The 56,568-nt window shown below is 74.5% G+C and carries 56 protein-coding genes and 1 tRNA gene (1 of these 57 only partly in view); 29 read left to right on the forward strand and 28 right to left on the reverse strand.

Going from position 1 to position 56,568, the window contains the following annotated elements; all coding sequences use genetic code 11:
* Positions 1-1,952: tetratricopeptide repeat-containing diguanylate cyclase (locus C5507_RS02390; protein ID WP_249027806.1), on the reverse strand; the 1,952-nt coding region annotated here is incomplete at its 3' end.
* A gap of 128 nt (positions 1,953-2,080) precedes the next feature.
* Positions 2,081-3,766 (reverse strand): GGDEF domain-containing protein, encoded by a 1,686-nt coding sequence (locus tag C5507_RS02395; RefSeq protein WP_104526949.1) that lies wholly within the window; start codon positions 3,764-3,766, stop codon positions 2,081-2,083.
* A 107-nt stretch (positions 3,767-3,873) separates the two neighbouring features.
* Here C5507_RS02395 and pheA point away from each other — a divergent pair, with 107 nt between their 5' ends.
* Positions 3,874-4,821 carry a prephenate dehydratase gene (gene pheA, locus C5507_RS02400; protein WP_242611275.1) on the forward strand — a complete coding sequence of 316 codons (948 nt, stop codon included), beginning with the start codon at positions 3,874-3,876 and terminating at the stop codon, positions 4,819-4,821.
* 43 nt (positions 4,822-4,864) lie between these two features.
* Here pheA and C5507_RS02405 read toward each other — a convergent pair whose 3' ends face one another.
* Positions 4,865-5,752: a ketopantoate reductase family protein gene (locus C5507_RS02405; protein WP_104526950.1), complete on the reverse strand. Its 888-nt coding sequence runs from the start codon at positions 5,750-5,752 to the stop codon at positions 4,865-4,867.
* Between the two features lie 54 nt (positions 5,753-5,806).
* Complete coding sequence (locus C5507_RS02410) at positions 5,807-7,930, reverse strand: MMPL family transporter (RefSeq protein WP_104526951.1); 2,124 nt, start codon at positions 7,928-7,930, stop codon at positions 5,807-5,809.
* Between the two features lie 82 nt (positions 7,931-8,012).
* On the opposite strand from C5507_RS02410, the gene C5507_RS02415 reads away from it, so the two are divergent.
* Complete coding sequence (locus C5507_RS02415; RefSeq protein WP_104526952.1) at positions 8,013-8,489, forward strand: MarR family winged helix-turn-helix transcriptional regulator; 477 nt, start codon at positions 8,013-8,015, stop codon at positions 8,487-8,489.
* On the opposite strand, the gene C5507_RS02420 is transcribed toward C5507_RS02415, so the two are convergent.
* The 5 genes from C5507_RS02420 to C5507_RS02440 all read right to left on the reverse strand — a co-directional run bounded on the left by C5507_RS02420 (position 8,486) and on the right by C5507_RS02440 (position 12,338).
* Positions 8,486-9,427: a hypothetical protein gene (locus C5507_RS02420; RefSeq protein WP_104526953.1), complete on the reverse strand. Its 942-nt coding sequence runs from the start codon at positions 9,425-9,427 to the stop codon at positions 8,486-8,488. The two genes, C5507_RS02415 and C5507_RS02420, sit on opposite strands and share 4 nt — an antisense overlap.
* Positions 9,424-9,984, reverse strand: coding sequence for a GNAT family N-acetyltransferase (locus C5507_RS02425; RefSeq protein WP_158657463.1), 561 nt, complete (start codon positions 9,982-9,984; stop codon positions 9,424-9,426). Before C5507_RS02425 ends, C5507_RS02420 begins: the two co-directional genes overlap by 4 nt.
* Positions 9,985-10,049: 65 nt before the next feature.
* On the reverse strand, positions 10,050-10,379 hold the full coding sequence (locus tag C5507_RS02430) for a GroES family chaperonin (RefSeq protein ID WP_242611276.1): 330 nt from the start codon (positions 10,377-10,379) through the stop codon (positions 10,050-10,052).
* A 101-nt stretch (positions 10,380-10,480) separates the two neighbouring features.
* On the reverse strand, positions 10,481-10,813 hold the full coding sequence (locus C5507_RS02435; RefSeq protein WP_104527102.1) for a metallopeptidase family protein: 333 nt from the start codon (positions 10,811-10,813) through the stop codon (positions 10,481-10,483).
* Positions 10,814-10,907: 94 nt separating this feature from the next.
* Positions 10,908-12,338 carry a GuaB1 family IMP dehydrogenase-related protein gene (locus C5507_RS02440; RefSeq protein WP_104526955.1) on the reverse strand — a complete coding sequence of 477 codons (1,431 nt, stop codon included), beginning with the start codon at positions 12,336-12,338 and terminating at the stop codon, positions 10,908-10,910.
* 147 nt (positions 12,339-12,485) lie between these two features.
* Between C5507_RS02440 and serS the strand changes: the two genes are divergently transcribed.
* The 3 genes from serS to C5507_RS02455 are packed head-to-tail and all read left to right on the forward strand — an operon-like array spanning position 12,486 to position 15,534.
* Entirely contained in the window at positions 12,486-13,787 is a 1,302-nt protein-coding gene (gene serS / locus C5507_RS02445) for a serine--tRNA ligase (RefSeq protein ID WP_104526956.1), read from the forward strand.
* On the forward strand, positions 13,784-14,692 hold the full coding sequence (locus tag C5507_RS02450) for an HAD family hydrolase (protein ID WP_104526957.1): 909 nt from the start codon (positions 13,784-13,786) through the stop codon (positions 14,690-14,692). Before serS ends, C5507_RS02450 begins: the two co-directional genes overlap by 4 nt.
* 11 nt (positions 14,693-14,703) lie before the next feature.
* Positions 14,704-15,534, forward strand: a complete 831-nt coding sequence (locus C5507_RS02455; protein ID WP_104526958.1) for an HAD family hydrolase — start codon at positions 14,704-14,706, stop codon at positions 15,532-15,534.
* An 84-nt stretch (positions 15,535-15,618) separates the two neighbouring features.
* Here the strand turns inward: C5507_RS02455 and C5507_RS02460 are convergent, their stop codons facing one another.
* Together C5507_RS02460 and C5507_RS02465 are read right to left on the reverse strand one after the other, a co-directional pair.
* Complete coding sequence (locus tag C5507_RS02460; protein ID WP_104526959.1) at positions 15,619-16,626, reverse strand: type IV toxin-antitoxin system AbiEi family antitoxin domain-containing protein; 1,008 nt, start codon at positions 16,624-16,626, stop codon at positions 15,619-15,621.
* A gap of 157 nt (positions 16,627-16,783) precedes the next feature.
* A complete protein-coding gene (locus C5507_RS02465) occupies positions 16,784-17,323 on the reverse strand; it encodes a bacterial proteasome activator family protein (protein ID WP_104526960.1) in 540 nt (179 codons plus the stop codon).
* Between the two features lie 110 nt (positions 17,324-17,433).
* Here C5507_RS02465 and C5507_RS02470 point away from each other — a divergent pair, with 110 nt between their 5' ends.
* Positions 17,434-18,657, forward strand: coding sequence for a cysteine desulfurase-like protein (locus C5507_RS02470; protein WP_104526961.1), 1,224 nt, complete (start codon positions 17,434-17,436; stop codon positions 18,655-18,657).
* A gap of 7 nt (positions 18,658-18,664) precedes the next feature.
* On the opposite strand, the gene C5507_RS02475 is transcribed toward C5507_RS02470, so the two are convergent.
* From C5507_RS02475 to folP, 4 genes are all read right to left on the reverse strand, one after another.
* The gene (locus C5507_RS02475) at positions 18,665-19,657 is read right to left on the reverse strand and encodes an NAD(P)H-quinone oxidoreductase (protein WP_104526962.1); all 993 of its coding nucleotides are present in this window, start codon (positions 19,655-19,657) and stop codon (positions 18,665-18,667) included.
* 234 nt (positions 19,658-19,891) lie between these two features.
* Positions 19,892-21,490, reverse strand: coding sequence for a 4-coumarate--CoA ligase family protein (locus tag C5507_RS02480; RefSeq protein WP_104526963.1), 1,599 nt, complete (start codon positions 21,488-21,490; stop codon positions 19,892-19,894).
* 88 nt (positions 21,491-21,578) lie between these two features.
* A complete protein-coding gene (locus C5507_RS02485; protein WP_104526964.1) occupies positions 21,579-22,004 on the reverse strand; it encodes a PaaI family thioesterase in 426 nt (141 codons plus the stop codon).
* Positions 22,005-22,143: 139 nt separating this feature from the next.
* Positions 22,144-23,004 carry a dihydropteroate synthase gene (folP, locus tag C5507_RS02490; RefSeq protein WP_104526965.1) on the reverse strand — a complete coding sequence of 287 codons (861 nt, stop codon included), beginning with the start codon at positions 23,002-23,004 and terminating at the stop codon, positions 22,144-22,146.
* Between the two features lie 30 nt (positions 23,005-23,034).
* Between folP and C5507_RS02495 the strand changes: the two genes are divergently transcribed.
* A complete protein-coding gene (locus tag C5507_RS02495) occupies positions 23,035-23,538 on the forward strand; it encodes a MaoC family dehydratase (protein ID WP_341272911.1) in 504 nt (167 codons plus the stop codon).
* Between the two features lie 79 nt (positions 23,539-23,617).
* On the opposite strand, the gene C5507_RS02500 is transcribed toward C5507_RS02495, so the two are convergent.
* Both C5507_RS02500 and C5507_RS23460 read right to left on the reverse strand, forming a co-directional pair.
* The gene (locus tag C5507_RS02500; RefSeq protein ID WP_104526966.1) at positions 23,618-24,874 is read right to left on the reverse strand and encodes a serine hydrolase domain-containing protein; all 1,257 of its coding nucleotides are present in this window, start codon (positions 24,872-24,874) and stop codon (positions 23,618-23,620) included.
* A gap of 181 nt (positions 24,875-25,055) precedes the next feature.
* Positions 25,056-25,568 (reverse strand): HU family DNA-binding protein, encoded by a 513-nt coding sequence (locus C5507_RS23460; protein ID WP_423191798.1) that lies wholly within the window; start codon positions 25,566-25,568, stop codon positions 25,056-25,058.
* A 50-nt stretch (positions 25,569-25,618) separates the two neighbouring features.
* On the opposite strand from C5507_RS23460, the gene C5507_RS02510 reads away from it, so the two are divergent.
* Entirely contained in the window at positions 25,619-26,542 is a 924-nt protein-coding gene (locus tag C5507_RS02510; RefSeq protein WP_104527104.1) for an aldo/keto reductase, read from the forward strand.
* A 37-nt stretch (positions 26,543-26,579) separates the two neighbouring features.
* Here the strand turns inward: C5507_RS02510 and C5507_RS02515 are convergent, their stop codons facing one another.
* On the reverse strand, positions 26,580-26,753 hold the full coding sequence (locus C5507_RS02515) for a DUF1059 domain-containing protein (protein ID WP_104526968.1): 174 nt from the start codon (positions 26,751-26,753) through the stop codon (positions 26,580-26,582).
* 55 nt (positions 26,754-26,808) lie between these two features.
* Positions 26,809-27,906, reverse strand: a complete 1,098-nt coding sequence (locus C5507_RS02520; protein WP_104526969.1) for an EAL domain-containing protein — start codon at positions 27,904-27,906, stop codon at positions 26,809-26,811.
* Positions 27,907-28,075: 169 nt separating this feature from the next.
* Here C5507_RS02520 and C5507_RS02525 point away from each other — a divergent pair, with 169 nt between their 5' ends.
* Positions 28,076-30,844, forward strand: coding sequence for a SpoIIE family protein phosphatase (locus tag C5507_RS02525; protein WP_242611277.1), 2,769 nt, complete (start codon positions 28,076-28,078; stop codon positions 30,842-30,844).
* A 9-nt stretch (positions 30,845-30,853) separates the two neighbouring features.
* Here C5507_RS02525 and C5507_RS02530 read toward each other — a convergent pair whose 3' ends face one another.
* The 3 genes from C5507_RS02530 to C5507_RS02540 form a co-directional block, all read right to left on the reverse strand.
* Entirely contained in the window at positions 30,854-31,582 is a 729-nt protein-coding gene (locus tag C5507_RS02530; RefSeq protein ID WP_104526970.1) for a trimeric intracellular cation channel family protein, read from the reverse strand.
* Positions 31,583-31,725: 143 nt separating this feature from the next.
* Complete coding sequence (locus C5507_RS02535; RefSeq protein ID WP_104526971.1) at positions 31,726-33,780, reverse strand: acyl-CoA dehydrogenase family protein; 2,055 nt, start codon at positions 33,778-33,780, stop codon at positions 31,726-31,728.
* Positions 33,777-34,520, reverse strand: a complete 744-nt coding sequence (locus C5507_RS02540; RefSeq protein WP_104526972.1) for a TetR family transcriptional regulator — start codon at positions 34,518-34,520, stop codon at positions 33,777-33,779. The genes C5507_RS02535 and C5507_RS02540 overlap by 4 nt, the downstream gene beginning before the upstream one ends.
* Positions 34,521-34,587: 67 nt before the next feature.
* Between C5507_RS02540 and C5507_RS02545 the strand changes: the two genes are divergently transcribed.
* From C5507_RS02545 to C5507_RS02590, 11 genes are all read left to right on the forward strand, one after another.
* Positions 34,588-35,895, forward strand: coding sequence for an acetyl-CoA C-acetyltransferase (locus C5507_RS02545; RefSeq protein WP_104526973.1), 1,308 nt, complete (start codon positions 34,588-34,590; stop codon positions 35,893-35,895).
* 128 nt (positions 35,896-36,023) lie between these two features.
* Positions 36,024-37,379, forward strand: coding sequence for a 3-oxoacyl-ACP reductase (locus tag C5507_RS02550; RefSeq protein ID WP_104526974.1), 1,356 nt, complete (start codon positions 36,024-36,026; stop codon positions 37,377-37,379).
* Positions 37,379-38,233 (forward strand): MaoC family dehydratase, encoded by an 855-nt coding sequence (locus C5507_RS02555; RefSeq protein WP_104526975.1) that lies wholly within the window; start codon positions 37,379-37,381, stop codon positions 38,231-38,233. Before C5507_RS02550 ends, C5507_RS02555 begins: the two co-directional genes overlap by 1 nt.
* Positions 38,234-38,311: 78 nt before the next feature.
* Positions 38,312-38,509, forward strand: coding sequence for an acyl-CoA dehydrogenase family protein (locus tag C5507_RS23285; protein WP_278044351.1), 198 nt, complete (start codon positions 38,312-38,314; stop codon positions 38,507-38,509).
* 16 nt (positions 38,510-38,525) lie between these two features.
* A complete protein-coding gene (locus C5507_RS02565; protein WP_104526977.1) occupies positions 38,526-39,272 on the forward strand; it encodes a class E sortase in 747 nt (248 codons plus the stop codon).
* A gap of 5 nt (positions 39,273-39,277) precedes the next feature.
* The gene (locus C5507_RS22615) at positions 39,278-39,436 is read left to right on the forward strand and encodes a hypothetical protein (RefSeq protein ID WP_165400479.1); all 159 of its coding nucleotides are present in this window, start codon (positions 39,278-39,280) and stop codon (positions 39,434-39,436) included.
* Between the two features lie 130 nt (positions 39,437-39,566).
* The gene (locus C5507_RS02570) at positions 39,567-41,099 is read left to right on the forward strand and encodes an ABC transporter substrate-binding protein (RefSeq protein WP_104526978.1); all 1,533 of its coding nucleotides are present in this window, start codon (positions 39,567-39,569) and stop codon (positions 41,097-41,099) included.
* Positions 41,100-41,107: 8 nt separating this feature from the next.
* Positions 41,108-42,037: an ABC transporter permease gene (locus C5507_RS02575; protein ID WP_278044352.1), complete on the forward strand. Its 930-nt coding sequence runs from the start codon at positions 41,108-41,110 to the stop codon at positions 42,035-42,037.
* Positions 42,034-42,990 carry an ABC transporter permease gene (locus C5507_RS02580; protein ID WP_207225892.1) on the forward strand — a complete coding sequence of 319 codons (957 nt, stop codon included), beginning with the start codon at positions 42,034-42,036 and terminating at the stop codon, positions 42,988-42,990. The genes C5507_RS02575 and C5507_RS02580 overlap by 4 nt, the downstream gene beginning before the upstream one ends.
* On the forward strand, positions 42,987-43,991 hold the full coding sequence (locus tag C5507_RS02585; RefSeq protein WP_104526980.1) for an ABC transporter ATP-binding protein: 1,005 nt from the start codon (positions 42,987-42,989) through the stop codon (positions 43,989-43,991). Before C5507_RS02580 ends, C5507_RS02585 begins: the two co-directional genes overlap by 4 nt.
* Positions 43,992-44,094: 103 nt before the next feature.
* Positions 44,095-45,144: an ABC transporter ATP-binding protein gene (locus C5507_RS02590; RefSeq protein ID WP_104527107.1), complete on the forward strand. Its 1,050-nt coding sequence runs from the start codon at positions 44,095-44,097 to the stop codon at positions 45,142-45,144.
* A gap of 88 nt (positions 45,145-45,232) precedes the next feature.
* On the opposite strand, the gene C5507_RS02595 is transcribed toward C5507_RS02590, so the two are convergent.
* Positions 45,233-46,456, reverse strand: coding sequence for an MFS transporter (locus C5507_RS02595; RefSeq protein WP_104526981.1), 1,224 nt, complete (start codon positions 46,454-46,456; stop codon positions 45,233-45,235).
* Positions 46,457-46,742: 286 nt separating this feature from the next.
* Here C5507_RS02595 and C5507_RS02600 point away from each other — a divergent pair.
* The 4 genes from C5507_RS02600 (at position 46,743) to C5507_RS02610 (ending at position 49,421) form a co-directional block, all read left to right on the forward strand.
* A tRNA-Ser gene (locus C5507_RS02600) sits at positions 46,743-46,830 on the forward strand.
* Between the two features lie 41 nt (positions 46,831-46,871).
* On the forward strand, positions 46,872-47,033 hold the full coding sequence (locus C5507_RS22065; RefSeq protein WP_158657464.1) for a hypothetical protein: 162 nt from the start codon (positions 46,872-46,874) through the stop codon (positions 47,031-47,033).
* Positions 47,034-47,469: 436 nt separating this feature from the next.
* On the forward strand, positions 47,470-48,291 hold the full coding sequence (locus tag C5507_RS02605) for a hypothetical protein (protein WP_242611396.1): 822 nt from the start codon (positions 47,470-47,472) through the stop codon (positions 48,289-48,291).
* Positions 48,292-48,377: 86 nt separating this feature from the next.
* Positions 48,378-49,421, forward strand: coding sequence for a GGDEF domain-containing protein (locus tag C5507_RS02610; protein ID WP_104526982.1), 1,044 nt, complete (start codon positions 48,378-48,380; stop codon positions 49,419-49,421).
* A 9-nt stretch (positions 49,422-49,430) separates the two neighbouring features.
* Here C5507_RS02610 and C5507_RS02615 read toward each other — a convergent pair whose 3' ends face one another.
* The 4 genes from C5507_RS02615 to C5507_RS02630 all read right to left on the reverse strand — a co-directional run bounded on the left by C5507_RS02615 (position 49,431) and on the right by C5507_RS02630 (position 52,634).
* On the reverse strand, positions 49,431-50,546 hold the full coding sequence (locus C5507_RS02615) for an NAD(P)/FAD-dependent oxidoreductase (RefSeq protein WP_104526983.1): 1,116 nt from the start codon (positions 50,544-50,546) through the stop codon (positions 49,431-49,433).
* A gap of 27 nt (positions 50,547-50,573) precedes the next feature.
* Positions 50,574-51,509 (reverse strand): alpha/beta fold hydrolase, encoded by a 936-nt coding sequence (locus C5507_RS02620; protein WP_104526984.1) that lies wholly within the window; start codon positions 51,507-51,509, stop codon positions 50,574-50,576.
* A 74-nt stretch (positions 51,510-51,583) separates the two neighbouring features.
* Positions 51,584-52,168 (reverse strand): LOG family protein, encoded by a 585-nt coding sequence (locus tag C5507_RS02625; protein WP_104526985.1) that lies wholly within the window; start codon positions 52,166-52,168, stop codon positions 51,584-51,586.
* Between the two features lie 7 nt (positions 52,169-52,175).
* Positions 52,176-52,634, reverse strand: coding sequence for a MaoC family dehydratase (locus C5507_RS02630; RefSeq protein ID WP_278044334.1), 459 nt, complete (start codon positions 52,632-52,634; stop codon positions 52,176-52,178).
* Between the two features lie 74 nt (positions 52,635-52,708).
* Here C5507_RS02630 and C5507_RS02635 point away from each other — a divergent pair, with 74 nt between their 5' ends.
* The 5 genes from C5507_RS02635 (at position 52,709) to C5507_RS02660 (ending at position 56,218) form a co-directional block, all read left to right on the forward strand.
* Positions 52,709-53,254, forward strand: coding sequence for an NUDIX domain-containing protein (locus C5507_RS02635; protein ID WP_242611279.1), 546 nt, complete (start codon positions 52,709-52,711; stop codon positions 53,252-53,254).
* A 49-nt stretch (positions 53,255-53,303) separates the two neighbouring features.
* Positions 53,304-54,134 (forward strand): hypothetical protein, encoded by an 831-nt coding sequence (locus C5507_RS22780; protein WP_207225893.1) that lies wholly within the window; start codon positions 53,304-53,306, stop codon positions 54,132-54,134.
* Positions 54,135-54,177: 43 nt separating this feature from the next.
* Positions 54,178-55,065, forward strand: coding sequence for a 1,4-dihydroxy-2-naphthoyl-CoA synthase (locus C5507_RS02650; RefSeq protein WP_104526988.1), 888 nt, complete (start codon positions 54,178-54,180; stop codon positions 55,063-55,065).
* A 104-nt stretch (positions 55,066-55,169) separates the two neighbouring features.
* Complete coding sequence (locus C5507_RS02655) at positions 55,170-55,502, forward strand: hypothetical protein (RefSeq protein WP_104526989.1); 333 nt, start codon at positions 55,170-55,172, stop codon at positions 55,500-55,502.
* 125 nt (positions 55,503-55,627) lie between these two features.
* Positions 55,628-56,218, forward strand: a complete 591-nt coding sequence (locus tag C5507_RS02660; protein WP_104526990.1) for a TetR-like C-terminal domain-containing protein — start codon at positions 55,628-55,630, stop codon at positions 56,216-56,218.
* Between the two features lie 22 nt (positions 56,219-56,240).
* On the opposite strand, the gene C5507_RS02665 is transcribed toward C5507_RS02660, so the two are convergent.
* A protein-coding gene (locus C5507_RS02665) for a TetR/AcrR family transcriptional regulator (RefSeq protein WP_104526991.1) crosses the window boundary here: on the reverse strand, positions 56,241-56,568 show its end. 389 nt of this gene lie beyond the right edge of the window; 328 of the gene's 717 nt are visible here — the last part of the coding sequence; its start codon lies off the right edge, out of view; the stop codon is at positions 56,241-56,243.

Consider the following 56,568-nt stretch of genomic DNA (forward strand, 5'->3'; position numbering starts at 1 on the left):
CGGGCGGCGGCGTCGCGCGGGGACGGCTGAACGCCGGCGACGCCCTCGGCCTCCGGTGCCTGGTCCGGGGCGGCCTCGCCGGTCGTGGCGGCGGCCTCCCCGGTCGTGGCGGGGGCCTCCGGGGCGGCGGCCTCCGGGGCGGGGGCCTCCGGGGCGGGGCCGAAGAGCACGTCGAGGGGGTTGGCGCCGGCGCGGGTCTGCGTGACGGCCGACAGCCGCACGACGCGGTCCCGGCCGCTGCGCTTGGCGTCGTAGAGGACGCCGTCGGCCGCCGCGAACAGCGTCTTGCGGTCGTCACCACGGGTGGCCGAGGCGATGCCGGCGCTGATCGTGACCGGCACGTCGAGGCCCAGGTCGGACCAGGGGTAGCGGGCCACCGAGGCGCGGATGCGCTCCAGGGCGCGTTCGGCCTGCTCGGCGGTGGTCTCCGGCAGGAGGATGACGAACTCGTCGCCTGCCCAGCGGCACACCTCGTCGGTGTCGCGGACACCGGCCACGAGCAGCTCGCCGACGGCGCGCAGGACGGCGTCGCCGCCCGGGTGCCCGATCGCGTCGTTGATCGACTTGAAGCGGTCGACGTCCACGACGGCCAGGGCGGGGACGTCGCCGGCGGCGAGCAGCCCGTCGAGGCGGGCCTCGGCGTAGCGCCGGTTGGGCAGGTGGGTGAGCGGGTCCTCGTAGGCCTGCCGGCGCAGCTGGCCGGCGGCCCGCTCGGTCTCCAGCAGGCTCTTGCGGCGGCCGAACAGCTCCACCCAGCGGGTGCGCCGCTCGTCGACCCGGTCCAGCTCGTCGGAGAGGTAGGCCTGCAGGTACGGCAGCGCCCGGTCGGCGTCGTTCAGGTCGGCGTGCAGCGTGCACAGCTCGCGCAGGGCGGCGCGGCGCACGCGCGGGAGCCCGTGCTCGGTGGCCAGGTCCAGCGCGGCGACCAGGTGCTCGTCGCCGGCGCGGCCGTCGCCCTTGCGGCGCAGGGCGCGGCCGAGGGCGAGCTGGGCGGAGGCCAGCCGGGCCCGGTCGGCCGTCGCCGAGGTCAGCCGGACGGCGGCCCGCAGCGGACCGACCGCCGCGGCCTGCTCGCCCATGCCGACCAGGGCCCAGCCGTGCACGATCTGCGCGGGCACGATGCCGGCCGAGTCCGGCGGCAGCTGGGCCAGCGCCTGCTCGGCCAGCTGCCGCGCCTCGGCGAAGTGGGGGGCCGCGGACTCCGGTGCGCCGTCGTCGAGCAGGCCCTCGCCCAGCTCGGCGCACAGCTCGCCCAGCCGGGTGGCGGCCACGGCCACGAGCACGTCGGGGTCGGCGCCGTCGCGGGCGAGGACGTCGGCGTCGGTCGCCGCGGCGAGCGCCGTCTCGTGCGCGCGTCGCTGGTAGTCCAGCGCCAGCGGCATGAGCTCCAGGTCGGCCAGCACGCCGGCGAGCGTGCCGAGCGTGTCGACCAGCAGGACGCCGGGCGGCAGGGTCGGGTCGAGCAGGCTCGCGGCCTCCACCGCCTCGTCCATGGCGGCGTCGATCCGCCGGGACAGCAGCTCGATGCGGGCGTGCCGCGCCAGGCCGGCAGCGCGCTGCAGGTCGTCGTCGGCGGCGTCGAAGGCGGCCTTCGCCGAGCGGACGAGCGCGATGGCCAGCGCCGCGCGGGAGGCCGACTCCGAACGGGGGTCGGCCTCGCCGCCGGTGCCGTCGAGCAGCTCGGCGACGCCGGCGTGCAGGTCCAGCGAGGGCTCCGCGGAGGAGTCGGGGGACACCGGATCGCCGACGAGGGTGAAGCCGGCGACGCGCAGCCGGCGGACGAGCAGCTCGGCGCGCAGGGTGTCGGCCCAGGCCCGGCCCAGCGACATCGGGGCACCCTCGGCCGCGTCGGCGCCCGGAACGGCCGCGACGTAGGGGGACGGGTCCCGCTCGACCCCCGAGAGCAGCTGCTCGGCGTCGTCGAGCTGCCAGTTGCTGAGGGCGGCGGTCACCCGGTGATGCAGGGCTCCCGGTGGCACCAGCGCACTGTGCATGCCGGTACCGACGGTGTCGAGAACCGGTGCCGGAACGCGCCGTCCCCTGTCCGTCGCGTCCCTCCCGTCCCACGCGTGCGGAAAGGTCACGCGCCGGTCCCGCGGATGCGCCGCGCCTCGCGGAGGACGTCCGGAGGGGCGTACGCCCGCACCCGGTTGCGCCCGCCGCGCTTGGCGGAGAAGAGGTGCAGGTCGGCGGTGTCGAACAGCGCCCGCCAGCCGAGGACGGGGCCGGGCTGGCCGGCGGGGACCGCCGGGGCGGTGGCCACCCCGATGCTGACCGTCACCGCGGCGGAGAGCTCGAGCTCGGTCCAGTCGGCCTCGGCGACGGCGGAGCGCAGCCGCTCCATGACGACCACGGCCTGCGCCTCGGTCGCCGTCGGGAGCACCACCAGGAACTCGTCACCGGCCCAGCGGTACACCTCGTCACCGTTGCGGCTGTGCTCGCGCAGCAGGTCGGCGACCCGGCGCAGGACGGCGTCCCCGTGGGTGTGCGACGCCTTGTCGTTGACCTCCTTGAACCGGTCGACGTCGACGACGGCGAGCGACAGCGGCTCCTCGCCCAGCCGCAGGGCACCCAGCCGGCGCTCGGCGCTGCGCCGGTTGCCCAGCCCGGTGAGCGGGTCCTCCAGGGCGTGCCGGCGCAGCATCGCCGCCTGGCGCTCGGCCTCCCGCAGCCGGCTGCGGCGCACGAACATCTCCGCCCACATCTCGCGGCCGCGGGCGTGCGCCCGGCCGGTGTCGGCGCGGTAGGCCTCCAGCCAGTGCAGCGCCTCCGCGGTGCGCCCCAGCTCGGCGTTGTCCTGCCCCAGCTCCAGGAGGGCCTGCCGGTAGCGGCGCCGGTCACCGGTGGAGGCGAACGCGCCGGCGGCGTCGACCAGCAGGTCGATGGCCTCCTCGCCCACGGCGACGTCGCCGTCCCGCCGGGACAGCGCGCGCAGCAGCCGGGCCAGTGCCTGATCGGTGTAGCCGCGCAGCCACACGCCGCCGTCGCGCTGGACCGAGCGGCGGACGCGGCGCAGCGGACCGAGGGCGGCGTCGGGCTCCCCGCTGACGACGAGCGCCCAGGCGTGCACGACGTCGAGCAGGTCGCGCTCGCCCGCCTCCGGCTCCCACGGCAGCTCGCGGGCCGCGGTGGCGCAGGCGATCGCCTCCGTGGCCAGCTCGGCGGCGCGGTCGGTCCGGCCGCGGCGGTGCAGGGTCTGGGCCAGCTCGGCGTGCTGGCGCGCCCCGAGCAGCAGCAGTCGTCCGTGGTCGCCGACATCGGGCAGGGCCGCGGCCACCTGGTGCCCGCGGACGGCGTGCGCGACGGCGAGTTCCTCCAGGTCCAGCCCGCACAGGGTGAGCGACACCCAGCGGTGCGCCTGCAGCAGGGCGCGGGAGGGCTGCGCCGACGGGCCGTCGGTCAGCAGGCTGGCGTCGACGGCGAGCAGCATCGCGTGGTCGAAGTGGTCGGCGGTCATCTCGACGTGCGACAGGTAGGCCATGAGCAGCGCGGTCTCCGAGGAGACCGGGCAGCGCTCGAACAGGTCCCGGGCCGCGGTGACCTCCGCCGCGGCGGTGTCCGGGTCGCCGTCGAGGGTGGCCCGCCGGGCCGCCAGGGCGTGCCGCCAGGCGGTCCAGGCCGGATCGCAGCCGTCGGCGAAGGTGTCCACGGACTCGTCGAGCAGCTCGAGGAACGGGCCGGGGTCCTCGACGTGGCTGGCGTCGAGGTACCGCCACAGCGCGGCCTGGAGGACTCCGGGGGCGACACGGGCCGGGCCGGGGGTCACCTGTCCTCCACTCGGGTTCGGCGGCCAGCGGGCCGGTCCTGCCGGTAGCGAGGCCGATCCTCCCGGGCGGGACGTGCACCTCGTCCCGTCGGCACTACCCTCGTCGGATGCCCGGGATGCCGCCCAGTACACCTCCGACGCGATTCGTGTACCTGGGGCCCGAGGGTACCTTCACCGAAACGGCGCTGAGCAGGGCGATTACGTCGACGGAGGGATCCCACGACCCCCGGCCGAGTGTCGCCGCCGCGCTGTCCGCCGTCCGGTCGGGTGACGCCGACGCCGCGCTGGTGCCGTTCGAGAACTCCGTCGAGGGCTCGGTGCCCGCGACGATGGACGGCCTGGCCGACGGCGAGCCGCTCGTCATCACCCGCGAGGTGTTCCTCGAGGTCGCCTTCGTGCTCGCCGTGCGCCCCGGCACGGCCCTGGCCGACGTCCGTTCGCTGGCCAGCCACCCGCACGCCCTGGCCCAGACCAGCCGGCGGTTGGCCGAGCTGCTGCCCGGCGCTCCCCCCGTGCCGGCGACCTCGACGGCGGCGGCCGCGGCGGCGGTGGCGGCCGGCGAGGTGGACGCCGCGGTCTGCGCGCCGATCGCGGCGTCCCGCTACGGGCTGGAGATCCTCGCCGACGACGTCGCCGACCACGCCGGGGCCGTCACCCGCTTCGTGCTGGTCAGCCGCCCAGGGCCCCTGCCCCCGCCCACCGGCAACGACAAGACGTCGCTGGTCGCGGTGGTGGGGGACCGGACCGGCGCCCTGCTGGAGCTGCTGACCGAGTTCTCCGTGCGGGGGATCAGCCTCACCCGCATCGAGTCGCGCCCGACCCGGCAGCGGCTCGGGGTCTACTCCTTCTCGCTGGACTGCGAGGGGCACGTGGCCGAGGCCCGGGTGGGGGAGGCACTGGCCGCCCTGCACCGGCTGTGCGACGACGTCCGCTTCCTCGGGTCCTACCCGCGGGAGGACGGCCGGGAGAACCGGACGGTGCCGGCGGAGTCCGCCGACGCCGCGTTCGCCGACGCCGAGGACTGGCTGGCCCGCCTCCGGTCCGGCGAGCTCTGAGCTCCGCCGCCCCGTTCTCCGGCGGACGGTGCACTCTCCGCCGTCAGCGCAGGCGGGTGCGCAGCTCCTCGACGATCCGCCGGGTGACCGGCACCTCGACGCCGTGCCGGTCGGCCGCCCGCAGCACCGCGCCGCCGATGGCCTCGAGCTCGGTGGGGTTGTCGTCGGCGGCGTCCCGCTGCATCGACGAGCGCATCTCCGCGGGCAGCGACCAGGCGAAGTCCCGGGTGGCGGCGGGATCGGGCGTCGCTCCCTCGGCACGGGCGACGGCGGCGACCTCGGTGATGACGGCGGTGAGCTCCTCGCCGTGCCGGTCGCGCACCGCGCCCAGCGGCTGCTGCGCCCGGGTGGTGAGCAGCGCCATCGGTCCGAGGAAGCAGAGCTTGTCCCACAGCAGGCCGGCCTCATCGGGGCGGACGGTGACGTCCACCCCCGCCGCCTCCAGGGCCGCGGCCAGCTCCTCGGCGCCGGGTGCCAGCTGGACGGCGGCGAGCCGGCCCTCGTGCCGGATCACCCCGGGCCCGGGCCGGGAGGCGAAGACCCGGATCGTGCCCGCGACCACGCGGGCGGCGGGGTAGCGCTCGCGGAGCAGCGCCAGGTGCTCGACGCCGTTGAGCAGCGGCACGACCACGGCGTCGCCGAGCACGTCGGCGGGCACCCGGGCGAGCGCGTCGTCCAGCTGGGTCGCCTTCGTCGTCACCAGCAGGACGTCGACCGGCTCGTCCAGCGCGGTCGCGCCGCGCACCTGCGCCGTCAGCTCGCCGAAGCGGTCGCTGGAGAGCCGCAGCCCGGCGCGGTCGAGGTGGGCCGCGGTCTCCTCCCGGGCGAGGCAGGTGACCGCCTGCCCCTGCCGGGCGAGGAGGACGGCGAGCAGCCCGCCCACGCCGCCGGGCCCGAGGACGGCGATCTGCAAGGGGTGCGCGGCAGCCATGCCTCCCAGCCTGTCACCCACCCGGTGTCCGCGCCGGAGCCCACTCGCCGCCCGTCACCCCGCCGTCGCGCCGGCGAGCTTCCGTTCCTCCTCGGGCTCGGCCTGGCGCCGGGCCAGCCGGCCGGGCCACCACACGCGGTCCCCGACGACCGCGACGGCCGCCGGCACGATCAGCGACCGGACTACGAAGGTGTCGAGCAGGACGCCGAAGCCGACCAGGAACGAAAGCTGGACCAGGAAGAGCAGCGGCAGGACCGACAGCGCGCCGAAGGTGGCGGCCAGGACCATGCCGGCGGAGGTGATCACGCCGCCGGTGACCGCCAGCGCACGCAGGACACCGTCGCGGGCGCCGTGCTGGGCGGACTCCTCGCGGGCCCGTGTCATCAGGAAGATGTTGTAGTCGATCCCCAGCGCCACGAGGAACACGAAGCCGATCAGCAGGATGCCGGGATCGCTGCCGGGGAAGCCGAAGACGTCGTCGAACAGCAGCGCGGCGACGCCGACCGTGGCGGCGACGCTGAGCACCACGGTGGCGATCAGCAGCAGGGGCGCCACGAGCGAGCGCAGCAGTACCGCGAGCACGATGGTGATGACCAGCAGCACGGCCGGGACGATCACCCGGAGGTCGCGGGCCGCGCTCTCCCGGGCGTCGAGGTTGCTCGCCGTCTCGCCGCCCACCAGCGCCGCCGGGTTGGCGTCGTCGAGCGCCGTCCGGAGCACCTGCACCGTCTCGATGGCCGCGACGCTGTCCGGTGCGACGTCGAGGGTGGCGTCGAGGCGGACCTGCCCGTCCACGACGACCGGGTCGGCGCCCGGCACCGGCGGGCCCTCGCCGGTGAACGGCGCCACCGACGCGACGCCGTCCGTCGCCGCTGCCGCCTCGGCGACGGCGGGCCAGTTGTCCTCCGGCGTGATGATCGTCGCCGGGCTGGCGACACCGGCCTCGAAGTGCCGGCCCAGCGCCTCCTGCCCCGCCACTCCGTCCGACTCGCCCTGGATGGCCTCGGAGAACGCGATGCCGTCGGCGTCGTAGGTGGGGGCGAAGACCGCGGCGGCGACCAGCGAGAGCACGCTGATCGCGAGCACGCGGCGGGGTCGGCGGCCGACCAGGCGGGCCACCCGCCGCCACCCGCGGCCCTCGGAAGGCTCGACGCCGTACCGCGGGCGGAAGGGCCAGAAGGCGGCGCGGCCGAGCAGGGTCAGCGCCGCCGGCAGGAACGTCAGGGCGGCGACGACGGCAAGGGTGACGCTGACCGCGGAGATCGGGCCGAGACCGCGGTTGGAGCCGAGGTCGGAGAACAGCAGGCAGAGCACGCCGAGCACCACGGTGGCCCCGGAGGCGACGATCGGCTCCCACGACTGGCGCAGCGCGATCCGCATGGCGGCGTACTTCGACTCCTCGCGGCGCAGTTCCTCCCGGAAGCGGGCCACGAGCAGCAGTCCGTAGTCGGTGGCCGCACCCACGACGAGGATCGCCGCGATGCCCTGGCTCTGGCCGTTGACGGTGATGGCGCCCGCGTCGGCGAGCAGGTAGGCGACCGCGTTGGCCGCGGTCAGCGCCAGCCCGGCCGTCCCGATGACCAGCAGCGGCAGGACCGGGCTGCGGTAGACGACGAGCAGGATGAGCAGCACGATGCCGAACGCCGCGAGGAGCAGCAGCCCGTCGATGCCGGCGAAGCCGTTGGCGAAGTCGGCGAAGATCCCCGCGGGGCCGGTCACGAAGGAGTCGGTGCCCTCGACGGCGACGGCCGCGCGCAGGTCCTCGACGACGACGACCAGCTCGTCGCCCAGGTCGGGGCTGAGCGGGAGCAGCGCCTGGACCGCTTCGCCGTCCTCGGACGGGATGGGCGGGGAGGCGCGGCCGGCCAGCGCGCCGGCCTCCTCGGCCACCTGCGTCGCCTCGGCGACGCGGTCGCCGATCTCGGCGAGTGTCGCCTGGTCGATGCCGTCCGGCGCCTCCCAGAGCAGCACCGCGGGGATCGCTTTGGTGGACTGGAAGCCGCTCTGGAGCTCCTGGACGCGGGTGGACTCCGCGCTGTCCGGGAGGAACGCGGCGACGTCGTTCTCCTGCAGGCCGGTCAGCTTCGCGCCGAGGATGTTGAGCGGTCCGGCGGCGACCAGCCACACCAGCAGGACGGCGAGAGGGAGGAGCCAGCGGAGGGAGCGACGGCGAGGCATGATTCCCCTTGATGGTCAATTATCTCGATGGTCGAGATATTAACGGGTGGTTCGGCCCGGCGCGACAGAGACGGAGGTCCCGGTGACGAGAGATGCGGCTGCGCGTCAGGAGATCGCGCTCCTCCTTCGCCGGCTGAACGTCGAGCTGGATGCAGTCGGCCAGCGGTTCGCCGAGCGGCACGGCCTCAACCGCACCGACGTGCGGGCGCTCGTGGCGATCATGGACGCCGCCCGGCGGGGGGAGGCCCTCACGGCCGGCCGCCTGGGAGAGGCCGTGGACCTGCGGTCGGCCTCGGTGACCGCGCTGGTGGACCGGCTGGAGAAGGTCGGGCACGTGCGGCGGGTGCGCGACCCCGAGGACCGGCGCCGGGTGAGCCTGGAGATGTCGGACTCGGCGATGGCGGCCGGCGCCGAGCACTTCGGCGGCCTCGCCCGCGACCTGGTCGGCGCGATGGCGGCTTACACGGACGACGAGCTGGCGGTCGTGCACCGCTGGCTCGAGGACATGACCGCCGTCATCGAGGCGCACGCCCGGGCCGGCGGTCCGCCCGGGGCCTAGCCGACGGGCAGCTCGACGACGTCGGCGTCGCCCGACCGCGGTGCCACCACGACGGCCGGCGCGGTGTGGGTGCCGCCGGTCGCCGGCGCGGCCGGCAGGCTGCGCGAGTACGGCTGGGCGACGCTGCGCAGCCGCCCGTAGAGGGTGCAGATGCGCGCGAGGTCGGCGGAGTTGGTCGAGTACACGAACTCCACGACCTCCCCGTCGGCGTTGGTCAGCTCGTCCACGCAGAGCTGCTCGTCGTAGAGGACGACGTTGATCCGCAGGTCGGCCGGGAGCGAGGCCCGCTCGACGACGAGGACGGAGACGCCGGCGGCGCTCGTGCGGTCCAGGAGGTCGACCGTGTCCGGGTCGAGGTCGTCGAGCAGGAAGATGCGCTCGACCTCCACCCCGCGGACCACCGCCTGCGCGTTGCGCTCCAGGTAGCTCCGGCCGACGGCGGACTGCCACCACGACATGTCCGCCCGGGGGATGGTGGTGGCGCGCACCGAGCGCTGCACCTCGGCCCACTGGTCGACCATGAGCGCGCTGTCGTTGGCCGGGCAGTGCATCCGCCCCTGCTCCAGCTCGTTGAGCCGGATGCGGGCGGACTCGACGACGTTGTCCACCGCCTGCCGGAACAGCGGCACCTTCGTCGTCTGCATGGTGGCCGTGGCCGACGCCAGCATCGAGGTGACGGCGGGCAGGAAGTGCGGCTGCTGCTCGACCAGTTCCAGGAGGCGGCCGTGCTGGTCCTGCCGGCGGGCCCGCTCGGCGAGCCGGAGCCCGATGTCGATCTGCAGGCCGACGACCGTGGTCAGCATGCCGACGGCCACCGCGATCAGCGTGCGGGTGGCCAGGTCGTCGACGGTGAGCCAGATGCCGATGACGACCGACAGCAGCACGCTCGCGGCCGCGACCGCGCCGGGCGGCAGCCGCCAGGGCTGGCGGGCGCTCACGCGGCGTCCCCGCGCACGAGGCCGAACAGGACCAGGTCCTCCTGGCCGTCGGGGCCGGAGTGCCAGGCCCGCAGCAGCCCCTCGCGGGTGTAGCCGCACCGGAGGGCGACCGCCATGGACGCGTCGTTGTCGGTGTTCGTGTACAGGTCCAGCCGGGCCAGCGGGAGCTCGGTCAGGCTCCATGCGCTGAGCAGGCGCAGGGCGCGCGGGACCAGCCCGCGGCCGCGGGCCTCCGGCAGCAGCCAGTAGCCGATCTCGGCCCGCCGGTGGTCCTGGTGCACCTCGATCAGCCCGATGGAGCCCACGCACCGGCCGTCCACGGTCAGGGCCAGGTACAGGGCCTCGCCGGTCGCGATCGCCAGCTGCGACCAGGAGATCCACTCGAGGGCGGACTCGTGGTCGACGTCGCGCGGCACCGACGTCCACTGCCGGATCTCCGGGTCGCGGCCGGCGCGCACGCGCACGTCCGCGTCGTCGGCCTGCCACGGCCGCAGCACCAGCTCGCCGTCCTGCAGCACCACCGGCCGCAGCTCGATGTTCTCCCTCACCCCGTGCACCGGGGGATGGTGACACCGCGGGACGGCGCGGTCCAGCATCTCGCCCCCGGTAGGCGCGGCCACCGCTACAGGTAGAGGCCGGTCGATTCCTCGATGCGCTCGGCGGCGACGGCGTGCACGTCGCGCTCGCGCAGGATGATCAGGTCCTCGCCGTGCACCTCGACCTCGTGCTGGTCCGCGGGGGAGAAGAGCACCTGGTCCCCGACCTTCACCTGGCGCACGCTCGGGCCCACACCCCTGGCCTCGCCCCACACCAGCCGCTTCGCCACCTGGGCCGTGGCGGGGATGAGGATGCCGCCGGTCGAGCGGCGCTCGCCGTCCTCCTTGCGCAGCGCGACCAGGATGCGGTCGTGCAGCATCTTGATCGGCAGCTTGCCGGCGTTGTCCTGGGGCACGTCGATCAACGCTACCCGCCCCCGTTCCCGGCGTTTTGTGCACTTACCGCCTGGTGTTTCGTGCACTTACCGCCTGGTGTTTCGTGCACTAACCGTCGGAGCTAGCCCCAGCCGAGCTCGTGGAGGCGGTCCTCCTCGATGCCGAAGTGGTGCGCGATCTCGTGCACGACGGTGATCGTGACCTCCTCCACCACCTCGTCCTCGGTCTCGCAGATGTCGCAGATCGCCTCGCGGTAGATCATGATCCGGTCCGGCAGCGCCCCGCCGTAGTCCCAGCCGCGCTCGGTCAGCGCGTACCCCTCGTAGAGGCCGAGCAGCTCCGGCTCGTCGGGGTGCCGGTCCTCCACCAGGACGACGACGTTGTCCAGCAGCGCCATGAGCTCCGCCGGCACCTCGTCGAGGGCGTCGGCGACCAGCGCCTCGAACGCCGGCATCGGCAGCGCCTTCACCGCGCGGCCCGCCCGGACTGCGCGGAAAAGGACCTCTCGCGGAGGTCGGAGAGGTACTCCTGCGCGCAACCGCCGGTGCTCACCAGGACGTCGGCAGCGGCCGGCCCTCGTCGTAGCCCGCCGAGCTCTGCACGCCCAGCACCGCCCGCTCGTGCAGCTCGTCGACCGTGCGCGCGCCCGCGTAGGTGCACGACGACCGCACTCCGGCCACGATCTGGTCGATCAGGTCCTCCACGCCGGGGCGCTGGGGGTCCAGGTACATCCGGGACGACGAGATGCCCTCCTCGAACAGGCCGGCGCGGGCCCGCTCGAAGCCGCTCTGCGTCGCCGTCCGCGCCTTGACCGCGCGGGCCGAGGCCATGCCGAAGCTCTCCTTGTAGAGCCGGCCGCCGTCCTCGTGCACGTCGCCGGCCGACTCGTACGTGCCGGCGAACCAGGAGCCCACCATCACGTTGGCCGCGCCCGCCGCCAGCGCCAGCGCGATGTCGCGAGGGTGCCGTACGCCGCCGTCGGCCCACACGTGCTTGCCCAGCGACCGCGCCTCCGCGGCGCACTCCTCGACGGCGGAGAACTGCGGCCGCCCCACCCCGGTCATCATCCGGGTGGTGCACATGGCGCCGGGCCCGACACCCACCTTGACGACGTCGGCGCCGGCCTCGATCAGGTCGCGGGTGCCCTGCGCCGTCACCACGTTGCCGGCCACGACCGGCACCGGGCCGGCCACCGCGCGCACCGCGCGCAGCGCCTCGATCGCCTTCTCCTGGTGCCCGTGCGCGGTGTCGACGACGAGCACGTCCACGCCCGCGGCGAGCAGGGCCGAGGCCTTGCCGGCGACGTCGCCGTTGATGCCGACGGCGGCCGAGGTGAGCAGCTGCCCGTCCTCGTTCACCGCCGGGGTGTAGATCGCCGAGCGCAGCGCGCCCTTCTTCGTGACGACGCCGACCAGCCGGTCGCCCTCGACGACGGGGGCGGCGCTGATCCGCTCGCCGGAGAGGACGTCGAAGATCTTGGGCAGGTCGGTGCCGGCCGGGATGGTCAGCGGCTCCCGCGTCATCACCTCGGACAGCTGGGTGAACCGGTCCACGCCCTGGCACTGGCCGTCGGTGACGACGCCGACGGGGGAGCCGCCCTCGACCACCACCACGATCCCGTGCGCCCGCTTGGTGAGCAGCGACAGCGCCTCACCCACGGTGGAGGTGGGGGAGAGGGTGATCGGGGTGTCGTAGACGGGGTGCCGGGTCTTGACCCACGACACCACCTCGGCGACGACGTCGGCCGGGATGTCCTGCGGCAGGACGGCGAGCCCGCCGCGCCGGGCGACGGTCTCGGCCATGCGGCGGCCGGAGATCGCGGTCATGTTGGCGACGACGATCGGGATGGTCGTGCCGACCCGGTCCGGCGTGGTCAGGTCGACCTCGAGCCGCGAGCCGACCGACGAGCGCGCCGGGACCATGAAGACGTCGGAGTACGTCAGGTCGTGTGCCGGACGGGACCCCTCGAGGAAACGCATGGCGCCATTGTCCCGCACGGACGGCGTCCGTCGAACCATGCCAACTCGAGGCCATCAGCGGCTGATCGCCACGAACGCGCATGGGTCCGCAGCAGGGAGTGCTCGCGGTCGTCATCCCGTCACGGGGCCGCCACCTACGATCGGGGCGTGATCGACCTCCGGCTCGTGCGTGAGAACCCCGACCTCGTCCGTGCCAGCCAGCGCGCCCGGGGCGCCGACGAGTCCCTGGTCGACCAGCTGCTCGCGGCGGACACCGCGCGCCGCGAGGCGGTCAAGCGCGCCGACGACCTGCGCGGTGAGCAGAAGAGCGCCTCGCAGGCGGTGAAGAAGGCGACCCCGGAGGAGCGCCCCGCCGTCCTGGAGCGGGCCAAGGCGCTGGCCGCCGAGGTGCGCGAGGCCGAGGAGGCGCAGCGCGCCGCCGACGCCGCGCTGCGCGCCGTGCACACCCGCATCCCGAACGTCGTGGCCGCCGAGGTGCCGCCCGGCGGCGAGGACGACGCGGTCACCATCCGCACAGTCGGCGAGGTGCCCGCCTACGACTTCCAGGTGCGCGACCACATCGAGATCGGCGAGGGCTTGCGCGCCATCGACATGGAGCGCGGCGCGAAGGTGTCGGGCTCGCGCTTCTACTTCCTCACCGGGCCCGGGGCGCTGCTGGAGTTCGCGCTCGCCCAGCTGGCCATCAGCCGCGCGGTCGCCGCCGGGTTCACCCCCGTCATCGCCCCCGCGCTGGTGCGCCCCGAAGCCATGGAGGGCACCGGCTTCCTCGGCGAGCACGACGAGGAGGTCTACCGCATCGAGCGCGACGACCTCTACCTCGTCGGCACCTCCGAGGTGGCGCTGGCCGGGATGCACGGCGGGGAGGTCCTCGACCTGGCCGCCGGCCCGAAGCGCTACGCGGGCTGGTCCTCCTGCTTCCGCCGCGAGGCCGGCTCCTACGGCAAGGACACCCGCGGCATCATCCGCGTGCACTGGTTCGACAAGGTCGAGATGTTCAGCTTCTGCGCACCCGAGGAGGCCGTCGCCGAGCACCTGCGGCTGCTGCAGTGGGAGGAGGAGTTCCTCCAGGCGCTGGAGCTGCCCTACCGGGTCGTCGACATCGCCGCGGGTGACCTGGGCACCAGTGCCGCGCGCAAGTACGACATCGAGGCGTGGTTCCCCAGCCAGGGCACCTACCGGGAGCTCACCTCGACGTCGGACTGCACCACCTTCCAGGCCCGGAGGCTGACCATCCGCTACCGCGACGCGGACGGCAGGAACCAGACCGCGGCCACCCTCAACGGCACGCTGTGCGCCATCGCCCGCACCATCGCCTGCCTGCTCGAGGTCCACCAGCGGGCCGACGGCTCGGTGCACGTGCCGGTGGCGTTGCGGCCGTGGCTGGGCGGCGTCGAGGCGCTGACGCCGGGCATGACCCTGGTGGCGCCCGTCCCCCCGGTTCCCGCATGAGCGGACGCCCGCCGAAGGCCCTCGAGGCCTACGGCGTCCTTCCCGGCGCCGACGAGGTGGTCGAGCTCGGGGACCTCGGGTCCTGGCGCCCGAAGCTGGTCGCCACCGACCTCGACGGGACGCTCCTCGACGACGCCGGCGAGGTCAGCCCGCGCACCCGGGCTGCGCTGACCGCCTGCTGGGACGCCGGCATCCCGGTGATCGGCGTGACCGGGCGCGGTCCGCGACTGCTCGACAGCGTGCGCGCCGCCCTGGACGGGCGGGGGATCGCCGTCCTCGCGCAGGGCGGGTTCGTCGTCGACCTGGAGCGCGACGAGGTGCTGCGCACCGTGGCGCTCCCACGCGACCGGGCGGCAGCGGTCGTCGAGCGGATCGAGGCGGTGGCCGGTGTGCTGGTCCTCGCGGTGGAGGACGCCGCCCAGCAGGCCGAGGTGCACGCCCGGCTGCGGGTGCAGCACGGGTTCGACTGGCCCTACCCCGAGGGCGCGCAGTTGCTGACCCGCGAGGAGGTGCTGCCGGACGAGGCCGTGCTCAAGGTCTTCCTCCGCTCGCCCACGCTGGGTCAGGACGAGCTCCTGGCCCGCGCCCGCGGCGTCGTCGACCCGGCCGAGGCCGAGGTCACGCACGCCGGCCTCGGCTTCATCGAGGTGCTGCCGCCCGGCGTCACCAAGGCCACCGGGCTGGCGGTCGCCCTGGAGCGCTACGGCGTCGACCTCGGCGACGTGCTCGTCTTCGGCGACATGCCCAACGACCTGCCGATGCTCACCGCCGTCGCCGGCGCGGGAGGCCGGGCGATCGCGGTCGCCAACGCCCACCCCGCCGTGCGCGCCGTCGCCTCCGGGCGCACCAGCGGCCACCGGGCCGACGGCGTCGCCCGCTACCTGGAGGCCGTGCTCGATGTCTGACCGGTTGCACGATGTCTGACTGGCGGCCGCGGCTGATCGCCAGCGACATGGACGGCACCCTGCTGCGCCACGACGAGTCGGTGAGCGCCGCCACCGTCGCCGAGCTGGAGCGGTGGCGCGCCGACGGCGTGCCGCTCGTGCTGGCCACCGGCCGCCCGCCGCGCTGGATGCACGGCGTCCGCGAGGTGCTGCGCCACGGCACCGCCGTCTGCTGCAACGGCGCCGTGCTGCTGGACCTCGAGCCGATGGAGATCCTCGACGAGTCCCCGCTGGAGCCGGACACGCTGCAGGCGATCACCGCCGAGCTGCGCGCCCACCACGCCTCGATGTGGTTCGCCGTCGAGTACGGCTGGGAGTTCCGGCACGAGCCGGTGTACCAGCCGCGCTGGGACGTCGACGCGCCCGGCGTCGCGACCGCGACCCTGGAGGAGATGACCTCGGCCCCGGCGGCGAAGCTGCTGGCCCGCCACGAGTCCATGCCGCGCGACGCGTTCGTGCAGCTGGTGGAGCAGGTCGTCGGCCGCCGGGCCACGGTCACCAACTCCTCGACCGACGCGCTGGCCGAGATCTCCGCTCCCGGGGTCACCAAGGCCACCGGGCTGGCCACCGTCGCCGCCCGCCACGGGGTCGGTCCGGAGGACGTCGTGGTGTTCGGCGACATGCCCAACGACATCGCCGCCTTCGAGTGGGTCCGCGACGGCGGCGGCCGCGCCGTGGCCATGGCGCACGCGCACCCCGATCTCCTCGCCGTGGCCACCGACGTCACCGTCGGGAACGACGAGGACGGCGTAGCCGCGTTCCTGTCCTCACTCTGGTCCCACCGACGAGATCAGGGCCCCTGATCGTCGAGCGTCCTCCCTCACGCCACACGGTGAGGGAGGACGCTTCGCGTCCGGGGAGGAGCGGTCTCGGTCGGGGCGGCGTCGTCAGGCGACGGCGTCGGCCGGGTCGGACCCGGGCTCCGGCCGGCGGACCGTGCGGAAGCGGCGCGGCCCGCTCAGCGGACGGGCCAACAGCTCCCGGAGGCGCTCGGCCGGACCGCGAAGCAGGGGGAGGTCCGTGTCGACGACACGGACCACCCGCACGTCGAGGTCGCGGATCAGGTCCTCGCGACGTTTCTCGTGCCACGCCACCTCGGCCGGGGTGCGGCCTCCGTGGGGGTCCTCGTACTTGACCCGACCGTCGAACTCGACGGCGACACCGGCCTCCTCGTACCAGGCGTCCACGCGCGCGACGAAGCCGCGGGGCCCGTGCAGGTCCACCTGCAGCTCCGGGCGGGGCAGCCCGGCCTCGAGGAAGGCCAACCGCCCCCGAGACTCGAGCGGTGACTCGGCCCGCCCGTCGGCCAGTCCGAGGGCGCGCGCCGCGCCGCCGACGCCCAGCCAGTGGCTCTGCTGCAGAACCGCCGCCGTCAGTTCCCGCCGGCGCACCCGCTCGCGGAAGATGGCCGCGTCGAAGGCGACGACGGCGTCGGCGACCGGGAGCTCCCTGGCGCAGTCGACGAGCGTCCGCGCGACGCCGGTCACCCGGAACGCCCCCGTGTCGACGACGTCCTCCGCCGGGAGCGCCGCTTCGGCGATGCGGTACCCGTCGCCGACCCGCCACTGGCCCGGGTCCGTCAGCCGGACGACGTCGTCGACACCGCGGGGGAGGACGAGCTCGTGGAAGCGGGCGGCCGACGAGTGGCTGAGCACCGGCCCGGTCCGGAGGACGGCGAGCGCCGCCACCGCAGCGAGGAGGTGCCGCGCGCGGGGGTCGCCGGCCGCGGCGGCCCAGACCGCCGCCGTGACGTAGACGCCGCGGCGCAGCCGGTGCCAGGCGCCCGATCCCACGGCCGAGCGGATCTCGTCGGGGCGGTAGCCGGCGCGGCGGGCGTCGGCGACGGTGAAGACGCCGTCACGGCGTCGAACGGCGGCCTCGAGAGCTGGATGCACCGCGTCAGTCTCGGGAGCCCGCGCCGGCCGGGGAACGGCGTCGGCCGGTCTGTGGACAACCGGCGTCCCCCCTCATCCCGCAGCGTCCCCCCTCACCGCCCACCGTGAGGGAGGACACCCGACGATCAGGGCCCCTGATCCCGGCCGGGCGGGTGGCCTACAGGTACTGGCCACCACCGGGGCGGAAGTCCGGCTGAGCGGCCTGCTGCCCGCCCGGGAGGGCCTTGCGCCGCATCTCCTCCAGCTGTGCGCGGGCGGCCATCTGCTGGGCGAACAGCGCCGTCTGGATGCCGTGGAAGACGCCCTCCAGCCAGCCCACCAGCTGGGCCTGCGCGATCCGCAGCTCCGCGTCCGACGGCGTCTCGCCCTCGGTGAAGGGCAGCGTGATGCGTTCCAGCTCCTCGCGCAGCTCGGGGGCGAGGCCCTGCTCGAGCTCGCGGATCGAGGAGGCGTGGATGTCGCGCAGCCGGTTGCGGCTGGCGTCGTCCAGGGGAGCGGCTCGGACCTCCTCCAGCAGCTGCTTGATCATCGTGCCGATCCGCATGACCTTGGCGGGCTGCTCGACCAGATCACCGACGCCGCCACCGCCGTCCTGGTCCTCCGTGGCGGCCATGGGCACCGCGCCCAGCGGGCGCCCGTCGGGCCCCACCACGACGACCTGGTGGGGGCGTTCGGTGCCGTTCTCCGGTGCAGTCATGCCGTCCATCCTGCCCCGTCCCACCGACGATGACGCACCGGCCGGACGACGCCCGGGCCGTGACCCGGCACCTGCGTGGACGACCGCGCGGAGCAACTAGGGTGCGCCACATGTCAACGGGGGCCGGCCGGCTGGACGTCGCGCGCCTGCGCGGCCTCTTCCCGGCCCTCGCCGACGGCTACGTGCACGCCGACGGCCCCGCCGGGTCCCTGGTGCCCGAGACGGTCGCGCACGCCGTCGGCACCGCGATGCGGATGCCGATCGCCAACCGTGGCGGGGTGTTCCCCGCGTCGGGGCGCGCCGAGGCGCTGGTGACCGGAGCCCGGGCCGCCGTCGCCGACCTGGTGGGCGGGCGTTCCGGCGGGGTGGTGCTCGGGGCGAACATGACCACGCTGACCTACGCGATGGCCCGGGCGCTGGCCCGCACGTGGCGCCCCGGCGACGACATCGTGGTCAGCCGGCTCGACCACGACGCCAACGTGCGGCCCTGGGTGCAGCTGGCGGCGAGCGTGGGCGTGGAGGTCCGCTGGGCCGAGGTGGACATCGAGACCGGCGAGCTGCCCGCCTGGCAGTACGCCGACCTCATCGGCCGCCGCACCCGGCTGGTGGCGGTGACCGCGGCCAGCAACGCGCTGGGCACCCGCCCCGACGTCGCCGGGATCGCCGCCCAGGCGCACGCCGTCGGAGCGCTGGTCTACGTCGACGCCGTCCACGCCGCCCCCCACGTGCTGCTGGACAAGCGCTCGCTGGGTGCGGACTTCGTGGCGGTGTCGGCCTACAAGTGGTGCGGGCCGCACGTGGGCGCCGTCGTCGCCGATCCGGACCTGCTCGGCTACCTGCGCCCCGACAAGCTGGTGCCGTCCTCGGACAAGGTGCCCGAACGCTTCGAGACCGGCACGCCGCCGTTCGAGCTGTACGCGGGGGTGAGCGCGGCGGTCGACCACCTGGCCGGGCTCTGCGGCGACGCCGTCGGCACGCGTCGGGAGCGGTTGCGGGCCTCGATGGCCGCCGTCGCGCGGCACGAGGGCGACCTGTTCGAGTGGCTGGACCAGGCCCTGCGCGCGATGCGGCACGTGCAGGTGCTCGGCCGGCCCGAGCGCAGCACGCCCACGCTGTCGTTCACCGTGGCCGGGATGCGCCCCCGCCAGGTCGCCGCGGAGCTCGCCCGCGCCGGCATCTGCGCCTGGGACGGCGACTTCTACGCCCGGGAGCTGTTCGACGCCCTCGGCGTCAACGAGACCGGGGGCGCGGTGCGCCTGGGCCTCATGCACTACAACACGGCCGACGAGGTGGGCCGGATCATCGACGCCGTCGCGGCGTTGCGGCCCCGCTAGCGGTCGCTCACTGGCCGGCGAGCAGCAGCACCTTGCCGACGTGCTCACTGGCCTCGACGACCCGGTGCGCCTCCGCGGCGCGGGACATCGGCAGCCGCCGGTCGACGATCGGCCGGATCAGGCCGCGCTCGACGTCGGGCCACACGTCGTGCCGGACCGCGGCGACGATCTCCTCCTTGCCGCCCGGGCCGGTGGCCGGGCGCGAGCGCAGCGCGGTGGCGTGCACCGAGGCCCGCTTGGCCAGCAGCTTGCCGATGTGCAGCTCGGCCTTCATGCCGCCCTGCATGCCGATGATCACCAGCCGGCCGCCGACGGCGAGCGCGTCGACGTTGCGGGCCAGGTACTTCGCGCCCATGTTGTCCAGGACGACGTCGGCACCGCGCCCGTCGGTGGCCTCCCGCACCCGCTCGACGAAGTCCTCGTCGCGGTAGTTGACGGCGGTGTCGGCGCCGAGCTCGCGGCAGACGTCCAGCTTCGCGGCCGTGCCCGCGGTGGTGAGCACCCGCGCGCCGGCCCGGGCGGCCAGCTGGATCGCCATCGTGCCGATCCCGCTGGACCCGCCGTGCACCAGGAAGGTCTCACCGCGCTGCAGCCGGGCCAGCTGGAAGACGTTGGACCAGACCGTGCAGGTGACCTCGGGCAGCGCGGCGGCGGTGGCCAGCTCCACCCCCGACGGCTTGGGCAGCAGCTGCACGGCCGGGACGGCCACCCGCTCGGCGTAGCCACCACCGGCGAGCAGCGCGCACACCTCGTCGCCCACCTGCCAGCCGGTCACGCCCTTGCCGACCTCGCTGATGATCCCGCTGCACTCCAGGCCGAGGATCTCGGTGGCCCCCGGCGGGGGCATGTAGTTGCCCTCCCGCTGGAGGATGTCGGCCCGGTTCACCGCGGTGGCGGCGACGTCGACGATCACCTCGCCGGGGCCGCAGACCGGGTCGGGCACCTCGGTCCAGGCGAGGACGTCGGGGCCCCCGGGCTCGCTGATCGTCACCGCACGCATGCCATGACCCTACGGACGCGGGCTCGGCGTGCGACCCCGACCGCGGCGTCCACCGCTCCCGGCACTGCCCCGGCCGCCGCCGGTCTCGCCCGAGATGCGCATGGCTGCGGTCATCAGGGGGCGGAATACCGCATCAGTGCGCATTCCGGCGGTATACGGGGCCCCTGCTGGCGAACCCCTCGGACGCGCGACGGCGCCGCGCCCCGGAGCGGGACGCGGCGCCGTGATCGACCGTCAGGCGCGGGCCTTGAGGTCCTTGCGCAGGATCTTGCCGGCGGCCGACTTCGGCACCTGCTCGATGAACTCCACGAAGCGGATCTTCTTGTGCGGGGCGACCTTCTCGGCCATGTAGGCCATGATCGCGTCCTCGGTGATCTCCGAGCCCGGAGCGCGGACGACGAAGGCCTTGGGCAGCTCTTCGCCGCTCTCCTTGTCCGGCACGCCGATGACGGCGGCGTCGGCGATCTCCGGGTGGTTGATCAGCACGGCCTCGAGCTCGGCCGGGGCCACCTGGTAGCCCTTGTACTTGATGAGCTCCTTGACGCGGTCGACGACCGTGTAGCAGCCGTTCTCGTCGACGACGGCGACGTCGCCGGTGTGCAGCCAGCCGTCGCTGTCGAGGGTGGCGCGGGTGGCCTCCTCGTTGTTGAGGTAGCCCTTCATCACCTGCGGGCCGCGCACCCACAGCTCACCGCGTTCGCCGGGGGCCGCGTCCTCGCCCGTGGAGGGGTCGATCAGCCGGCACTCGGTGTTGGGGATGGCGAAGCCGACCGAGCCCTTGGGGATCTCGATGGAGACGCCCGGAGGCTGGGCGTCCAGGTCGGGGCTGGTGTGGGAGACCGGCGACAGCTCGGTCATGCCGTAGCCCTGGCCGACGACGACGCCGCTGTCGGCGCCCTTGCGCAGTCGGGACTGGGCCGACAGCGCCAGCTGCTCGTCCAGCGGCGCGGCGCCCGAGAGGATCGAGGTCAGCGACGAGAGGTCGTAGTTGTCGACGATGGGGTGCTTGGCCAGCGCCAGCAGGATGGGCGGCGCCACGAAGGCCCGGGTGATCTTCTGGTCCTGGATCGTGCGGAGGAAGTCCTCCAGGTCGAAGCGCGGCAGCGTCACGACGGCGCCGCCCAGCGCCAGGCCCTGGTTCATCAGCACGGTGAGGCCGTAGATGTGGAAGAACGGCAGGACGGCGATGATCTTCTCGTCCGCGCCCGTCTTGAGCAGCGGCAGGCACTGGGCCACGTTCGCCACCAGGTTGCGGTGGGTGAGCATGACGCCCTTGGGCAGGCCGGTCGTGCCGCTGGAGTAGGGCAGCGTGACGAGGTCGTTGGCCGGGTCGATGTCGACGGTGACCGACGGCGCGTCGGCGCCGAGCAGGTCGAAGAGGTTGGCGTGGCCCTCGGCGCCGTCGAGCACGATGATCTCGTCGACCGGCGACTTCTCCGCGGCGGCCGTGGCCCGGTCCAGGAAGAGCCCGATCGTGATCAGGATCTTGGCGCCGGAGTCCTTGAGCTGGAAGGCGATCTCGTCGGGCGTGTAGAGCGAGTTGATCGGGCTCATGACGCAGCCGGCGGCGGCGATGCCGTGGAACACCACCGGGAACCAGGGGGTGTTCGGGCAGAAGACGGCGACGACGTCGCCCTTGCCAAGCCCCCGGGCGTGCAGGTTCGCGGCGACGCGGTCGACGTAGGCGGCCAGCTGGCCGTGGGTGATCACGTCACCCTTGAGCCCGTCGATCAGGGCCGGCGCATCGGGCCGCTCCTTGCCGGCCGCCAGGACGAACTCGGGGACGGAGACGTTCGGGATCTCGACGTCGGGATAACGGCTGGCCAGCGCCACGGTGGTTCCTCCTCGCACGGTGATGTGGCCTCAGTCTCACACCCGGCGTGTCGGGCCTCACAAGGGGGTTACCGGCGGGTTCGCCCGATCAACGGGGCCAGAGCACCGACTGCGTGCAGCGGAAGAGCGCGATCGTCTTCCCGGATTCAGCGTTCGTGACCACGGCGTCCCAGACCTGCGTCGTCCGGCCGGCGTGCACGTTGGTGGCCGTGCAGGCGATCCGGCCCTCCCGCGCCGTGCCCAGGTGGTTGCTCTTCAGCTCGATGGTGGTGAAGCCGGTCGAGCCCTCGGGGAGCAGGGCCCGGGTGGGGAGGCCGCAGCTGGTGTCGGCCAGGGTGACCACGGTGCCGGCGTGCAGGTAGCCGTTGGGCGCCAGCAGCTCGGGGCGGATGTCCAGGTGCGAGGTCAGCAGCCCGGGCTCGTGCGTGTCGACGACGATGCCGAGCAGTCCGGGGAAGGTGCCCGGCAGCAGGTCGTTCAGCTCGTCGGCGGTGAGGAATCCCGTGGCGGCCATGGGAAGGGAACCTAGCGACGGGCGGCGCTGGCCGCGCCGCCGCCCCGATCGCCGTCCTGGCTCACCGTGCAGGGTCCTGGATCACCGTCGACCCTGAGCCAGGAGCCGGAACGATCAGGTGACCTGATCATCAGTGGCGTCAGGCGAGGCCGCGGACGGTGCGCACCGGCGGTCGCGTGCCCTGGATGGACGCCACCATGTCCAGCGTCTGCCGGGTGGCCGCGACGTCGTGCACCCGGAACACCCGCGCCCCCAGCCACGCGCTCACGGCGGTGGCGGCGAGCGTGCCGGTGAGCCGCTGCTCCAGCGGGACGTCGAGGGTCTCCCCGACGAAGTCCTTGTTCGACAGCGCCACGAGCACCGGCCACCCGCTGTCCACGAGCTCGCCCAGCCGCCGGGTCGCCTCCAGCGATTGGCGGGTGTTCTTGCCGAAATCGTGCCCGGGGTCGACCAGCACGCGCTCGCGGTCCACCCCCGCCGCGACGGCGGCGTCGGCCAGCGCCGTCGTGCGGGCCACGATGTCGGCGACGACGTCGTCGTAGGTCACCCGGTGCGGGCGGGTGCGCGGCGGCAGCCCACCGGCGTGCGTGCACACGATGCCCGCGCCGGCCTCGGCGGCCACCGCCGCGAGCTCGGGGTCCACCCCGCCCCAGGCGTCGTTGACGACGTCCGCCCCCGCCGCGAGCACCTCCCGCGCCACGGACGCCCGCCACGTGTCGATCGAGATGGGCAGCGCGGGGTGCGCGGCCCGGATCGCGGCCACCAGGCCGACGGTCCGGCGGATCTCCTCGTCGGGGGAGACCTCCTCGCCGGGCGCGGCCTTGACCCCGCCGACGTCGACCATGTCCGCCCCCTCGGCCACGACCTGGTCCACCCGCTCGACGGCGGCCGCCAGCTCGTAGGTGGCGCCGCGGTCGTAGAACGAGTCCGGCGTGCGGTTGACGATCGCCATGACCACGAAGCGGCCGTCGGGCACGTCGAGGGCCCCCAGTCGCAGCAACCCGTGCTCCCCGTCCGGTCGTGGTGTGTGGTGGAGTCAGCCAACCAGACCGTGCACGAGGAGGCAGAGCTGATGGCGCAGACGACGGTTGACGGCGTCGAGGGGGTCCAGGGCCTGGTGGGCGAGCACCTGGGCCACAGCGAGTGGGTGGAGATCACCCAGGAGCAGGTGGACCGGTTCGCGGAGGCGACCGGCGACCACCAGTGGATCCACGTGGACCCGGAGCGGGCGAAGAAGGAGAGCCCGTTCGGCGGGCCCATCGCCCACGGGTACCTCACGCTGTCCCTGCTGCCGTCGCTGGTGCCGCAGATCGTGGAGATCACCGGGTTCCGCATGCGCGTCAACTACGGCACGGAGAAGGTGCGCTTCCCCTCGCCGGTGCCCGTGGGCGCGCGGGTGCGCGCCGGCGCGACGATGGAGGCGGCGACCCCCTTCGAGGGCGGCATCCAGATGAGCCTCGCCGTCACCGTCGAGATCGAGGGCGGCACGAAGCCGGCGATGGTCGCCACGGTCGTCTATCGCCGCTACCTCTGATCTCTTCGCCGAGATCACGTGATCTCGACGCCAGGAAGCCCCTGAAGCGCCGAGATCCCGTGATCTCGGCAGCGCGGCCTCAGGTGACGATGGCCTGGTTGACCAGCGCCCGCAGGTAGTTGCGGATCGGCAGCGTGCTCGAGGGCAGCAGCTGCGTGTAGAAGGTGACGGTCAGGTCCTCGACCGGGTCGACGTAGAACGCCGTCGAGGCCGCCCCGCCCCAGCTGTAGTCGCCCACGCTGGAGACGACGCCGTAGCGCGTGGGGTCCAGCACCATCGAGAAGCCCAGGCCGAAGCCGACGCCCCGCAGCGGGGTCTCGGCGAACAGCGGCCGGCCGAAGGTCTCCAGGTCCTGCCCGCCGGGGATGTGGTTGGTGACCATGTGCGCGAGCGTGCGGGGGCCGAGCAGCCGGCCGCCGTCGAAGGACCCGCCGCGGCGCAGCATCTCGACGAACCGCAGGTAGTCCCCGGCGGTCGAGACCAGGCCGCCGCCGCCGGAGAGGAACGCCGGCTTGGCCAGGGCCGCCGCACCCATGGCGTCGAGCGGGGCGATGCCGGTCGGGGCGCCGCCGGGCCGCCCCGGCACCGCACTGTAGAGCCGGGCCAGGGACTCGGGGTCGTCCTCCGGGCGCAGGCCGAAAGAGGTGTCGGCCATGCCGAGCGGGGCGAAGATCCGCTCGGCGAAGAACTCGTCGAGCGGCTGCCCGGAGATCACCTCCACGAGGCGGCCGAGGACGTCGGTGGAGACGCCGTAGTTCCACTCCGTGCCCGGCTGGAAGACCAGCGGCACCGACGCCCACTGCCGGCAGACCTCCGCGGAGTCCGCGCCGGCCGGCGTTCCCCACTCGTGGCCCATCGCCCGGTACATGGCGTCGACGGGGTGCGCGTGGTGGAAGCCGTAGGTCAGCCCGGACATGTGGGTGAGCAGGTGCCACACCCGGATGGGTTCGGTCTGCGGGGCGGTCACCGGCTTCATGGCCGACCCGGCGACGTACACGCGGGTCTCGGCGAACTCCGGCAGCCACCGCGAGATCGGGTCGGTGAGCTGGAAGGCCCCCTCCTCGTACAGCATCATCGCCGCGACCGAGGTGACCGGCTTGGTCATCGAGAAGATGCGCCAGCGGGTGTCCGGCTCGACCGGGCGGCCGTTCTCGACGTCCCGGGAGCCGCCCCGGCCCACGTGCACGAGCCGGCCGCGCCGCGCGACGGTGAGCAGGAAGCCGGGGAGCTGGCCGTCGTCGACGTAGCGGGCCATCCGGCGGTCGATGCGGGCCAGCCGGCCCGCGTCCAGCCCCACCTCGGCCGGGTCGGTGTCCACCTGCAGTTGCCCGCTCACGCGCACCTCCTGGTCCGGAACGCCGTCCGCCGCCGGACGACGCCTCGGCCCGCATCCTGGCTCACGACGCTGTGAGCCCGGACACGTGGGGTCGGGGCGTCCGCCCGGCGGCGGCGGAGGTGTGGCCCCGTCCGGAGGCTCGCCCTGAGCTTGCGAAGGGTGAGAGGGACGGGGTCCTTCATCAGACCGGGACGGAGCTCGCAGCCTTCTTCAGGTTGGAGCCGGCGGTCACCTTGACGGTGTTGGCCGCGGGGATGTCGATCGACTCACCGGTCTGCGGGTTGCGGCCGGTGCGCGCCGAGCGCTGCGTGCGCTCGACGGTGATGAGGCCGGAGACGGCGACCTTCTCGCCCCGGGTGATCGCGTCGACGAGCTCCTCCTGCAGCCCGGCGAGGACGGAGTCCACGGTCGAGGCGGGGACGTCGGCGCGCTTCGCGATGGCGGAGACCAGTTCGGCCTTGTTCATGTGCTTCCTCTCGTAGGCGTTGGCGGTGCCGTGGCTTTCGGCACGCAGCCGGCTCGTTCCCACCGGCGCGCGGGGCGCCGGCGAGGGCCCGGACCGGCGCGCGGAGGCGCGCGGGGCCAGGCACCCGGCCCCCGCGAAGGGGCCGGATCGGGAGGAACGCTGCCATGTCGCCCGGGGATCTGGCCAGCGGGGGGTGCCCGGGGAGCCGCGCAGGACCACGGCGGTCACATCCGTCCCACGTCGCGCAGGGCGCCCCGGGCCGCCCTAGCGTGGGCGGCATGCCGCTGATCCCGCGCACCGATCTGACCGTCAGCGACCTGTGCCTGGGTGGCAACGTCTTCGGCTGGACGGCGGACGAGGCGACCTCCTACGCCGTCCTGGACCGCTACCTGGACGCCACGCCCAGCACCGTGGCGCCGTTCGTGGACACCGCGGAGATGTACGGCGAGGGCACCTCCGAGCGGATCCTCGGGGCCTGGATGGCCGACCGCGGGGTGCGCGACCGGATCGTGGTGGCGACCAAGGCGTCACCGGGCCGGAAGGAGCACCCGCTCTCGGCCGGCGAGATCCGCAGCGCCGCGGAGCGGTCCCTGCGCAACCTGCGGACCGACGTGATCGACCTCTACTACGCGCACTACGACGACGCGACGACGCCGCTGGAGGAGACCCTCACCGCCTTCGACGAGCTGGTGCAGGCCGGCAAGGTGCGCCACGTGGCGGCGTCGAACTACTCCGCCGCCCGGCTGACCGAGGCCCTGGCGACGGCGGAGCGCGCCGGCACGACCGGCTACGTGGCACTGCAGACGCACTACAACCTGATGGAGCGGCCGGCGTTCGAGGCCGAGCTGCGCGACGTCGTCACCGCCGCCGGGATGGGCGTGCTGCCCTACTTCGCGCTGGCCAAGGGATACCTGACGGGCAAGTACCGGGCGGGCGAGCAGATCGACTCACCCCGGGCGAAGGGTGCGGCGGCCTACGGAGGGGAGCGCGGCGACCGCGTGCTGGCCGCGCTGGGCCAGGTCGCCGACGAGCACGGCGTGCCGATGGCCGCGGTCGCGCTGCGCTGGCTGGCCGACCAGCCGACCGTGGTCGCGCCGATCGCCAGCGGGCGCACGGTGGAGCAGCTGGCGGACCTGCTGCCGATGCAGGACCTGGAGCTCACCGCCGCGCAGCGGCAGCTGCTGACCGAGGCCGGCGAGTAGCGGACCCCTGCCCCGGACCGGGGCAGGGGGTCCCCTCTCAGACCGTGCGGATGTGGCTCCGGACGGCGGCCTGCAGTTCGGGGGTCACCTCGGGAACGCCGTGGGCGGAGGCGGCGTGCGCGCCCACCTGGCTGAAGATGCCGCCCTCGTCGGGGGCGGAGAAGGTGGCGTCGCAGCCGGGGATCACGTCGCCGCAGGCGAAGCGCTTCATGGAGATCTCTCCTCGGAGAACGGCCGGCGGCCGGTACGGCAACCGGGGGCTGGGGTCAGCGGGCGGCCCGGACGGCCGTCGCCAGGTCCTCGATCCGCAGCAGGCCGAGCACCTGCCCGCCGGGATCGGTGCACACGACGGGGTCGAAGCGCTGCGCCGGCGGACGGGTCAGGGCCCGCTCCAGGGCCTCGCCGACGTCGGTGGACGGGTGCACCCGCAGCGACACCGGGGCGGTGTGGACCTCGAGGGTGCGGGGGTCGGAGAGCAGCAGCGACACCGGCTCGCCCTGGGAGCCGACCAGCACGGCCGGGGGCACCCCCGGGACGTCCTCGTCGAAACCGACCTGGCGCACCGGGCGCATCAGGCTGGCCACGCTGTCGGTGAGCCGCGCGCGGGCCACCTGGGCGCGCACGAGGCGGGCGGCGTCGTCGGCCAGCGGCAGGAACTCCGGCGACGGGCGGCCGAGCAGCCAGCCCTGGGCCAGCGGGACGCCGAGCCGGGCGAAGGCGGCCAGCTCGGCGGGAGTCTCGATGCCCTCGGCGAGCAGCCAGGCGTCGATCTTGCCGGCGAACTCGCCCATCATCTCGGCCAGCGCCATGCGCACCGGGTCCTCGTCCACGTCGGCGACGAGCGAGCGGTCGAGCTTGACCAGCTGCGGACGGAGCGCGGCCATCTGCTGGAGACCGGAGTAGCCGCTGCCGGTGTCGTCGAGGGCGATCAGGGCGCCCCGCTCGCGCAGCGCGTCGGTCCGGCCGCGCAGGCCGGTCAGGTCGTCGACCGCGGTGTGCTCGGTCAGCTCGACCACGACGCGGCGCAGGTCGGTCCGGGACGCGAGCGCGCGCTGGACGACGTCGGTACCCAGCAGGTGGGGGCTGACGTTGACGGTCAGGAAGGTGTTGGCCGGCAACCGGTCGACGGCGTCCAGCGCCTTGTGGACGGCCAGGGCCTCGAGCTCGGCGCCGACCCCGGCCTCCGCCGCGGCGGCGAACCACACGTCGGGCCCGGCCGTCCCGGGGAAGCGGGCCAGCGCCTCGTAGCCGGCGACGGTCGCCGCGGACAGGTCGACGATCGGCTGGAACACCAGGGTGAGGTCGTCGGCGTCGGCGAGCAGCGGGCGGCAGTCCGGGAGCCGGGCCGTGCGCGTGCCGATCATGACCTGTCCATCGGCCGTCCGGCGGCCGGACTTGAGACCGCACCGTCGGCTCACCCCGAGGGGGGAGACCGGCCGGGGGGCACGCGGTTCCACGTCCCCGCGCGGGCGCGTGCCAGCATGTGGAGTCGATCGCGCCCGGCCGGGTGCGCCATCTGCCGGGAGGAGCGCGGTGTCCACGCCCGAACCTCCCGTTCCCGCACGCCCTGCCGCGGAGCCGGCCGGCGACCCGATCACCGATCCGCTGCGGGTCGCGGCGGCCCGTCGGCTGCTGCTGGAGGTCCCCGGTCCGGCGGCGTTCGACCGGCTGTCCGCCCTCACCGCGCGCGTGCTCGGCGTCCGCCACGCCAAGGTCACCCTCTTCACCGACCACGACGTCGTCGTCGGCGGGTGCGGGCTGCCCGCGGGCGTCGTCGGCGGGCCGGCGCTGCTCACCGGCGCACTCTCGGCGATCACGGTGCGCACCGGCCGGCCGCTGGTCATCCCGGCGGCGGCCGAGGACGAGCGGGTCGCCGGGCTGCCGGCGGTCACGTCGGGGCAGGTGCTGTCCTACCTGGGTGCCCCGCTGGTGGCCGCCTCCGGGCAGGTCGTCGGCGCGCTGGCGGTCTACGAGCCCGTGCCCCGGGACTGGTCGGAGGACGCCGCCGAGCTGCTCGAGCAGCTGGCCTCCTCCGTGGTCGCCGAGCTGGAGCTCTCCGCGGCGCAGTCGGCGGTCGGCACGTCGCGCGCGTGGCTGGAGGTGGCGCTGGAGGCCAGCTCCGTGGGCATCTGGGAGCGCGACCTCCGCACCGAGACCATCCACTGGGACGACCGCTGCGCGGCGCTGTTCGGGCTGGACTCCGCGGTGGACCTCAACTCGCTCGACGACGTGCTGTCCACCCACGTGCACCCCGACGACCACGCCGCCATCAACGAGGCCATGCGCGTCGCCGTCGAGGAGGGCGGCGACTACACCGTCGAGTTCCGCGCGCTGCGCGAGGACGGCGCCGTGCGCTGGGCCCTGGCCCGCGGGCGGGTCGTCGCCGATGCGACCGGGGCCCCGGCGCGGGTGCTGGGCACCGTCCTGGACATCACCGAGGCGCGCGGCCAGGCGCAGCAGCGTCTCACCGCCGTGCAGCGGGCCGCGGCCATCGCCGAGGTCGCCGCCGAGCTGGCCAACGCCGCCCGGCCGGACGAGCTGGCCGACGTGGTGCTCCGCGGTGCGCAGGTGCTCGGCGCGCAGTCCAGCGCCCTGGCGATCTTCGACTCCCCGGGCGGGCCGCTGCGGCTGCGCATGACGGAGAACCTGCTGAGCACCGTCCGCGAGGGGCGCCCGGAGATGGCCGACCTGGACGAGGGCGTCGTCCTGCCGATGGACGACGCGCTGCCGGCGCAGTACGTGGCCCGGCACGGCAGCCGGCTGCTGATCAGCGACGTGGAGGAGGCGCTGGTCCGGTTCCCCGCGATGCGGCCCTCGGTCGAGCTGCTGGGCCTGCATGCCCTGGCCGCCGTGCCGCTGCGGGTCGAGGGGCGGGTGCTGGGCGCGTTCCTGGCCGTCTGGACCGTCGACCACGAGTTCGGCGGCGACGACGTCGAGGTGCTGGAGGCGCTGGCCGCGCAGATCGCGCTGAGCGTGTCGCGGCTGCAGTCCGACGCCGAGCGCGCCACCGCGGTCGCGGCCATGGCGGAGGCCAACCAGCGGCTCCGGCTGCTCGCCGAGGCCGGCCGCATGCTGTCGGGCACCCTGGAGATCGACCGGCAGATCGAGCAGCTGGCCTCGCTGGTGGTCCCCGACCTCGGCGACTGGTGCTGGATCGTCGTCACCGACGAGCAGGGCCGGCTGCACGACGTCGGCAGCGGGCACCGCGACCCCACCCGGCGCGCGGAGGTCGAGGACTACGTGCGCGCCATGGTCGCCGGGATGACCGAGCACGCCTCGGCCCGCACCGTGACCGCCACGGGCCGCGCGCAGGTGCTGACCCGCATCGACTGGGAGCACGTGGGCCGGGCGCTGCCCGACGCCGCCGTCCGGGAGCGGTTCGCCCGGCTCGGCGCCGCCTCCGGGGTGGTCGTCCCGCTGATGGCCCGCGGGCAGGCGCTCGGCGCGATGGGCCTGTTCACCGACCAGCAGCGCGGCCCGCTGACCGAGGCGCAGGTGGACACCGCCGTGGAGATCGGCCGCCGCGCCGGGCTGGCGCTGTACCAGGCACGGCTCTACGGCCAGCAGCGCGACCTGGCCGACGCCCTGCAGCGCAGCATGCTCACCGAGCCGCCGCAGCCCGAGCAGGCCGAGATCGTCGTCCGGTACGTGCCGGCCGCCGAGGGGGCCGAGATCGGTGGCGACTGGTACGACGCGTTCCTGCAGCGCGGCGGGGCGACGGTGCTGGCGATCGGCGACGTCGTCGGCCACGACACCCGCGCGGCCGCGGCCATGGGCCAGGTCCGGGGCCTGCTGCGCGGCATCAGCTACTCCAGCGGCGGCTCGCCCGCGGAGGTGCTCAGCGAGCTGGACCGGGCCGTCCAGGGGCTGGCGCTGAACACCATGGCCACCGCGCTGGTGGCCCACCTGGAGCCCGAGCCCGACGACGAGACCGGCCGGATGCGGCTGCGCTGGGCCAACGCCGGCCACCCGCCGCCGGTGCTGCTCGCCTCCGATGGCAGCGTGGTGCTGCTCGACGGCAAGCAGGCCGACCTGCTGCTGGGGGTGGCCCCGGAGACGGTGCGCGAGGACCACGTGGCGGTGCTGGCCCCCGGCTCGACCGTGCTCCTGTACACCGACGGGCTGGTGGAACGCCGGGACCGGGACATCGACGAGGGCACCGACGAGCTGCTGCAGGTGCTGGGGGAGTGCGCCGGGCTGCCGCTGGACGAGCTGTGCGACCGGGTGCTGGACCAGATGTTCCTGCCCGGCGCCGAGGACGACGTCGCGGTCCTCGCCGTCCGCCTGCGCGCCGACGGCTGAGCCGCCGGCTCAGTCCCGGCGGTAGAACGCCGAGCCGGTGCGGCGGCGCCGCGGCCCCCGCTGGCGGCGGCGGACCAGCCGGTCGCGGGTCCGCTCGGGCAGGTCGACGGCGACCGGCGCCTCCCACCCGCGCCACACCGACAGCACCCGCAGGCCGGCGACGAGCGCGATGACCAGCGCGGCGACGGGGATCGGGTCGAGCCCGACGGGGCCGGCCAGGATGGTGAGCGCGGTGGCGCCGATCAGCGCCGCGACCGCGTTGTAGGGGCCGGGCTGGACGATGTCGGCGCGCTGGGCGAGCAGCACGTCGCGGATCAGTGCCCCGCCGACGGCGGTCAGCGTGCCGATGAACACCACCGACGCGCTGGGCAGGCCGGCCAGCTCCGCCTTCTGCGCGCCGATCACGGTGAAGAACCCCAGCGTGACGGCGTCCAGGACCACCAGCAGGCCGGTGAGCCGGGACAGCCAGCCGGAGAAGTAGAACGTGACGGCGGCGGTGATCGCGACCGTCGGCAGGTAGGCAGGGTTGGTGAGGGCCACCGGTGCACTCTCGGCGAGCAGGACGTCGCGGATCAGACCGCCACCGAGGCCGCCGCTGACGGCCAGCAGCAGCACGCCGGAGACGGCGAACCCCTCCCGGGCGGCGAGCAGGCCGCCGGTGAGGGCGCCGATGACGATGGCCGCGAGGTCGACGGCGGCCGGCACGCGCAGCGTCTCCGCCACGGCGAGGATCTCCACGGACGCCCATTGTCCCCGGCGGGTGAGGTGATGGAACGGCCCCGCCCCGGGTCCCGGCCCGAGCGTGGTGAGGTGCTGGAACGGCCACCCTCCAGGGTCCCGCGCCGAGCGTGCGAGGTGCGGGGGGAAGGGTGGTCCTTCTCCTACTGGCCGGGCGGGACGTCCAGGTCGGTCGCGGTGCCCTCGACGGTGCCCCCGCCGTTCTGCGCGCGCGGCTCGGCGTCGCGGGCGGCCATGGCCTCCTGGCGGCCCGGCTCCTCCTCCAGGATGGCCGCGGCCTTCCAGTGCGCCGGGATGGCGAAGGCGTCCACCAGCGTGATCATGTGCGGCCGGAGCTCCCGGACGAGCTGGTTCACCGTGGCGGTCAGCAGCTTGGCGCGGGCGGGCGTCAGCCGGCCGTGCTCCAGGAACCAGGCCTTGTCGGCCTCGAGCGTGGAGAGGGCGTACAGGTCGCACAGCTTGTCCAGCAGGACCTTGGCGGCCTCGTCCTCGGTGCGGTCGACGCCGGCGACGAACGCCTCCAGGACGATCCGCTCGATGTGCGTCTGCGCCGTCGTGAGCACGTGGTCCTGGACGGAGTTGAACATGTCGAACGGCGCCATGCCGTCGGTTCCTGCGTTCTTGCGCAGCCTGCGGATCGCGCCCTCCAGCGAGTGCTTCTCGCGGAACTCGAACATCTTCAGCTGCCAGCCGCGGTCGAGCATCGGCACCTCGTCGTCCCGGCCGGGGACGGCGTCGACGAGCCGCTGGATGAGCGCCCGCGCCGCCGTCCGCTCCAGGACGGTCTCGCGCACCATGTCCGCGACGAAGCCCACGCGGCCCCAGCCGTCGAGGGAGCCGAACGCGTCCCGGTAGCCGGTGAGCAGGCCCTTGGCCACGAGCTGCAGCAGGACGGTGTTGTCGCCCTCGAACGTGGTGAAGACGTCGGTGTCGGCCTTCAGGTGCGGGAGCCGGTTCTCCTGCAGGTAGCCGGCGCCGCCGCAGGCCTCCCGGCACATCTGGATGGTGGCGGTGGCGTGCGCCGTCTGCGCCACCTTGAGCCCGGCGGCGCGGGACTCCAGCTCGCGCTGGGCCTGCTCGTCGATCTCCTGGCCGTGCACGTGCACCGCCGTCTGCACGTCGTGCATGGTCTCGACCAGCTCGCCCTGGGCGAAGTGCAGGGCGTAGGTCTTCGCCAGCGCCGGCAGGAGCTTGCGCTGGTGGACCAGGTAGTCGTTGATGACGATCTCGCGGTCCTCGCCCGGGGCGGCGAACTGGCGCCGCACGTCGCCGTAGCGGACGGCGATGTCGAGGGCCAGCTTGGTCGCCGAGCCGGCCGAGCCACCGACGCTGACCCGCCCGCGCACCAGCGTGCCCAGCATGGTGAAGAAGCGCCGGGTCTCGTTCTCGATCGAGGACGTGTACGTGCCGTCCTCGGCGACCTGCCCGTAGCGGTCCAGCAGCATGTCGCGGGGCACCTGGACGTGGTCGAAGCTCAGCCGGCCGTTGTCCACACCGGGCAGCCCGGCCTTCGGGCCGTCGTCGCCGATGGTGACGCCGGGCATCGGGTTGCCGTGCTCGTCGCGGATCGGCACCAGCCAGGCGTGCACGCCGTGGTTCGTGCCCTGGCTGATCAGCTGGGCGAAGACCACGGCCATCCGGCCGTCCTTGGCCGCGTTGCCGATGTAGTCCTTGCGCGCGGCCTGGTGCGGCGTGTGCAGGTCGAAGCACTGCGTCGCGGGGTCGTAGGTGCAGGTGGTGCGCAGCTGCTGGACGTCGGAGCCGTGACCGGTCTCGGTCATCGCGAAGCAGCCGGGCAGCTCGAAGCTCATGACGTCGCGCAGGTACTCGTCGTGCTGGCGCTTGCTGCCCAGCAGCTGCAGGGCGCCGCCGAACAGGCCCCACTGCACGCCGGTCTTGACCATGATCGACAGGTCGTTGAACGCGACCATCTCGATGGAGGTGACGGAACCGCCGGAGTCGTCCTGGCCGCCGTACTCCTTGGGGAAGCCGAGGACGACGCGGCCGGAGTCGGCCAGCTTCTTCGACATGCGGGTGACCCGGTCGCGGGCCTCCTGCATGGTCTCGCCGTACACCGGCAGCATCTCCGGGTCGTCGAGGTTCTCGCGGGCGTCCCGGCGGACGTGCGCCCAGCGGCCGTCCAGGACCTCCTGGAGGACCTTCGGGTCGACCGACGCGTTCACGGGGGTACTCGTCACGTTTCCTCCTCGGTGCGGGGGGGCCGCGGATGGGATTCCTCGGTCACGACGCCGGACAGGCCCGACCAGGCGAGATCGGTCAGGTGTGCGGCGAGTTCGGTGCGGAGCATGGGGGTCCGGGCGCGCAGCCACCAGTCGGCGGCCGAGCGGACCAGCCCGACGACGCCGTGACCCCAGGCCCCGGCGGCCGCCGGGTCGCGCCCGGCGCGCTCGAGGGCGACGGCCATGAGCGCCGCCGCCTGGTCGCCGACGAGGTCGGCGAGGGTGGCGACGGGGTCGACCGGGTCGCTGCCCGGGACCGGGGTGACGACGAAGCGGTAGACCTCGGGATCGGCCTCCAGGAAGGCCAGGTAGGTGTCGATCGCCGCGGCGGTCATCTCCCGCGGGTGGCCGCTGCTTTCGAGGGCGTCGCGCAGCCGGGGGAGCAGCTGCTGGGCGACCCGGCTGCAGACGGCGACGTGCAGGTCGGAGCGGTCGGCGAAGTGCCGGTAGACGACGGTCTTGCTCGTCCCGGCCTCGGCGGCGATCTCCTCCATGCCGACGCCCGAGCCGTGCCGGCCGACCGCGGCGAGCGCGGCGTCGACGAGCTGCTCCCGGCGGGCACGGCGGTGCTCGTCCCAGCGTGAGTTCCGCCGATCGCGGGTAGCGACGCCGTTCGACTCGCGTGGGCCGCCGTCCTGCGCGATCTTGTCCTGCGTCACGCGCAGCTGCGACGAGCGTCTCACCGCCTCGGCTTTCATGTGACTGACAGTACCGCGTACCCTGAGTACCGGCCACCCCGGCCCCCACCCGACCTCGGAGGTCCCCATGGCGAGCAACTCCAAGCCGGCGACTCGTAAGGCCGCGATCGTCGGCGGGAACCGGATCCCGTTCGCGCGCAGCAACTCGACGTACGCTCAGGCGTCCAACCAGGACATGCTGACGGCGACCCTCGACGGGCTGGTGGCCCGCTTCGGGCTGCAGGGCGCGGAGGTCGGCGAGGTCGTCGCCGGCGCCGTCCTCAAGCACGCCCGGGACTTCAACCTCACGCGCGAGTCGGTGTTGGGCTCCAAGCTCGCACCGAGCACCCCGGCCTACGACGTCCAGCAGGCATGCGGCACCGGCCTGGAGGCCGCGATCCTCGTCGCCAACAAGATCGCGCTGGGTCAGATCGAGTCCGGCATCGCCGGCGGTGTGGACACCACCTCCGACGCGCCGCTGGCCGTCGGGGACGACCTGCGCCGCGTGCTCATCTCGCTCAACAACGCCACGTCCCTGCAGGACCGGCTCAAGGCGCTCGCGCGGATCCGCCCGGGCATGATCGCCCCGGAGATCCCGCGCAACTCCGAGCCGCGCACCGGCCTGGCCATGGGCGAGCACGCCCAGCTGACCGCGCACGAGTGGGAGATCGGCCGCGAGGAGCAGGACGAGCTCACCGTCCGGTCCCACCAGAACATGGCGGCCGCCTACGAGCAGGGCTTCTTCGACGACCTGGTCACCCCGTTCCTGGGCCTGAGCCGCGACCAGAACCTGCGGCCGGACTCCTCGCTGGAGAAGCTGGCCAAGCTCAAGCCGGTGTTCGGGCGTGCCCTGCCCGAGGGTGCCGAGGCCACGATGACCGCCGGCAACTCCACGCCGCTCACCGACGGCGCGTCCGCGGTGCTGCTCGCCTCCGACGAGTGGGCCGCCGAGCGGGGCCTGCCGGTGCTCGCCCACCTCGTCGACGCGCAGACCGCCGCGGTCGACTACGTGCACGGTGGCGAGGGGCTGCTCATGGCGCCGGTCTACGCGGTGCCGCGGATGCTGGCCCGCAACGGCCTCAGCCTGCAGGACTTCGACTTCTACGAGATCCACGAGGCGTTCGCCTCCACGGTCCTCGCCACGATGAAGGCCTGGGAGGACCCGGCGTACTGCAAGGAGAAGCTGGGCCTGGACGCCCCGCTGGGCTCGATCGACCGGGCCAAGCTCAACGTGCACGGCTCGTCGCTGGCCGCGGGTCACCCGTTCGCCGCGACCGGCGGGCGGATCGTGGCCTCGCTGGCCAAGACCCTGCACCGGGCGGGCCCCGGCAAGCGCGGGCTGATCTCCATCTGCGCCGCCGGCGGCCAGGGCGTCGTCGCCGTCCTCGAGTCCTGACCCCCCGCCGCCGTCCGGCTCAACCCTCGTCACCTGACGTGGAGCCGCGCCACAGCGCGGCTCCACGTCAGGTCGCCCGGCTCAACCCGGGTGCCCGCCGCCCCGATCCCCAGAAGGGAACCCCAGAAGTGGCTGACTGGTACACCACCTTCGCCAACTCCGGCTTCGGCACCACCCTCACCAAGCAGCTGGGCCTCCCGCGCCCGGCCGTGCTGCGCCGCTACGAACCCGGCCAGCCGCTGCTCCCCGGCCCCGTGGTCGTCGGCTCCGCCGGGAAGGGCCGGCTGCGCGACGCCGTCACCGCCGTCCTCCGGGACGCCGGGGTGACCGTGCAGTCCCCGGCGACGGCGGACGGCGCGACCGACGGCGAGAGGCTCGGCGCGGTGGTCCTGGACGCGACCGGGCTGGCCGGCCCCGGCGACCTGGCGAGCGCGCACGACTTCCTCGCCCCGGCGATCAAGCGGCTGCGCCCGTCGGGGCGGGTGCTCGTCCTCGCCGACCCGCCGTCGGACGCCGACTCCCCGGCCCAGGCGGCCGCCCGCCAGGCGGTGGACGGACTGGTCCGGTCCATCGCGAAGGAGCTGCGGGGCGGTGCGACGGCCAACGCCGTCTTCGTGCCCGAGGGGGCCGAGGCGTCGCTGGCCGGCCCGCTGCGGTTCTTCCTCTCCGGCCGGTCGGCCTACGTGGACGGCCAGCTGCTCACCCTCTCGCCCGCGGACGTGCCCACGGGTGAGGACGACGACAGGCCGCTGGCCGGCAAGGTCGCCGTCGTCACCGGCGCCGCCCGGGGGATCGGCGCCTCGATCGCCCGGGTGTTGGCCCGCGACGGCGCCCACGTGGTCGCCGTCGACATCCCGGCCGCCGGCGAGAGCCTGGCCGCGGTCGCCAACGAGATCGGCGGCACGGCCTTCCAGCTCGACATCACCGCACCCGACGCCGCCAGCCGGCTGATCGAGCACCTGCGCGAGCGGCACGGCGGGGTCGACGTCGTCGTCCACAACGCCGGGATCACCCGCGACAAGCTGCTGGTGAACATGGACGCCGCCCGCTGGAACTCGGTGATGGCGGTGAACCTGCAGGCGCAGCTGGACATCACCCAGGCGCTGCTGGACGACGCGGACGTGCTGAAGCCGGACGCGCGGATCGTCTGCGTCTCCTCGCAGTCGGGCATCGCCGGCAACCGCGGGCAGACGAACTACGCGGCGAGCAAGGCCGGCGTCATCGGCATGGTGCGCGCCTGGGCGCCGGAGTTCGCCGCGCGGAACGCGACCATCAACGCCGTCGCGCCGGGGTTCATCGTCACCGAGATGACGGCGAAGATGCCGGTCGGCACCCGGGAGATCGGGTCGCGGATCAACTCGCTGCAGCAGGGCGGCCTGCCGGTCGACGTCGCCGAGACGATCGCCTGGCTCTCCCAGCCGGGCAGCGCCGGGGTCAACGGGCAGACCGTGCGGGTCTGCGGCCAGTCGATGCTGGGCGCCTGATGGCCACGACAGTCCTGGACCAGCCACCGAACATGGCGGCGCTGTTCGCGAAGGCCGCGCTCACCGCGCGCGGCCGTGGCGGCGACCTGCCCGACACCCGGCTGGCCCGCACCGGCGTGACCGTCGACGGCGGCAACCTCGCCGGCTACGCCCGGGTCTGCGGGTTCCCGCTCACCGGCGCGCTGCCGGCCACCTACCCGCATGTGCTCACCTTCGGCCTGCAGATGGCGCTGATGAGCGACCGCGCGTTCCCGCTGGCCCTGCCCGGGCTGGTGCACGTGCGGAACGGGATCGACGTCGTCCGGCCGATCGGCGCGGCCGAGAGCCTGGACCTCGAGGTGTGGGCCGAGCGGTTCGCCACCCACCCCAGCGGGGCGACGGTCGACCTCTGCGCGTCGGTCACCTCCGGTGGGGAAGAGGTGTGGCGCGGGCGCTCGACGTACCTGGCCCGGGGCGCGAAGGCCCCGGCCGGCGCGCCGGAGTCCGACGTCACCGTGGACGTCGGCACCCTCGAGCGGTCCGTGGCCACCTGGCGGATCGCCGACGACGCCGGCCGCCGGTACGCCAAGGTGTCCGGTGACGTGAACCCGATCCACCTGTCGGGCCTGACGGCGAAGGCGTTCGGCTTCAAGCGGGCGATCGCGCACGGCATGTGGGTCAAGGCCCGCGTGCTGGGCGCGCTGGCCAACCGGCTGCCGGAGTCGAGCACCATCGACGTCGGCTTCCGCAAGCCGCTGTTCCTGCCCTCGACGGTCACCCTGGCCACGGCCCAGGCCGGCGGCGGGTGGGACGCAGCCGTGCGCAACGCGACGAGCGGCACCGAGCACCTGGTCGGCACGATCCGCCCGCGCTGAGCCTGAGCCACCCGGGCATGGGAAGCGATACATGCGGCCTGGGCTCGGAAACGCAGGTAAAGCTTCCCATGCCTGGAGATCCTCGGCGGCAACGGCTACACCCGCGAGCACCCGGTCGAGCGGATGGCCCGCGACGCCACGATCTGCACGATCTCCGAGGGCACCTCGGAGATCCAGCGGCTGGTCAACGCCCGGACGATCTCCGGGGTGCACGTCCGCTGGAGCGGGGCCCGGGCAGGCACGTCGCCTAGCATCGGCGGCCGGCGGGACGGTTGAGGACGGGAGAGCGCACGTGCACAGCGCCCAACCTGTCCGCGGGGACCGCTGGCGCAGCGTCGTCGGCGGGCTCGGCGAGCTGCTGGTCACCTGCGGCGCCGTCCTCCTGCTGTTCGTCGCCTACGAGCTGTACGTCACCGACCTGCTGACCGACCGCCGGCAGGACCAGCTGACCGAGCAGCTGCAGGAGGACTGGGCGCAGCCCGGTCCCGCGCGGGACCTGCGCGAGGTGGAGATCGGGGACGCCTTCGGCGTGCTGCGCATCCCGCGGCTGGGCGAGGACTACGCCCGCGTCGTCCTCGAGGGGACGACGGAGGCCGAGCTCTCCCAGGGACCCGGGCACTACGCGGGGACGGCGATGCCCGGCGAGCAGGGCAACGTGGCGCTGGCCGGCCACCGGGTGGGCAAGGGATCGCCCTTCCTCGACCTGGACGCCATGCGGCCGGGCGACCCGATCGTCGTCGAGACGGCGGACTCCTGGTTCGTCTACCGGGTGCTGGGCGACCCGTCGAGCGGCGACCTCGAGGCCGACCCCAGCGGGATCCCCGGCCGGCAGATCGTCCGCCCCACGGCGCTGGAGGTCATCTCCCCGACGCCGAACCAGGCGGCCTCGGCGGCGCCGAGCGGCGCCTACCTGACGCTGACCACCTGCCATCCGCGGTTCTCCGCCCAGCAGCGGTTGATCGTGCACGCACGGCTCGACGGCGCCGCCGTGCCCAAGGCAGAGTTCCCCGACGGACCGCCGGCGCTCTGGGAGGGCTGAGGACGATGTACGGCTGGATCTGGCGGCACCTGCCCGGTGGCACGGGGCTGAAGGCGGTGCAGGCGCTGGTCCTGCTGCTCGCCGTCTGCGCGCTGCTGCTGTTCGTCGTCTTCCCCTGGGTGGAGCCGCGGCTGCCGTTCAACGACGTCACCGTGGGCGGCTGAGGGCCCCCTCCGGCCGGAAGGTCTCGTCCCGGCAACGATCGCCGCAGCGCACCGTTTGGGGGTGCGGACCTGCGCCGACGGGTCCAGGGTCGGGGGAGGACGACGTCTCCTCAAGACCCCGGAGGTCCCCGTGCGCTCTCCTCGACTGCTCGCCCTCGCCGCTGCCGGCGGACTCCTGCTGACCGCCTGCGGAGGGGGCGGGGAGAGCGTGGACACCGGAGGCGGTGGCGGCGGTGGCGGCGGGGACAACGTCCTGGTCGCGGCGGTCAGCGCCCAGCCCGACCAGTTCGACCCGCACGTCACCAGCGCCTACCCGAGCTTCCAGGTGCTGGAGAACGTCTACGACACCCTCGCCGTCCCGGACGCCGAGGACCTGACGATGCAGCCGAGCCTGGCCGAGTCGTGGGAGACCAGCGAGGACGGGCTGACCTGGACGTTCACCCTGCGCGAGGGCGTCACGTTCCACGACGGCAGCGAGTTCGACGCCGCCGACGTCGTCTACTCCTACAACCGGATCATCGACGAGGAGCTCAACAACGCCTACCGGTTCGCGACGGTCACGAACGTGGAGGCCGTCGACCCGCAGACCGTCGAGATCACCGTCAGCCAGCCGACGCCGAACCTGCCGGCCCTGATCGGCGGCTTCAAGGGCATGGCGATCCTGCCCGAGGGCGCGGCCGAGGAGTACGACCTCACCACCGAGGCCGTCGGCACCGGGCCGTTCACGTTGGAGAGCTCCGACGCCAGCCGCACCGAGCTGGCCGCCTACGAGGACTACTGGGGCGGCGCGCCGAGCATCGACGGCGTCGAGTTCCGCTACATCACCGAGCCCGCGGCGGCGCTGACCGCGCTGCAGAACGGCGAGGTGCAGTGGACCGACAACGTGCCCCCGCAGCAGATCGAGTCGCTGGAGGGTGACGACGCCGTCGAGCTGGCCACCACGCCCAGCGTCGACTACTGGTACATGAGCATGAACTACGCGCGGGAGCCGTTCGGCAACCCGCAGGTGCGCCAGGCGATCGCGACGGCGATCGACCGGGCCGCGGTCACCGAGGCGGCCCGGTTCGGGGCGGCCCAGCCCAACCAGACGGCCATCCCCGAGGACAGCTTCTACTACTACGACTACGCGCCGTACGACGCGAACGCCCAGGAGGCGCAGTCGCTGATCCAGCAGGCCGGCGTGCAGACGCCGCTCACCATGGGCCTGATGGTCACCGACGAGTTCCCGGAGACCGTCACCGCGGCCCAGGTGATCGCCAGCCAGCTGGAGCCCATCGGCATCACCGTCGACGTCCAGACGGTGGACTTCGCGACCTGGCTGGACCGGCAGGCGCAGGGCGACTTCGACGCCTTCCTGCTCGGCTGGCTGGGCAACATCGACCCGTTCGACTTCTACCACGCGCAGCACATCACCGACGGGTCCAGCAACTACCAGGGCTACAGCAACCCCGAGGTCGACCGGCTGCTCGACTCCGCCGCCACGGAGACCGACGAGGACGCCCGCAAGGACCTCTACGACCAGGCGGCGAAGCTGATCGTCGACGACGTCTCCTACCTGTACCTGTACAACCCCGACGTCGTGCAGGCCTGGGCGCCGGGGCTGTCCGGGTACGAGATCCGCGCCGACAAGGCGATCAACTTCGAAGGCGTGGAGCTGCCCTGACCGGCTACCTGCTCCGGCGGGTCGGCCAGTCCGCGGTCGTCCTCGCCGGGGTGAGCGTCATCGTGTTCGCGCTGGTGCACCTCGTGCCGGGCGATCCGGTGCGGCTCGCGCTGGGCACGCGGTTCTCCCAGGAGAGCTACGACGCCCTGCGCGAGCGCTCGGGCCTGGACCAGCCGCTCCTCGAGCAGTTCTTCGGCTGGGCCGGGCGCGCGCTGAGCGGTGACCTCGGGGTGAGCTTCCGCAGCGGGGAGACGGTGACCTCGCAGATCGCCGAGCGGCTGCCGGCCACGCTCACGCTGGCGCTGGCCTCGATCCTGGTGGCGCTGGTGATCGCGATCCCGCTGGGCACGATCTCGGCGCTGCGACCCCGCTCGATCATCGACCGCATCGCCACCGTGATCAGCCAGTTCGGCATCTCGGTGCCCGACTTCTGGATGGGCATCGTGCTCATCCTGGTCTTCGCCGGGACGCTGGGCTGGCTCCCGTCGGGCGGCTACGTGCCGATCAGCGAGGACCCGGGCGCCTGGCTCCAGCGTCTGCTGATGCCGGCGCTGGTCACCGGTGTCGTGTCCGGCTCGGTCATCACCCGGTTCGTCCGCTCCAGCGTGCTGGAGGCCCTGGGCTCCGACCACGTCCGGACGGCGCAGGCGAAGGGGCTCCCGACGCGACAGGTGTTCACCTGGCACGTGCTCCGCAACGCCCTGCTCCCGCTGGTCACCGTCACCGGTGTGCAGCTGGCCTACCTGCTGTCGGGCGTCGTCGTCGTGGAGATCGTGTTCTCCTGGCCCGGCCTCGGGCAGCTGGCGCTGCAGGCGGTGCAGGCCCGCGACTACCCGGTGCTGCAGGGCGCGATCCTGCTGTTCGCGCTGGTCTTCCTGGTGATCAACCTGGTCGTCGACCTGCTCTACACCGCCATCGACCCACGGATCCGGCGATGACCGGCCAGCCGCTGCCCCCGCCCGACGCGCCGATCGCCGGCCAGGGCGACGCGAAGGGGACGTCCCCGGGGCCGACGACGCTGCGCCCGGCCCGCCCCCGCTGGCGGGAGACGCTCGGCCTGCTGGCCCGCAACCCGACGGCGGCCGTGGCCTCGGTGGTGCTGCTGCTGATCGTCGTCCTGGCGGTCTTCGACGACACGTTCGCCCCGGAGGGCGCCAACGAGATCTCGGTGACCGACCGGCTGCAGTCGCCGAGCTGGTCCCACCCGTTCGGCACCGACGACCTCGGCCGCGACATCCTCAGCCGGGTGATCCTCGGCGCCTCGGTGTCGCTGAAGGTCGGGTTCCTCGCCGTAGGTTTCGCGCTGGTGGCCGGCACCCTCATCGGCCTGCTCGCCGGCTACTACGGCAGGTGGGTCGACGACGTGCTCATGCGGGTCATGGACATGCTGTTCGCCTTCCCCGCGGTGCTGCTGGCGATCGCCGTCCTCGCCGTCCGCGGGCCCGGCTCGGGCAACACCGCGCTGGCGATCGGCATCGTCTACACGCCGATCTTCGCCCGGGTCACCCGCGCCAGCGTGCTGGGCGTGCGCGAGGAGGTGTACGTGCGGGCGTCCCGGTCGGTCGGCGCCTCGGACTGGCGGATCCTGACCCGCCACATCCTGCCGAACGCCGCCCCGCCGATCATCGTGCAGACCTCGATCAGCCTGGCCTTCGCCGTGCTCGCCGAGGCGGCGCTGTCCTTCCTCGGGCTGGGCACCCAGCCGCCCAACCCGTCGTGGGGGCTGATGCTCGCCGAGGGGCGCGGGTACATCGAGCTGGCCTGGTGGCTGGCGTTCTTCCCCGGGATGGCGATCTTCCTGACCGTGCTCTGCTTCAACCTGCTCGGCGACGGCCTGCGCGACGCGCTCGACCCGCGGCAGCGGACGCTGATGGCCGGGGGCGGGCGATGAGCGGACAGGTGCTGGAGGTGGAGGACCTGCGGGTGCGGCTGCGCACCCCGCGCGGCCCGGCCGACGTCGTCAACGGGCTCTCCTACACCGTCGGCCCCGGCGAGACGGTGGCCGTGGTGGGGGAGTCCGGCAGCGGGAAGAGCGTCTCGGTGCTCGCGCTGCTGGGCCTGCTGCCCGCGCGGGTGGCGACGGTGACCGGCCGGGCGGTGCTGCAGGGCGAGGACCTGCTGACCATGAAGCCCGAGCGGCTGCGGCAGGTGCGCGGCCCCGGCGCCGGCATGGTGTTCCAGGACCCGATGACGTCGCTGAACCCGGTGCTCACCGTCGGCCGGCAGCTCGTCGAGGGCATCCGGGCGCACGGCGACGTCTCGAAGGCCGCCGCCCGCCGGCGGGCCGCGGACCTGCTGGGCGAGGTCGGCCTGCCGGACCCGGAGCGGGCGCTGGACCGGTACCCGCACGAGCTCTCCGGCGGCATGCGGCAGCGGGTGGTCATCGCGATCGCGCTGAGCAACTCGCCGGCGCTGCTGATCGCCGACGAGGCGACGACGGCGCTGGACGTGACGGTGCAGGCGCAGATCATCGACCTGATCGAGGGTCTGCAGGCCGACCGCGGCACCGGGGTCATCTGGATCACCCACGACCTGGGCGTCGTCGCGGGCATCGCCGACCGGGTGCTGGTCATGTACGGCGGCCGGTGCGTGGAGGACGGCACGGTCGACGACGTCCTGGAGCGGCCGGCCCACCCCTACACCCGCGGGCTGCTCGGGGCGCTGCCCGACCTCGCCCAGCCGGCGGTCGACGGCGTGGTCCCTGACCTCGCCACCGTGCCCGGCACCCCGCCGGCGCCCACCGACCTGCCGGAGGGGTGCGTGTTCTGGCCGCGCTGCCCGGTGCGCGGGGACGCGCGCTGCGAGCACGAGCAGCCGCCGCTGGTGCAGATCGGCAGCGGTCCCGGGCTGCCGCACCGGGCGGCGACGTGGTGCACGGAGGAGGCGCCGTGAGAGCGACGGGCGAGCGAGCATCGCCACAGGCTGGGGGCACCTCCCGCTTGCGGGGGACAGCGACCGAGGAGCGGAACGAGCCCGGAGCCGAACAGTGAACGCCGTGACCGCCGTGGACGCGAGCGACGTGCTGGTGAGCGTGCGCGGCCTCGAGGTGCACTTCCCGGTGCGCGGCGAGGGCATCCGCAAGAAGGGCGCCGGCGTGCTGCGCGCCGTCGACGGCGTGGACCTGGACATCCTGCGCGGCGAGACGCTGGGCCTGGTGGGGGAGTCCGGGTGCGGGAAGTCGACGCTCGGCAACGCCGTCCTCCGGCTGATCCCCCCGACCGGCGGCAGCATCGACTTCGCCGGCACCGACGTCACCTCGGTGGGCGGGAAGGGCCTGCGCGAGCTGCGCCGCCGGGCGGGGATGGTGTTCCAGGACCCGTTCGCCTCCCTGGATCCGCGGCGCACGGTCGCGCAGACGGTCAGCGAGCCGCTGGAGGTGCACGGGCTGCGCTCGGGGAAGAGGGAGCGGGCCGCCCGGGTGGGGGAGCTGCTCGAACTCGTCGGCCTGGACCCGGCCGTGGCCGGGCGCTATCCGCACGAGTTCTCCGGCGGGCAGCGGCAGCGCGTCGGCATCGCGCGGGCGCTGGCCGGCGAGCCGGACTTCCTGGTCTGCGACGAGGCCATCGCCTCCCTCGACGTGAGCGTGCAGGCCCAGGTGCTCAACCTGCTGCGCCGCCTGCAGAAGCAGCTCGGGCTCACGCTGCTGTTCATCTCGCACGACCTGTCGGCGGTGCGGCACATCTCCGACCGGATCGCGGTCATGTACCTCGGCCGGATCGTGGAGATCGGGCCGGCGTCGGCGGTGGGCTCGGACCCGCAGATGCCCTACACGCAGGCGCTGCTGTCGGCGGTGCCGGTGCCGCACCCGGCCCTGGAGCGCCAGCGGCAGCGGGTCGTGCTGCGCGGCGACGTCCCCTCGCCGGCCGCCGTCCCCTCGGGCTGCCGGTTCCGCACCCGCTGCCCGTACGTGTTCGAGCCGTGCGACGACGTCGACCCCGCGCTGCAGCCGGCCGGGGCACCCGGTCAGCTGGCGGCCTGCCACCTGCACGGCGTCGTCGGCACCCCGGTCGAGCGCACCCCCGAGGGCGTTCCCGCCGAGCCCTGACGCCCGCCCCTCCCGCGATCATCGAGTTGTGCTCGCCGACACGCGCCGACGCGCCGGCCGCGGCGGCAACGACTCGATGATCGCGGGGTCAGACGGACGGGCCGACCAGGCGGGGGCGGGCGGCGACCAGCCCGATGGCCAGCTGCGCGGCGACGACGACCAGCAGCAGCACCAGCCCGGGGGCCCACGCGCCGGTGACGTCGTGCAGCAGGCCGACGGCGAGCGGGCCGGTGGCCGCCACCAGGTAGCCCACGCTCTGCGCGGAGGCCGACAGCCGCCCGGTCTGCCCGACGTCGCGGGTGCGCTGCAGGATCAGCGTCATCGCCAGCGGGAACGAGATCCCGGTGCCGAGCCCGTACAGCAGCGCCCACAGCAGCGGGGCGGCGCCCGGGGCGGCCAGCAGGCCGGCGATGCCGACGAGGACGGGGACCGTGCCCACCAGCACCCAGCCGCCCTGGCCGGGCCGGCGCACGGCCAGCGGCGGGACGACGAGCGACGCCGGGACCCCGAGCAGGGCGGCCAGCGCCACGAAGGCACCGGCGGCGACAGGGGAGACGCCGGCCTCGGCCCGCAGGATGTCGGGCAGCCAGGTGAGCATCGCGTAGAACGCCAGCGACTGGAGCCCGAAGAACAGCGTGACGGCGAGCGCCACCCGGTCGCGGAGCACCGCCGTGCGCGCGCCCTGCGGAGCGGGCGGGGGCCGGGGGACGGAGCGCCGGGCGCGGGCCAGGGCGGCCATCAGGACCAGCGCGACGAGCACCAGCACGCCCCACAGCAGCAGCCCGGCCAGCGCGCTGCCGGCGAGGTCGGCCAGCGGCTGGGCGAGGCCCGCGCCGATGCTGGCGGAGGCCGCCATCGAGGCGGTGATCATGCCGAGCACGAGGGCGCTGCGGTTGCCGTACTCGGCGCGGGCCGCGGCGGGCAGCAGCACGTTGGCGATCGCGATGCCGCCGGTCAGCAGCACCGTCCCGACGTAGAGCCCCGGCGCGCCGAGCATGCGCAGCACGATGCCGACCGCCAGCACGACCACGCCCAGCAGCACGGCGCGGTGCACGCCCACGCGCGAGGCGATCGCCGGCGCGAACGGGGAGACCAGGCCGAAGCAGACCAGCGGCAGGGCGGTGACGACGGCGAGTGCGGCGGTCGACAGCGACAGCTCGTCGCCCAGCTCGCCCAGCAGCGGGCCGACGGCGGCGAACGGCGCGCGCAGGCACAGCGCGACCAGCACGAGGACGACGGCGGGAAGCACGATCATCCAGCCGGAGCGGCGCCCGGTGGCGGGTGCCTGCTGCGTCTCGTTCCCCGCCGTCATGCCTCCATGCTGACCGCCGGGCCGCGGGCCTCTCCCGCCGGGTGGGGTCTTGTGGGCGGGTCGGCGTGCGCGGGCGAGCCCTGGTGCGGGGAACGAGGGCTCCGACCGGCGCGCCAGGGCCCTCCTTCCGCGAAGTTGCGGTCACGGGGATGCCGCCCCGCGTCGTGCCCTCGTGCGGAGAACGGGGGCTCTGATCGGCGCACCAGGGCCCTGCTTCTCCGCACGAGGGGCGCAGGGACGCCGGGCGGCGGCGGGCCGGACCGACGCACTAGCCTCGACGGCGCCAGGAGGGCTCGCCTAGTGGCCGATGGCGGCGGTCTTGAAAACCGCTAAGAGGTAACCCCTCTTCGTGGGTTCGAATCCCACGCCCTCCGCTCTGTGATGCGGGTGCGGCGTCGATCGAGGAGGGAGTACGTTGCCAGCCACGCCCCAGCCCCGCCTCTGCTTCGGTATGCGCCTGGGGCTCTTTCATGCCCGCCGCTCGCTCACCCACCTGGCGCCCTGTCAGCGCCGAGCCACGATCACCGGCGTGAGCGCCAGCGCCCACGCCACCTTCATGCAGGTGCGGGGCAACTGACCCGCTGGCGCGCGACACGGACAGCCGCCGGCGCCGGCCGGCGGGCCGTTCCGCGTCTGCGAGCAGTCGGGCGCGGCGGGCAGTGCGCGTCGTCGGCGCGTGCCGGCCACCGGAGTGCGCCTCGGCCGCACATCGCTCGGCGGTGCGCGCCGACCCGGGCGCGGGTGGGCGCCGACACGCCGCCCCGGGAGGTCGTCGCCCCGCGGGTGGTCGAGCGGTGACCGTGTTTCCGCAGGTGGGGGCCGCGCATGTCGACAAAACGGTGCGCCGGGGAGGGGGTCACCGTGCGGGTTCGGGCCGCGCCGCAACGGTTGTGTGACGGGCGGTCAGAGCCGTGCCCCGGACTGCCGAGGACAGCGGTTCGCGCCTCTAGCGTTCTCCCTGTTCGCGGGACTTCCCCACCGCGGCGGTAGGTGCTGAGGAGAACTTCGTGACCATGGGCGCGATGGTGCTGTGGCCGGCTGCGGCGACGATGGGCTTCCTGTTCATGACAGCGGTCGTCGTCGTCCTGGGAGCCGGGTCGACGGCCCGCTACGAGTTCGAGCGCAACGGGGCCCGCGCGCCGCAGCCCGTGGCGCGGGCCCCGATCGGCAACCACCCGGCGGGGCGTCGTGCCCCGGGCCGTCCCGCCGACGCCGCCCCGGCCTCCGCGCAGCAGCCGCAGGCCGTCGCCGTCGCCGTCCGCCCCGCCCCGGCGCCGGCCGGTGAGCTGGCCTGGTGGCTGGTGTCGGAATCGGCGCAGGTGGTCGCCGGACCGTTCGCCGACCGGGTCGACGCCGACTGGGCGGCTCTCGGCGGCGAGCTGTCCGCGGTGAGCGTCTTCGGGGCCCGCCGCGCCGACGGCACCGTCGCCCCCCGCCCGTCGCCGGAGGACCGCGCCTGGCTGAGCGAGCTGGGCGACCAGCTGGACCGGCTGCCGGACGACTGGGACGCGCTGCTGACCGACACCGACCCGCTGACCACGCTCGTGGTCGAGGTGGCCGCGGCCCTGGTGGAGTCGGGCCTGCCGCTCTACGACGCCGCGCCTGGTGCCCCGGCGGGAGGGGTCTGCCTCTCCCCGGAGACCAGCTGCGGGGGTGTGCTGGTCAGCTGGCGGACGCACGACCGGATGAGCGTCCAGGGCTCGCGCGGACCGGCCGCCGACGCCGCCGTCCAGCAGCTGATGAACCTCGCCGTCGCGGACACGCTCGCGCAGCTGGGCTTCGTCGTCCAGACGTTCGGGGAGGCCGGCGCCGCGCTGGTGACCGCCCTCCGCTGAGGCGGTTCCCGCGGAATGCAAGCCCCTGGTCACCCGATGGGGGGACCCGCCTGCGGGGCGGGGCCGGTCGTGCCGATGCAGACGGGGTGAGGATCCCGCCGTCGCTGCGAGCGCGCGAGCCGCGCGCCGCCGCCCGGACGGCGGTGCTCGTGCTGCTGATCTGCGCCGGGATGCTGAGCCTCGTCGGGCTCCTCGGACCGGCCTCCGCCGGTGACGCGGGCCCCCGGGTGATCTGGAGCTGCGTCGTCGGCCTGCTGCTGGTCGCGTCCGTCCTGGAGCTCATCCCGCCGGAGCTACTCGACCGCGCCGGCGCCTTCCTCCTCCTGGCCGTCGGTGGGGTGACCGTCCTGGCGGTGCTGGCCATCCAGGGCGGCGGGACGTCCACCCGCGCGCAGGCCTTCCTGGCCTTCGTCGTGCTCTACGCCGGCTTCCACCTCCGCCCGACCGCCGCGGTCATCGCCACCGCCTACTCGGTCGTGGCGGGCGCCGTGATGCTGTTCGAGGACGCCGGGACCGCCCGCGCCGCGTTCAGCGAGTGGGTGTTCTTCGGCGCCATGCTCTGCGTCATCGGCGGCCTGCTCATCCGTTCGACCAGCAGGCAGGAACGGCTGGTGGTCGCGCTCAAGCAGCAGGCCGACGTCGACGCCCTCACCGGGCTGGTGACGCGGCGCGTCCTCGACGAGGCGCTCACCCGGGCGCTGTCGTGGGGGACGGGCACCGAGGGCACCGCCCTCCTGCTCATGGACGTCGACGAGTTCAAGTCCATCAACGATGCGCACGGCCACCTCGCCGGTGACGACGCGCTCGTCCACCTCTCCACCATCATCAAGCGGCAGACCCGGTCCACCGACGCCGTGGTCAGCCGGATGGGCGGCGACGAGGTGGCCGTCCTGCTCCGCCGCTGCTCCCGGGAGACCGCCGTCCGCCGCGCCCAGCAGCTCCTCGACGCCGTGCGGGGCGAGCCGCTGACGCTGCCCGACGGCAGCCTCTACGGCTTGTCGATCAGCCTCGGGGTCGCCCACGTCGAGCGCAGCGCCGGCGACCTGCGGGCCTTCTACGCCGCCGCCGACGACGCCCTGTACGCCGCGAAGCGCGGTGGCCGGGGTCGCGTCGAGGTCGCCGTCGCCTGAGCGCGCGGGTCAGCGCAACCGGCGGGCCGCGCCGGCCAGGGCGCGGGGCGTCAGCCGCCCGTCGGCCAGTCCCAGCGCGACGACGGCGTCGAACACCCGCTGGTCGTCCCCGGCCGCCCGGAAGACGGCGTCCATCAGTGCCGGACGGCGGCTCAACCGGGACGCCACCGAGGAGTGGCGCAGGTGCCGGCCGAGGCGGCTGCCCAGCTCCCGCCGGTACGCCGCGCCCGCTCCGGCGCCCGCGCCGGCCGCCCGCCCGGCCAGGGCCCCGGACAGGACGGCGTAGAAGATGCCCTCGCCGGTGAGCGGGTTGATCAGCGAGGCGGCGTCGCCGGCGAGCAGCACCCGGCCGTCGGGCTGGCGTGGCCGGCCGGTGCTCAGCGGCAGGCGGTGCGCCTTGAGCCCGGCGGGCGAGATGCCGGGCAGCAGCCGGTGCAGTCCCTCCACCAGCCCGGCGCGCGTGGCCCCGCCCGAGACGAGCTCGCCGTAGCCGACGTTGACCCGCCCGTCGCCGAGCGGGAAGGACCACGCGTACGCCGGCCAGCGCTGCTCGGTGGTCACGATGACCTGCACGCCACGCTGGCCGGGCGGCTCGGGTGCGTAGCCGCGCAGCGCCACGGCCAGCTGGGTGGGCAGGTTGCGCTGGACGCGCAGCGCCCGGCGGACCACCGACTCCGCACCGTCGGCGCCCACCAGCACGCCGGCGGTGATCGCGCGGTCCAGCTCGACGTGCCCCGCCCGGGGCCGCACCTGCCGCACGTGGTGGTGACGCAGGACCGCCCCGGACTCCTGCGCCGCGGCGACCAGCCGGGCGTCGAGCACCGAGCGGGGGATCACGTAGGACGGCCGGGCGGTGGCCCGCTCCACCGTCGTCCCGCGCGGGGAGGTGAGCCGCAGCCGGGGGACGGCGGGGTATCCGTCGGTGACGGATGACGGGTCGACCCCGAGCCCGGCCAGGACGTCGAGGGCCTCGGCCGCGATCCCGTCGCCGCACACCTTGTCGCGCGGGAAGTCGACGCGGTCGAGCACCAGCACGCGGGCCGAGGGGTCGGCCCGCCGGGCGGCCAGGGCGCACGCGGCTCCGGCCGGGCCCCCTCCCACGATGACGACGTCCCAGTGCTCCACGGTGCTGACGTTAGGCAGCGGGCGCGTTCAGTGCCCGACGGGGCGCGGGACGCCGTCCCAGTTCTGCGCGAGCAGGCGCCGCCAGCTGTCCAGGTCGTGCGCCGCGGGTTGGGTCGAGCCGATGAAGTCCAGCAGCGTGTCGCAGAACCGCCCGGGCTCGTCGAGGTGCGGCCAGTGCCCGGCGTCGTCGAAGACCTCCACCCGGGCGCTGGGCACCAGCTCGCGCACGGTCTCGGCGTGCCGCGCCGGCACGATCGGGTCGCGACCGCCCCAGACGACGAGCATCGGGATGGAATCGGCGAGGTAGAGCCGGTCCAGCGCCGTGACCGCCTGGCCGCGTGCGTCGACCACCCCGCGCAGCGTGCGCAGGAACGCCCGCCGGGCCTCGACGTCCTTGAGCGCCAGCAGGGCGTCCACCGCCTGGGCGAGGTCGCCGACGCGCCGCCAGCCGGTCGCCCGGCCGACCCTCTCCACGCCCTGCAGGCCGGTCCGCAGCGGGCCGGAGACGCCGGCGAGGGCGGTGACCACGAGCTCGGCCCCCGGCAGCGTCGCGGCCCGCAGCCCCGCGGACAGCTCCGGGCCCAGCCCACCGCTGCCCACGAGCGCCAGCCGCTGGCACCGCTCGGGGAACTGGTAGGCGAACTGCAGCGCGATGCCGCCGCCGAGCGAGTGCCCGACGACGGTCGCGCGCTCGACGTCCAGCACCGAGAGCAGGTCGCGCATGCCGTTGGCGTAGGCGGCCAGGGAGTAGTCGCCCCGGGGCTTGTCGGAGTTGCCGTGCCCCAGCAGGTCCGGCGCGATCACGGTGTGGGTCTCGGCCAGGCGGTCGATCACCTTCGCCCAGGTCTGGCAGTTGTTCCCGATGCCGTGCAGGAGCAGCAGCGCCGGCCCGTCCCCCGCGCGGATGAAGGCGCGCTTGTGCCCGTGGACGATTCGGCTCTCGGCGACCTGCGGGGACGGCATCACCCCAGTCCACCACGATTCGTGTTGCCGCGAGGTTACGTCTACCCCGGCCCCCTGCAGGGGCCCGCCGCGAGCTAGCGAGTGGCGGGGGGCAGGGGGTCCTTTCGCCACTTCCGTGGCGGGGGCTCGTAGTGCTGCACGAAGGACAGCAGCTCGGGCGCGTCGGTGACCACGCCGAGCGCGTCCAGCCGCCGCCCGTCGAGGTAGCCGTCGTCGACCATGCGGCGCAGCTGGGCGAGCAGCGGCTGCCAGAAGCCGTCGACATCGAACAGCGCCGTCGGCTTGGCGTGCAGCCCGAGCATGCCCCAGGTCCAGGCCTCGAACAGCTCCTCGAGGGTGCCGGCCGCGCCGGGCAGCGCCACGAAGGCGTCGGACAGCTCGGCCATCCGCGCCTTGCGCTCGTGCATCGACTGCACGACCTCCAGCCGCGGCAGGCCGGGATGGGCCAGCTCGTCGTCGACCAGGTGCTGGGGGATGACGCCGACGACCTCGCCGCCGGCGGCCAGCGCGGCGTCGGCGACGACGCCCATCATCCCGACGTGCCCGCCGCCGTAGACGATGCCGACGCCGGCCCGCGCCAGGCCGGCGGCGAAGGCGGCCGCTGCCTCGGCCTGCGCGGGCGGTCCGGCGTGGGAACCGGTGAAGACGGCGATCCGCACGCGCGGATCAGCCGCCGTAGTAGCGGTAGACCGGCTCGGCGATGCAGACCGGCTTGTCCCCGCCCTCGCGCTCGATGATCGCGGCCAGCGTCAGCTGCAGGCCGCCGGCGACCTCCTCGACCGCCTTGAGGGTCGCCGTGAGCCGCACCTTGGCGCCGACCGGGACGGGCGAGGGGAAGCGCACCCTGTTCAGGCCGTAGTTGACGCCCATGACGGTGTCGGTGACCACCAGGACCTGCGAGGACAGCGGCGCCAGCAGCGACAGCGTCAGGTAGCCGTGGGCGATCGGGCCGCCGAACGGGCTCTCGGCCTTGGCGCGCTCCACGTCGACGTGGATCCACTGGTGGTCACCGGTGGCCTCGGCGAACTGGTCCACGTGCTCCTGGGTGACCTCGTGCCAGTCGCTGCTGCCGAGCTCGGTGCCGATCAGGCCGTCCAGTTCGGCCATGGTGGTCGTGGTGCTCACGTCGACGCGTCCTTCCGCGGGGGGCAGTGGTGTCCGGCGGACAGTCATCCTCTGCCCACCGGGGTGGGCAGAGGATGACGTTCCCGCCGAACACCTTGCCGGGCTCGCCGTGGCAGCGCGCGGCCGGGTTGACTGGGGACGTGCTCACCTCGACCGACGGCTGGGCCGTCTGCGCCCAGGGGCACCGGCACTGGGGCCGGGCGGGCGCTGCCGGACTGCTCATCCACCGGGACGGCGCCGAGGGCCCGGAGCTGCTGCTGCAGCACCGTGCCCGGTGGTCGCACCACGGCGGCACCTGGGGAACGCCCGGCGGCGCCCTGCACGACGGGGAGGCGCCGGACGTCGGGGCGCTGCGCGAGGTGTGCGAGGAACTGGGCCTCACCGCCGGCGACCTCGTCCTGGGCGTGCACTCGGTCGACGACCACGGTGGCTGGGCGTACACGACCGTGCTGGCCAGGCCCGCGCGCCCGATCGAGGCCGCCGACCTGCGGCTCGACGGCGAGAGCGACGGCGTCGCGTGGGTGCCGGTGGCCCGTCTCGGCGAGGTGGAGCTGCACCCCGGCCTGGCCGCCTCGCTCGGCCGGCTGCGGCCGTTGCTGGACGGACACGCGCACGAATAGATCTCCGGGTGACGGGGCACTCACGCCCTGATGTCCCCGCCGGTAGCCGGTGGGGAAGCAGCACCGAAGCCCGAAGGAGCCGGCCCTGTCCCGCCACGCAGCTCGCACCGGACGCCACGAGGCCCTCGGCTCCGGCGCCGGCCGTCACGGGCGCCGCGACCGTCGCCGAGGGGCCCTCCTCGCGCTGGCCCTGCTCTGCGCCGGGCTGCTCGTCGCCGTCCCGCTGACGTTGATGCTCCTCGGCGGGGGCGACGGCGGGGACGACGCCCCGTCGTCCTCCCGCGACTCCGACGGCGTGTTCCGGAACGACCCCGACGTGCCGGGCGGCGCCGCGGCGCTGACCACCGAGGCCCGGCGGACGCCGGCCCCGAGCGGTACGCCGCTGTCCCCGGCCGGCAACAGCGGCGCGGGATCCGACGCCGCGGACGGGGACGGCGGGTCGGCCGGGAGCGGCTCCGGAACCGGTGGGGCGGGCACCGGCGGCTCGGGCAGCAGCGGCTCCGGCTCCGGTGGATCCGGCCTCGGTGGATCCGGTTCCGGCTCCGGCTCCGGTGGCTCCGGCTCCGGTGGCTCCGGCTCCGGCTCCGGTGGCTCCGGCTCCGGCTCGGGCACGGGTGGCGGTTCCGGTTCGACCGGTGGCGGCAGTGGGACGGCAGGCGGCGCCCCGGCGCCCGCCCCAGCCCCGGCGCCCGCGCCCGCGCCGGCACCAGCCCCAGCCCCGGCGCCGACCGAGCCCGCTCCCTCGCCCGAGCCCCAGCCGTGCGGCTGCGACCGCGACGGCGACGGGCTCGACGACGTCACCGGTGCGGTGCTCGACGTCGTCGGCGGCGTCACCGACCCGCTCGACGAGGTGGTCGGCGGGCTGCTCGGCCTCAGGTGACGTGCTCGGCGCCCGGCGGAGGTCCGGGCGTTAGGTTCGAGCCATGACCGCGCGCGACGACGTCTCCGAGATCTTCGACAGCTCCGCCTGGGCGCCGGTCGAGGGGTTCGACTTCGGCGACATCACCTACCACCGAGCCGTCGACGCCGGCGTCGTGCGGATCGCCTTCGACCGCCCGGAGGTGCGCAACGCCTTCCGGCCGCAGACGGTCGACGAGCTGATCACCGCGCTCGAGCACGCCCGGCTGTCCACCGACGTCGGCTGCGTGATCCTCACCGGCAACGGCCCGAGCCCCAAGGACGGCGGCTGGGCCTTCTGCTCCGGCGGCGACCAGCGGGTGCGCGGGAAGTACGGCTACGAGCACAGCCAGGGCAGCAGCGGCCGGCTGCACATCCTGGAGGCGCAGCGGCTGATCCGGTTCATGCCCAAGGTCGTGCTGTGCGTCGTCCCCGGGTGGGCCGCCGGCGGCGGGCACAGCCTGCACGTCGTCTCGGACCTCACCCTCGCCAGCGCCGAGCACGCCCGCTTCAAGCAGACCGACGCCGACGTCGGCAGCTTCGACGGCGGCTTCGGCTCGGCGTACCTGGCCCGTCAGATCGGCCAGAAGTTCGCCCGCGAGATCTTCTTCCTGGGCGACGAGTACACCGCCGAGGACGCCCACGCGATGGGCATGGTCAACCGCGTCGTCCCGCACGCCGAGCTGGAGCGGACGGCGCTCGAGTGGGGGAAGAAGGTCGTGGCCAAGAGCCCCACCGCGCAGCGGATGCTCAAGTACTCGTTCAACCTGATCGACGACGGCCTGGTCGGCCAGCAGCTGTTCGCCGGCGAGACCACGCGGCTGGCCTACATGGCCGAGGAGGCCGTCGAGGGCCGGGACGCGTTCCTGGAGAAGCGGGATCCCGACTTCTCCCGTTTCCCCTGGCACGTCTGAGAAAGGACCCCCGCGCCCCCCACCGCTCGCACGCTCACGGCGGGCCCCTGCGCGGGAGCCGTTCTAGGGTCGTCCGAGAGACCCGACGTCCTGAGGAGGACGACATGATCGTCGAGGTGGTGACGGGCGCGCAGGAGCAGCCCGAGGCGCGGGTGGTCGACGTCGATGAGCTGCACAGGCTGCACCTGGCGCTGGGGGCGGTCACCGACGAGGAGGCCACCGAGGCGCTGGAGCGTTCCGGGCTGGGACGGCTGCAGGACGCGGAGACGGCGTTCCTCGACGTCGCCGCGCTCCGGGCGGCGGCCGAGCCGCACGCGAGCGCCCCCGGGTGGGCCGGCCGGTGGGACGAGATGATCGCCGGGGCGCGCGCCCGCGGCTGGCTCTCGGCCGACGGCGCCACCCTGCAGGTGCACGTCGAGAGCGCCGCCAGCGCCTGACCTGCGTCGATCCAACGGGTGAGAGCCGGACTCGTCAGTGGATAACCGGCGGAGATCGTTGTGGTGACTCCATCGAGCAGCCACTATGTCCCGGTGCAGATGACCAGCCGCGTCGGAGCGGCATCGTGAGCGGCGCGCCCGGGCGCCCCCTCAGCGCGGAGCTATCGGAGCAGTTGCTCACCGTCGCCGTCGACATCCTGGCCGACGAGGGCTGGGGCCGGCTCAACAGCGACCGGATCGCCGCTCGGGCCCGGGCCGGCAAGGCGGGCATCTACCGCCGCTGGCCCACCATGGCGGCCCTCGCCCGGGCCGCGGTGGGCCGCTTCCACCTCGTCGCGGTCCCGGACGACACCGGCTCGCTGCGGGGTGACCTGCTCGGGCTGCTGGAGCGCTGGACCCGTCCGCTGGACCGCGAGGAGCGTGCCGTGGCCAGCCTCGTCGGTGCCGCGTGCCACGACGAGGAGCTGCGGGCCGGGCTGGACGAAGCGCTGGTGCGCCCGCTGGCCCAGGCCGTGCAGGAGCTCGGAGCCCGCGCCGAGGAACGGGGCGACACGATCCGCCCGGACCGGCTGCGCCTGCTGACCTCGATGCTCGAGGCCTTCTGGTGGCAGCGCTACCGGCAGGTCGACCCGCTGGGGGTCGAGCACGTGGAGCTGGTGGTCGACGAGGTCGTCATGCCGTTGCTGCGCGGCGCCGGGCAGCCGGTCCCCGCCTGAGGCCCGCGGCCCGGCGGCCGGCTCAGCCGGCGCGCCGGGCCCGCAGCCGTGCGGGGGTGCGGGTCGGCTCGGCGGGTTCTCCCCGCAGGTGCTCGGCCGACCGGGCCAGCCCGGCGAGCAGGCGGTCGACGAGCTCGCCGAGTTCCCTGGCGACCGCGCAGGCGTCCCGGCCGCCGGCCACCAGGGTGCGGTGCCCGACGATCAGCGCCCGCACCGCGGCCAGCCACATCGCGGCGGTGACCGCGGCGGCGACCTCGGGATCCCGGGGTGTCGTGCCCGGGTCGGTGCGGTCGCACGCGGTCCAGGCGTCCCGGAGTGCGGCGGTGAGCCGCTGCTCGCTCTCGAACACC

This window comes from Blastococcus saxobsidens (genome assembly GCF_002938435.1).
GTDB lineage: Bacteria > Actinomycetota > Actinomycetes > Mycobacteriales > Geodermatophilaceae > Blastococcus > Blastococcus saxobsidens.

What these genes read in the sequence shown, in the direction of transcription:
- pheA (WP_242611275.1), top strand. Translation starts at nt 3,874, where the DNA reads ATGCCCGGGATGCCGCCCAGTACACCTCCGACGCGATTCGTGTACCTG.
- C5507_RS02405 (WP_104526950.1), bottom strand. Translation starts at nt 5,752, where the DNA reads ATGGCTGCCGCGCACCCCTTGCAGATCGCCGTCCTCGGGCCCGGCGGC.
- C5507_RS02410 (WP_104526951.1), bottom strand. Translation starts at nt 7,930, where the DNA reads ATGCCTCGCCGTCGCTCCCTCCGCTGGCTCCTCCCTCTCGCCGTCCTG.
- C5507_RS02435 (WP_104527102.1), bottom strand. Translation starts at nt 10,813, where the DNA reads ATGCCGGCGTTCGAGGCGCTGGTCGCCGACGCCCTCGACGAGGTGCCG.
- C5507_RS02440 (WP_104526955.1), bottom strand. Translation starts at nt 12,338, where the DNA reads ATGCGTTTCCTCGAGGGGTCCCGTCCGGCACACGACCTGACGTACTCC.
- C5507_RS02450 (WP_104526957.1), top strand. Translation starts at nt 13,784, where the DNA reads ATGAGCGGACGCCCGCCGAAGGCCCTCGAGGCCTACGGCGTCCTTCCC.
- C5507_RS02455 (WP_104526958.1), top strand. Translation starts at nt 14,704, where the DNA reads ATGTCTGACTGGCGGCCGCGGCTGATCGCCAGCGACATGGACGGCACC.
- C5507_RS02465 (WP_104526960.1), bottom strand. Translation starts at nt 17,323, where the DNA reads ATGACTGCACCGGAGAACGGCACCGAACGCCCCCACCAGGTCGTCGTG.
- C5507_RS02470 (WP_104526961.1), top strand. Translation starts at nt 17,434, where the DNA reads ATGTCAACGGGGGCCGGCCGGCTGGACGTCGCGCGCCTGCGCGGCCTC.
- C5507_RS02475 (WP_104526962.1), bottom strand. Translation starts at nt 19,657, where the DNA reads ATGCGTGCGGTGACGATCAGCGAGCCCGGGGGCCCCGACGTCCTCGCC.
- C5507_RS02485 (WP_104526964.1), bottom strand. Translation starts at nt 22,004, where the DNA reads ATGGCCGCCACGGGATTCCTCACCGCCGACGAGCTGAACGACCTGCTG.
- C5507_RS02510 (WP_104527104.1), top strand. Translation starts at nt 25,619, where the DNA reads ATGCCGCTGATCCCGCGCACCGATCTGACCGTCAGCGACCTGTGCCTG.
- C5507_RS02515 (WP_104526968.1), bottom strand. Translation starts at nt 26,753, where the DNA reads ATGAAGCGCTTCGCCTGCGGCGACGTGATCCCCGGCTGCGACGCCACC.
- C5507_RS02520 (WP_104526969.1), bottom strand. Translation starts at nt 27,906, where the DNA reads ATGATCGGCACGCGCACGGCCCGGCTCCCGGACTGCCGCCCGCTGCTC.
- C5507_RS02540 (WP_104526972.1), bottom strand. Translation starts at nt 34,520, where the DNA reads ATGAAAGCCGAGGCGGTGAGACGCTCGTCGCAGCTGCGCGTGACGCAG.
- C5507_RS02545 (WP_104526973.1), top strand. Translation starts at nt 34,588, where the DNA reads ATGGCGAGCAACTCCAAGCCGGCGACTCGTAAGGCCGCGATCGTCGGC.
- C5507_RS02555 (WP_104526975.1), top strand. Translation starts at nt 37,379, where the DNA reads ATGGCCACGACAGTCCTGGACCAGCCACCGAACATGGCGGCGCTGTTC.
- C5507_RS22615 (WP_165400479.1), top strand. Translation starts at nt 39,278, where the DNA reads ATGTACGGCTGGATCTGGCGGCACCTGCCCGGTGGCACGGGGCTGAAG.
- C5507_RS02580 (WP_207225892.1), top strand. Translation starts at nt 42,034, where the DNA reads ATGACCGGCCAGCCGCTGCCCCCGCCCGACGCGCCGATCGCCGGCCAG.
- C5507_RS02585 (WP_104526980.1), top strand. Translation starts at nt 42,987, where the DNA reads ATGAGCGGACAGGTGCTGGAGGTGGAGGACCTGCGGGTGCGGCTGCGC.
- C5507_RS02595 (WP_104526981.1), bottom strand. Translation starts at nt 46,456, where the DNA reads ATGACGGCGGGGAACGAGACGCAGCAGGCACCCGCCACCGGGCGCCGC.
- C5507_RS02605 (WP_242611396.1), top strand. Translation starts at nt 47,470, where the DNA reads ATGGGCGCGATGGTGCTGTGGCCGGCTGCGGCGACGATGGGCTTCCTG.
- C5507_RS02620 (WP_104526984.1), bottom strand. Translation starts at nt 51,509, where the DNA reads ATGCCGTCCCCGCAGGTCGCCGAGAGCCGAATCGTCCACGGGCACAAG.
- C5507_RS02635 (WP_242611279.1), top strand. Translation starts at nt 52,709, where the DNA reads ATGACGTTCCCGCCGAACACCTTGCCGGGCTCGCCGTGGCAGCGCGCG.
- C5507_RS02650 (WP_104526988.1), top strand. Translation starts at nt 54,178, where the DNA reads ATGACCGCGCGCGACGACGTCTCCGAGATCTTCGACAGCTCCGCCTGG.
- C5507_RS02655 (WP_104526989.1), top strand. Translation starts at nt 55,170, where the DNA reads ATGATCGTCGAGGTGGTGACGGGCGCGCAGGAGCAGCCCGAGGCGCGG.